Source organism: Mesobacillus jeotgali (assembly GCF_900166585.1).
Lineage (GTDB): Bacteria > Bacillota > Bacilli > Bacillales > Cytobacillaceae > Mesobacillus > Mesobacillus jeotgali_A.
The window spans coordinates 1-57,671 of the sequence record NZ_FVZC01000008.1; the positions used below are offsets into that span (position 1 = coordinate 1).

Here is a 57,671-nt window from a genome sequence, read left to right on the forward strand (position 1 = left end):
TGAAGATCCGCTCGACTTGCATGTATTAGGCACGCCGCCAGCGTTCGTCCTGAGCCAGGATCAAACTCTCCAAAAAAGAGTTATGAGTTAGCTCATAAGTTAAAACGTTGGCTCATGTTCTTCTATAATAGAAGCCATGAATAATTTATTGTTTGTTGACGCTTGTTTGTTTAGTTTTCAAAGAACAATTTCTTAATTCATCGCCCGTAAGCGACTTTATTAATATAACATTTCCTTGCTGTATAAGTCAATAACTTTTTTCAAAAACTATTTAGTTCAAGTTGTTGTTTCGTTACTGACTTTGAAGATTATATCAGGCAAATTATTAGAAAGCAATACATTTTGTCCAGATTCTTATTTATTTCTTTATAAGATCATAAATTTCTCCGCAATCCATTTCAACCATCCAAAAAATCGAACAAAAAAAGCCGGCAACACCGGCCAGCTTAATGGATGATTTCTTCGATATGCAAATACCTGTTCTTCTCCAGGGCAATAATCTGATCCGAATCCAGCAATTTTACCAATGGTCTCGCCGGGTTCTTTTCTGCAACAAAGATGATTTCTGCTGCTTGTCCATCTGACAGTCGTATTTTTGTGCCTATGGAATAATTCATAATAGCAGAGCTTAATGCTTTTAGAGCTGTGATATCGAATTCCCCGAATAATTCTTCATTAATCATTTCAAGCACTTTAAATGGTGAGTGCTTTGGTTTGTAGATCCTTTCAGAAGTCATTGCATGGAAAGAATCGGCAACAGCAAGGATCTTTGCAAACGCGTGAATCCTGCTGGACTTTTCACCAAATGGATAGCCGCTGCCATCCATTCTTTCATGATGGTGGAGTATCGCAATTTTCGTGGCTTCCTTCAGCAATGGACTGTTCCTTACCATCTGATAGCTATATGTAGGATGTTTTTTTATTTCCTCAAATTCCTCTACAGTCAAAGTCGAGTTTTTATTCAGAATGCCAGGACTGATTTTCGCCATGCCACAATCCGACAGACATCCAGCAAGTGCAATCTGGGTAACATCCCCTTTGCTGTAATTAAGCTTTTTTGCAATAAATGCACTAATGATTCCCACTGCCAGTGGATGGTCATAAAGATATTCAGTCTTTGTAGAATAATGATGCAGGTTGAATATATCTGACGAAGTCATGTCGGCTTGTTCAATTAGCGGAACAATGATCGACCTTAGTCTCGCAACATCTATCTGCATTCCTGATTGCCAGGATATAAACTCCTTCTTAAACTCCTGCTTTGCCTGTAAAAATAAATCCATAAAAGTACGGTCGGTCCCGCTTATATTCAAAGCAGGGTTCTTATCATTGCCAATTGAAGGAGCATTGAAGGGCAATCCATTTACTAGGGTTTTCTCTACTTCCACATCCTTTATGAGAAAAACTCTTAGAATCTCTATCAGCTGCGCTGACAGAACTGTTTTTTTATTCATGATCGGTCTTTTCGTTTTACTCATTACCTCTTCAGTAAGGATACAGCCCTCTTGAAGGTTGTCCACTAGTACGCGCAAGGCGATCCACCCCGGAATTTTAATTTCTTACAATTATTTTACTTTATTTTACCAAAAAAGAGGAACACATTTTTGTGTTCCTCTTAAAAAGTTTATTCGTCATCAGACTCAACTGGTGTTTCAGCTGATTCTACTTCTTCATTGCCAACCTCTTCAGGATCGACTGTTGTTTCAGCATTTTCATCCAGTTCCAAGTCTTCAGGCTTTTCTTCTTCTTTGTCAACCTTCGCAACTGTCGCAACATACTCATTTTCAGCTTTGTTAAGGCTGATTAGTTTTACCCCTTGTGTATTACGTCCAGTCATAGAAATCGAACTCACCGGGATACGGATTAGGACTCCGCCTGTTGTAATCAGCATGAGGTCTTCCTCACCCGTCACAACCTTCATTGTAACAAGGTCACCATTCTTATCGGTAATATTGCATGTCTTGATTCCTTTACCGCCGCGCCCTTGTCTTCTGTACTCTTCAGAAGGTGTCCTCTTTCCGTAGCCGTTTTTGGTAACAACGAGGATTTCTGCGCTCTCTTCAAGGACTTCCATGCCTACGACTTCATCACCTTCGGACAGAGTGATTCCTTTTACCCCAGTGGCTGTACGGCCCATGGATCGGACATCTGTTTCAGGGAAGCGGATTAACAAGCCATCTTTGGTGCCGATGATCATTTCCTTGCTTCCGTCTGTCAGGCGAACGGAGATTAATTCATCCCCTTCCCGCAGGTTCAGGGCAATCAAACCATTATTGCGGATATTCGCGAATGATGAAAGTGGTGAACGTTTCGATATTCCTTCTTTCGTTGTGAAGAACAAGAACCAGTCATCCACGAATTCTGAAACAGGGATAATGGCGTTGACCCATTCGCCCTTCTCGATTTCCAGCAGGTTAATGATCGGGATTCCTTTCGCGGTCCGGCTGAACTCCGGTATTTCGTAACCCTTCGAACGATAAACCTTTCCCTTGTTTGTAAAGAAGAGGATCGTATCATGCGTAGATGTCGTAATTAAGTGTTCAACAAAATCATCTTCATTCGTACCCATGCCCTGGATTCCACGGCCTCCGCGGCGCTGCGCTCTATATGTCGATACAGGCAGACGCTTGACGTAGCCATTATGAGTAAGGGTGATGACGATGTTTTCACGAGGGATCAAGTCTTCATCCTCGATCATTTCAAGACCGCCGGACACAATCTCAGTACGGCGCTCGTCGTTGAACCGCTCTTTGATTTCAGTAAGCTCTTCCCGAATGATTTCAAGCACTTTTTCGTTATCAGCAAGGATCGCTTTTAATTCTGCAATAAGCTGCATGAGGTTCTGGAATTCTTCTTCGATTTTTTCACGTTCCAGACCTGTCAGCCTTTGCAGACGCATATCCAGAATGGCCTGTGCCTGCTTTTCAGATAAATTGAACTGCGTCATCAAACCTTCTCTCGCAATATCCGTCGTACGGGAGCTGCGGATCAGGCTGATGACGGCATCAAGGTTATCCAGGGCAATACGCAGACCCTCTAGGATATGGGCGCGTGCCTCGGCCTTCTTAAGCTCGAACTCAGTACGGCGTCTAATGACAACAACTTGATGATCAAGATAATATACAAGGCATTGCTTTAGGTTCAGAACCTTTGGCTGCCCATCAACTAGGGCGAGAAGGTTGATACCAAAGCTCGTCTGCAAGGCTGTTTGCTTGTACAGATTATTCAGAAGGACATTGGCATTCGCATCCTTGCGAACTTCGATGACAATCCTCATACCCTTACGATCAGATTCATCACGAAGGTCGGTAATGCCGTCAAGCCTCTTGTCGCGGACCAGTTCAGCGATTTTTTCAATCAACTTGGCTTTGTTTACCTGATAAGGAAGTTCTCTGACGATAATGACTTCCTTGCCATTAGATTTCTGTTCAATTTCAACCTTCGCACGAAGAGTAATCGAACCGCGGCCCGTCTCGTAAGCCTTGCGGATGCCGCTGCGTCCTAGTATCAATCCCGCTGTCGGGAAATCAGGTCCTGTGATGATTTCCATCAGTTCCATGATTGTCATATCAGGATCTTTACTGATTGCCAGTACGCCATCGATGACCTCACCTAGCTGATGAGGCGGAATGTTTGTCGCCATTCCGACAGCGATACCAGAAGTACCATTCACCAGCAGGTTCGGGAACCTTGAAGGCATGACGATTGGCTCTCTTTCTGAGCCATCATAGTTATCCTGATAGTCAATCGTGTCCTTATTGATATCACGAAGGAGTTCCATTGAAATTTTGGACATACGTGCTTCTGTATAACGCATTGCCGCTGCCGCGTCACCGTCTACAGAACCAAAGTTTCCATGGCCGTCGACTAGCATGTAGCGATAGTTGAAATCCTGTGCCATACGGACCATTGTGTCGTATACAGCAGAGTCACCGTGCGGGTGGTACTTACCGATTACTTCTCCGACGATCCTAGCCGATTTTTTATAGGCCTTATCTGAATGCATCCCAAGATCATGCATCGCATACAGGATCCTTCTATGTACCGGCTTCAGCCCGTCACGGACATCCGGCAGCGCACGAGCTACGATTACACTCATGGCATAATCCAGGAAGGATGAACGCATTTCCTGGCTAATATTAATCTCTTTCACACGATCGTTTGGTGTCTCAGCCATTTAAGAGAAACCTCCTTTAATCGAAAAGCACAGGCACCAGTATTGGCGCCAATGCTAGACACTAATCTATTTATCAAAAAAATTTCATTTTACATAAGAGGTGCATAGCGCCCCGGTTAATTTTAGCCCTGCTCAAGAAAAATCAGGATAGAGGCAATACCTGCTATCCTGGAATAAAGAACAAAGGTTTGTAAAAAGACACTTCTTATATATCCAGGTTCTTTACATAAAGTGCGTTCTGCTCGATGAAATTGCGTCGAGGTTCTACCTTGTCGCCCATAAGGATTTCAAAGGTTTCATCCGATTCAATCGCGTCTTCCAGGCTTACCTGGAGCAATGTCCGTGTCTCAGGGTTCATCGTTGTCTCCCAAAGCTGCTCTGGGTTCATCTCGCCAAGACCCTTGTAGCGCTGGATGCCTGGTTTTGGCTGCTGCGGAAGCTCTGCAAGAATCTGTTCGAGCTGCTTGTCGTTGTAAGCATACTCGATTTTTTTGCCCTGCTGGACTTTATACAATGGCGGCTGGGCAATATAAATGTAACCCGCTTCAAGAATTTTTCTCATATAACGGTAGAAGAACGTCAATAATAAAGTACGGATATGAGCGCCATCTACATCGGCATCGGTCATGATGACGATTTTTTGGTAACGTGCTTTGGAAAGGTCGAAATCTTCGCCGATTCCTGTTCCGATTGCCGTAATGATTGCTCTTACCTCGTTATTGGATAGGATTTTATCCAGACGTGACTTCTCAACGTTCAGGATTTTTCCTCGCAATGGCAGGATTGCCTGGAAATGGCGGTCACGACCCTGCTTTGCAGACCCACCCGCAGAGTCACCCTCTACGACATATATTTCACTGATTGACGGGTCCTTTGAAGAACAGTCAGCAAGCTTCCCTGGAAGACTGGAGATTTCAAGCGCACTCTTTCTTCTGGTCAACTCACGAGCCTTTTTTGCCGCGAGTCTTGCTCTTGCTGCCATAAGGCCCTTGTCCACGATTTTACGGGCAACCGTTGGATTCTCAAGCATGAATTTTTCAAAGTGCTCGGAAAACAGTGTGTCTGTTACGGTACGGACTTCTGAATTTCCCAGCTTTGTTTTCGTCTGGCCTTCGAATTGAGGATCTGGATGCTTGACCGACACGATAGCTGTCAGACCTTCACGAACATCATCTCCGGAAAGGTTGGAGTCATTATCTTTGAAGATGCCATGTTTACGGGCATAGTCATTGATCACACGCGTCAATGATGTTTTAAAGCCAGATTCATGTGTTCCACCCTCATAGGTATGGATATTGTTCGCAAAAGAATAAATATTGCCAGTGTAGCTATCGTTATATTGAAGAGCTACTTCCACGGTAATTCCTTCTTTATCACCCTCGATATAGATCGGTTCATCATGAAGGACTTCCCTTGTGCGGTTTAAATGCTCAACATATGATTTAATTCCGCCTTCGTAGAAATACTCATTCTTTTTCGTGCCTTCAACACGCTTGTCTTCAATCGTGATCCGGATTGACCTGTTAAGGAAAGCCAGCTCACGAAGACGGTTCGCGAGTGTATCATAATCATATTCAAGAGTCTCGGTGAAGATTTCATCATCCGGCTTGAAGTGGACAGTTGTTCCTGTTCGGTCTGTCTCGCCAATAACCTTCAATGGGTCACCGACTGCGCCACGTTCGAATTTTTGATAATGGACTTTTCCATCACGATGGACAAATACTTCAAGATAAGTAGACAGGGCATTAACAACGGATGCACCTACTCCGTGAAGACCGCCGGATACTTTGTAGCCGCCGCCGCCGAACTTTCCGCCTGCGTGAAGCACAGTCATGATGACCTCAACTGCTGGTCTTCCCATCTTTTCATGGATACCAACCGGGATTCCGCGTCCATTATCCTGGACTGTGATGCTGTTGTCCTCTTCAATAATGACATTGATTTCGTCACAGTAGCCGGCTAATGCTTCATCAATACTATTATCAACGATTTCCCATACTAGATGGTGCAAGCCTTTTACACTCGTTGATCCGATATACATCCCTGGACGTTTGCGTACCGCTTCCAGGCCTTCGAGAACTTGTATCTGGTTTTCATCGTACGCTTGTCCCTGTATGGATTGTTGTTCCTCCATTGCCATATCGATCACCTACACTTTCAATTTGACTCATCATTTTTATAAAATTTCTTCTGTTGAATAAATCCACACGAATTATCCTGAAAAGAATTTGTGAACTCCTAGCTAAAAACATTTATTGGCCATTCTGCAAACATCGTTATTATTCGACATTTTTTGCATAAGTGCCGATTTATTAAAACTCCGGAACGGATAATTTTTGGGAGCGTTTCTTCAAGGTGCCTGATGCCAGGGGAGAATAATATATATGATTGCCTGTTACGACGATCGATTTCACCGACCCCTTGGCCAGCTGGACAATTTCCCTGTCCTGCCTTGCAATGAACTCCTCCATGAAAGGAGAAGAACTGGCACTATCAATGTCTAAAATAGCTATAATATCTTTTGTCCTGACAAGGACTTCTTCACCAACATGCAAATACATCGAGTCCACCTCATTGGATTCTTGACATTTCGCCGGTTTTCACGTTATACGTGGCAGCCTCCCTTAATGTCTGATGGTCGATCCCATCCACGCTTGTTGTGGTGACGAAGGTTTGAACTTTTCCCTGAATGGTATTTAATAAATGGGATTGGCGATAATCATCTAACTCAGACAGTACATCATCAAGCAACAGGATTGGGTATTCGCCAATTTCTGCGTTAATCAGTTCGATTTCAGCCAATTTTACTGAAAGGGCGGTTGTCCGCTGTTGTCCCTGGGACCCGAATGTCTGTACATCCCTTCCATTCACGAAAAATTGCAGATCATCCCGGTGCGGCCCAAACATGGTTGTACCCCGATCTATCTCTCTTATCTTTATTTTAGCAAATTTTTCTTCAAATACTGCTATCATTTTCGACAAATCATCTTCTTCTGATACCTCCGCGGAAGGTTTATAGATGATTTTGAGATCCTCAAGGCCTCTTGAAATCCCCTGATGGATCGGCAATGCCCATTGTTCAAGCAAATGCAGGAATTCAAAACGCTTCATGATGATCCTGGCAGCAGCATGGATAAATTGTTCAGTCAGGATATCAAGCATGGTATGGTCTGATGCTTTTTTGATCTGCAGCTGCTTGAGATAATGATTCCGCTGCTGGAGGATTTTATTGTACTGGCTGATGTCATGCAAATAGACTGCCGATACCTGTCCTATTTCCATATCGACAAAACGTCTTCTTACCTGGGGACTCCCTTTTACAAGGTTCAAGTCCTCGGGAGCAAACATGACGACATTCATATTGCCGACATACTGGCTAAGCTTGCGCTGCTCCAGGTGGTTGACTTTTGCCTTCTTGCCTTTTTTGGAAATGACAAGCTGCATTGGCAGTGATCCGTTGATTTTTTTGATCCGTCCCTCTATTTTAGCATATTCCTCGTCCCAGCGAATTAAATCTTTATCATTGGAGGTCCTGTGTGATTTTGCCATCGCAAGCACATAGATCGATTCCATGACATTTGTTTTCCCCTGGGCATTTTCGCCAAGGATGACATTTACCTTATTTTCAAATGCCGCTTCGAGCCCTTCGTAATTGCGGTAATTCCTTAATTTCAGTTCCTCTATATACATGAACAGTCATCCTCTGGATTATTGCTTTATGACGAATTCGCCCAATCCAGGTATCGAAACCTGGTCTCCGGAACGAAGTTTTCTTCCTCTTCGCTGGTCTTGTTCACCATTGATAAAAACATCGTGTTCACTTAAAAACCACTTTGCCATTCCGCCTGATTGAATCACATCGGCTAATTTAAGGAATTGGCCAAGCGTAATGTATTCCGTATCGATTTTAATTTCCTCATTCACGATTCTCACCCTTTTCTTCCAAAAGGACTTAATACTTTATTTTACTAAATTTTTTCCATAGAAACAAATTTTCTTATATTAAGTTGGATTTCGCTCCAGGCACTTCGCCGTCCGCGCGCAGTCTGGGAGTCTTCATTCCTTCCGCTGCAAACCAATTAGTCAACCTTTGGCAAGCCTATAAGTAAAAAGCCACCAGCGTAGAACTGGTGGCCATATATCTTCTTAGTAGGTTCTTACAGGCAGGATCAGCTGCAGGATTGAATCATCATGCAGTGGACGGATGACGAATGGTCTCATTGCGCCTGTAAAGCTAATTTGAATTTCAGTTCCCTCTAATGCTTTTAGTGCATCCATCATATATTTTGCGCTGAAGGAAATTTTAAGCTCTTCCCCATCGATTGATTGGCTTTGAATTTCTTCTACAACGGTACCGATTTCCGGTGTATTCGAGGAAACTTCGATTGCTCCGCCTTCAATTGTGGAAAACTTGACAACGTTATTTCGTCCTTCTCTTGCAAGCAAGGAAGCACGATCAATTGCATGGAGGAATTCCTTTGTATTCACTACAACAGCTGTTTTACTTTCATTCGGAATCAGTCTTCCTGTATCAGGATAGTTTCCTTCCAGCAGTCTTGAGAAAAATAACAAGTGCTTAGCTTTGAACAAAACTTGGTTTTCTGTAATGACAATATCAACTGCTTCTGAACTGTCATCCAGGATTTTACTTAACTCGGTCAAGCTTTTTCCCGGAATGACTACATTGTAGCTTTCAGTATTGTCCGCTTCCAGCCTGGCCTTACGTAAAGCTAGTCGGTGGCTGTCTGTTGCAATACAGATCAGTTCGTTGTTTTCTACCTTCCAGTTGACACCTGTCAAGATCGGGCGTGTTTCTGAGGTGGACACTGAGAAGACAGTCTGACGGATCAAACCTTTCAGCAAGTCTGTTGGGATCTTGAAAACATGCTCCTCAGTAATCTGCGGAAGATGTGGATATTCTTCTGCATCAAGGCCATTAAGGTTGAATTCAGATTTACCTGATCGGATGATAGTTTGCAGATTATTGTGAACTTCGATTTCTACTGTGTCTGTAGGAAGCTTTTTAACGATTTCACTAAAGAAACGCGCCTGCAGAACAATGGATCCTGGCTGTTTGATTTCAACAATTTCATCCCCTGCTTCTTCTTTAGGAATGAAAGATTCAATGGATATATCAGAATCGCTGCCTGTAAGAGTTACTCCCTCTTCAGTTGCAACAATCTTGATACCAGTCAAAATGGGGATTGTTGTTCTGCTGGTTACTGCTTTCATTACGTCCTGGACGCTTTGAAGCAAATGATCGCGCTGGATAATAAATCTCATTTTAGAGCCTCCATTTAGGAATAATTTTTTCGTTAATGCATATATTAATATGTTTTAAAAAATAGTAGAAGTACTAGTAGGGCCTGTGGATTTGTGGATAAGTGGCTTTTCTCAAAGGAAACACAGCCTATCCACATGTGGACAGACTGTGCGTAACCAGTGGCAAGTTATTCACACTTTCCTACACCCTCAATTGTTCGTTTATATCTTTCAACTGTTTTTGCAGATTCGTATCTATTGAAATCATCTTGGAAATCTTCTCGTGGGCATGAATCACTGTCGTATGGTCACGTCCACCGAATTCTTCTCCAATCTTAGGCAAAGAGAAATCTGTCAGCTCCCTTGATAAATACATGGCAATCTGCCTTGGGAAAGCAACAGACTTTGTCCGTTTCTTCGCTTTGAAATCCTCAAGCTTAACGTTAAAATGCTGCCCAACGACTCTTTGGATATCCAGTATGGTAATCACCTTTGGCTTCGAACTCGGGATGATGTCCTTTAATGCTTCGGCAGCCAGGTCTGCATTGATGTCTTTATTGATGAGTGAAGAATATGCGACCACACGGATCAAGGCACCCTCTAGTTCACGGATGTTGGAGTCAATCTGGTTCGCGATATAAAGCATGACCTCATTCGGAATATCTAATCCTTCTGCTTTCGCTTTTTTGCGGAGGATTGCAATCCTTGTTTCCAGGTCAGGCGGTGTGATATCGGTAATCAAACCCCATTCGAATCGGGATCTTAGCCTGTCCTCGAGTGTTGGGATTTCTTTTGGCGGACGGTCACTGGAGATAACGATCTGCTTGCTTTCTTCATGCAATGTATTGAAAGTATGGAAAAATTCTTCCTGGGTTTGTTCTTTCCCAGCAAGGAACTGAATATCATCAATGAGCAGGACATCGACATTACGATATTTATTGCGGAAATCGCCCGCTTTATTGTCCCTGATGGAGTTAATGAATTCGTTGGTAAACTTTTCAGATGACAAATAAACCACTTTTGCATTTGGATTATGGTCCTGAACATAATGACCAATAGCATGCATCAAGTGAGTCTTGCCAAGTCCAACGCCTCCATATATGAATAAAGGATTATAAGCCTTTGCTGGTGCCTCAGCTACCGCAAGCGATGCTGCATGGGCAAAACGGTTGCCTGAACCAATGACGAAAGTATCGAATGTATACTTCGGGTTCAGCATACTGACGGGCAAATCAGGCGTTTCTTCGTCCCTTTTGACCCTTCTTGGCGGTAAGGGAATATCAAGATCTTCTTGATTTTGATTCTGAGGAATGATGAATTTAACAGATAGCTCTTCACCGGTAATTTCATATAAAATCCCGCTAATTAATTGGGAATAGCGCTCTTCCAGCCAATCCCGAGCGAATTCGTTCGGTGCTGTAATCGTTAGGACATCGCCCTGGAGTGAATGTGCTTTGGTTGATTTCAGCCATGTATCGAAACTTGGCTTGCTGATCTTTTTCTCGACTTTAGCGAGTGCATTATTCCAGAGATCTGCAATATTCTCCAACAATTTTCCCTCCTTTTCTCATGGTTTTTTCTCTATGTCTGGCTGCATGCGGACTCGAATTTTTGACATTAGCCGTTTGGCTACCAGGATCATGGCTGTTCGAAAAGCATAAAATCAAAGGTTATACACGTTGTACAACCCCTGGTTAATAAATATACGAAACTATGAATGTGGAAAAATATATAATAAGGAAGAAAAGAAGCTTTTCGACAATATCCACCTTCTGTGGACAAAGTTTTACAACAGCTCTGAATAACCTATCCACAGCTTATCCACATTTTGTGGATAAGTATATTTACGTCATCGAATTATTAAGAGTGAAAACACAAATATAATATCAGATAATCTAGCATGGCGCAACGCTTTTTCATACATTATCCACAATACACTACCACTGTGGAGAAAAATTGTCCACAGGGAGATGAGTTGTGTAAAAGCTGTCAAAATGGGGTGTGGATAATAAATTTAGTGTCGATTTTTGTCCACAGGCGGTTGAAATGAGCTTTAAAACATAAATAATAAAATTTCATTCTCGAAGATAAAAATATTTTTTATCAATGGTCATTTAAAGAAGAAAAAATCTCAACATCCTTGCACATCTTAAATTCTGGTTTCATCCCTAAGAGCATTTAATGAAAAACATTGTGGATCTCAGCGGGGCTAAAAAACAAAACCTTAATATATGACAGGATGCTTCTTTTCTGAATAGGCACTTGACAATTTATGCTGCACGTCTTTATAATTACAAAGACTGTCTGTAACAGCTATTCCTCAGGGAGGTGTAACATATATGAAACGCACTTATCAACCAAATAAACGTAAACACAGCAAAGTTCACGGATTCCGTGCCCGCATGAGCAGTGCAAATGGCCGTAAGGTTCTTGCTCGTCGTCGTCGCAAAGGAAGAAAAGTATTATCAGCTTAGGCCACTGAAATGTCAGTGGTCTTTTTTCTCTTTGGGCAATACTATTTTGGGAGCTGGGCTTGCTCAGAAAAGGGCTTTAAGGGGTTTGTTTTTGGCTATACTGATGAAAATAAATCCCTCTTATCAGCTATATAAAAGAACCCAGTAAAAAACGGATCCATAGAGAATTGAAGGTGTTATAGATGAAAAAAGACTTCAGAGTGAAAAAAAATAAAGAATTCCAGGAAGCTTTTAAAAAAGGAAAGTCTGTAGCGAACCGGCAATTTGTCGTCTATATACTGAAAAAACCTGAGCAGGAAAATTTCCGTATCGGGCTTTCTGTCAGCAAAAAAATCGGCAATGCAGTCATGCGCAACCAGATCAAACGCTATATAAGGCAATCCTTTCATGAATTCCAGGACCGTGTCCTTAACGGGAATGACTACATCATCATCGCCCGTAAACCTACTGCTGAAATGGACATGCATGAGATCAAGAAAAGTCTTGAGCATGTTTTGAAGGTTGGAAAGGTTTTGAAGAAACCGAAACCTGGAGATAATGAGTGAGGCAAAAATATTTGCTGAATTGCATTTTTTAAAAGCGCTTCCCTATAAAAGATGGTAAAATACTCTTGATTGCACGTGCCTGCTAAGGCGAAGTGTACATAAATTTTTGGGACAAACTTTTGAAAATAAATGAACGTATCGGGATGTTAGGAGGAAATGAAGCTTGAAAAAAAGAATATTATTGATATTGGGCTTGGTGTTAGTGGTTTCACTGCTGACAGGCTGTACGGAATATAATCAGCCGATCACTCCGGAGAGTAAAGGATTTTGGAACGAGTACATCGTTTATCCTTTATCACTGTTGATTGTGAAAATGGCTGAATGGCTCGGCGGCAGCTTCGGTTTTTCGATTATCGCAGTCACATTAATCATCCGTTTTGCTATCTTGCCGCTTATGATTAAACAAACAAGAAGCTCAAAAGCGATGCAGGCATTGCAGCCAGAGATGCAGAAGCTTAAGGAAAAATACAGCTCAAAAGATCAGAAAACCCAGCAGAAGCTGCAGCAGGAAACGATGGCGCTTTTCCAGCAGCATGGTGTTAATCCACTGGCAGGCTGCTTTCCGCTTTTGGTTCAAATGCCTATTTTGATTGGTTTCTACCATGCGATTTCAAGAACAAGAGAGATTGCTGAACATAATTTCTTATGGTTCGATCTTGGTGCACCGGATCCGTTTTATATTCTGCCGGTTGTAGCTGGTATAACTACTTTCATTCAGCAAAAAATGATGATGGCTGGCCAGGAAAACAATCCGCAGATGGCTATGATGCTTTGGCTGATGCCGATTATGATCGTTGTTTTTGCCATCAACTTCCCAGCAGCACTTTCACTGTACTGGGTGGTTGGTAACCTATTCATGATTGGTCAAACATACTTTATTAAAGGGCCGGATCTTAAAAAAGCAAAGGCTGCCGGCAATGCGGGAGGAGCAAAAAAGTGAAACAGGTAACTGCTACAGGACAAAATGTCGACGAAGCAGTAGAATCCGCTTTAGCTCAATTAAAAACAACCAAAGACCGCACAGAAATTGATGTAATTGATGAAGGCAAAAAGGGGATTTTCGGACTTTTCGGCACACGCCCAGCTGTCGTCAAAGTGACAGTAAAGATCGATGCTGTTGAAGAAGCCGTAAATTATTTAAAATCGGTTGGCGAAAAAATGGGTGCTTCCATTGAAGTTGATGTAAAAAAAGAGGGAAAAACAATCCTTTTAACGATGTCAGGCGAAAAAATAGCTTTGCTGATCGGAAAGAGAGGCCAAACGCTGAATTCCCTGCAATTTTTGACACAGCTTGTGATCAACCGGTACGCTGATCAGTACTCTACTGTCGTGCTTGACGCAGAGGACTACCGCCAGCGCAGGAACGATACACTTGTCCAGCTGGCCGAACGCCTGGCACAAAAAGCAGTGAGGACAGGGCAAACCGTGGCGCTTGAACCGATGCCTTCGTATGAACGCAAAGTGATTCATACTGCATTAATGTCAAATAGAAAAATCAAAACCTATTCAGATGGGACAGAGCCGCATAGGCATATTGTCATCGCGCCATCTAAATAAAGAAATACAACCCGAACCTGGACCAGGTTCGGGTCTTTTTGTTGTTTTAATAAAAAGTGGATCTGGCAGAGAAATTTTCATTTGAAAAAGCAAATTTAGAGCAGGATTTTGACTGAAAGGATCTGCGAAATTTATTTATTAGCTTAAAAGTAGTTTTATGAGAGATATTTATGGTTTTATAAGCGATTAATTTTTCTTATTGGCTAAAAACAATTTTTATTGGCGACTTGGAAATTTTCTTGTTTTTTTCCCAGTTGAACATTTGAACATAAATCTGCAAGGAAGTTTTCCACACCGTAAAATTTACTCATTTGGTTTTATTGTTATTCACATGTGGATAAGTTAAAATTATAAGAGTTTATTCCACCGTTGTGGATAATTTTTAATATAGAGTATTCCTTTCTTTTTTTCACTAAAGTGATGTGGTATTCTAGTAATTTGTAGAAAGCAAACTTTAATTCTTTTTTGATATATATATTATTTTTTTGGAAAGTGGGGTGAAGCATGTGGAATTTGATACGATTGCGGCTATTTCTACGCCAATGGGCGAAGGTGCGATTGCGATTGTGCGTTTAAGCGGGGATCAGGCTTTTGCGATTGCTGACAGTTTGTTCAAAGGTGTCGGAAGCAAGAGGCTTAGTGAGGTAGCTTCCCATACGATTCATTACGGCCATCTGATTGACCCGAAAACTGGACAAGTTGCTGAAGAGGTGATGGTTTCAGTTATGAGAGGGCCGAAAACGTTCACGAAAGAGGATGTAGTCGAAATTAACTGCCATGGGGGTCTTGTTTCTGTAAACCGTGTGCTCCAGCTTGTCCTGAATCAGGGTGCTAGACTTGCAGAGCCAGGGGAATTTACAAAACGGGCTTTTTTAAATGGACGAATTGACCTTTCTCAGGCAGAGGCAGTCATTGATTTGATCAGAGCGAAAACTGATCGTGCGATGAACATGGCTCTTGGCCAGATGGAGGGCCGGTTATCAAGACTGATTCAAAAGCTGCGTCAGGAAATTCTTGAGATACTCGCTCACGTTGAGGTAAATATCGACTATCCAGAGTATGATGATGTCGAAGAAATGACGCATCATATGCTTTTGGAAAAGGCGAAGTATGTAAAAGCAGAGCTGGAAAAGCTATTGCAAACTTCACAGCAGGGAAAAATCCTCAGGGAAGGACTTTCCACTGTCATTGTAGGGCGTCCTAATGTAGGAAAATCATCATTATTGAATAGCCTTGTTCACGAAAATAAAGCAATTGTTACTGATATTCCGGGAACAACACGTGATGTCATCGAAGAATATGTCAACGTTCGCGGCGTTCCATTAAGGCTTCTCGATACAGCAGGAATCCGCGAGACGGAGGATATCGTTGAAAGAATCGGTGTCGAGCGTTCAAGACAGGTTCTGAAGGAAGCTGATTTAATTCTGCTTGTACTGAACTATTCGGATGAGCTTTCGGAAGAGGATCGGAACATCTTCGAAGCGGTAGAGGGCATGGATGTGATTGTTATCGTCAACAAAACCGACCTGCCGCAAAAAATCAATATGGATGAAGTGAGGGGGCTTGCGAAGGATTATTCGCTGGTCACAACCTCATTGCTGGAAGACCAGGGTGTGGATCAGCTGGAAGAAGCCATTTCAAGTCTGTTCTTCTCTGGAGCTATAGAGTCAGGGGATATGACGTATGTTTCGAACAGCCGCCATATCGCATTGCTGAACCAGGCTGCCCATTCAATTGAAGAAGCGATCAGCGGAGTTGAAATGGGGACGCCAATTGATATCGTCCAGATTGACTTGACCCGTTCATGGGAGCTTCTAGGTGAAGTTATCGGCGAAAGTGTGCATGAAAGCCTGATTGACCAGTTATTCTCCCAGTTCTGTTTGGGAAAGTAATTTTAAAAAAAGTGTAGAAATTATTTTACTAAAACATTCTATATAGAATGTCACCTATAGATAAAAGAAGGATGCATAGAACTTTTTTACCATAAGTTCTTTCAGTATATAGTTTTAAAAGGAGGCAGCAGGATGGGTTATGAAGCCGGAAATTTTGATGTGGTTGTAGTTGGTGCTGGCCATGCGGGTGTTGAGGCTGCCCTTGCGGCGGCACGTATGGGTGCGAAAACGGCGATGATCACCATTAACCTCGATATGATTGCGTTCATGCCGTGCAACCCGTCAATCGGCGGACCTGCAAAGGGAATTGTTGTTCGGGAGATAGACGCACTTGGCGGTGAAATGGGCCGAAATATTGATAAAACCTATATCCAAATGAGGATGCTTAATACCGGGAAGGGACCTGCAGTACGCGCATTAAGGGCCCAGGCCGATAAATTTGATTATCAAAATGAAATGAAGAAGACGCTTGAAAATGAAAAGAATCTCACATTGGTGCAGGGAATGGTTGAACGGCTGATTGTTGAGGATGGTGAATGTAAGGGAGTCATTACCCAGACAGGTGCAGCTTACCGTGCCAAAACAGTTGTTATCACAACGGGTACGTATATGCGCGGAGAAATCATCCTGGGTGAATTAAAATATTCAAGCGGTCCGAATAACCAGCAGCCATCAATCAAGCTTTCAGAACATCTTGAGGAGCTTGGTTTTGACCTGGTACGTTTTAAAACAGGAACACCGCCGCGTGTACACAGTGACACGATTGATTATTCTAAAACAGAAATCCAGCCTGGCGATGATGTCCACCGTGCTTTTTCTTATGAAACAACAAAATACATCACCGATCAGCTGCCTTGCTGGCTGACATACACGAATGAGCGGACACACCAGTTGATTGATGATAATCTTCATCGTTCACCAATGTACTCTGGAATGATCAAGGGCACTGGGCCGCGTTATTGCCCATCCATCGAGGATAAGGTCGTACGCTTCAATGACAAGCCGCGACACCAGATTTTCCTTGAGCCTGAAGGAAGAAACACTCAGGAAGTATATGTGCAGGGACTATCAACAAGCTTGCCGGAAGAAGTGCAGCATAAGATTCTCCAAACAATCCCTGGTCTTGAAAAAGTCCAGATGATGCGTGCAGGCTATGCAATTGAGTATGATGCAGTCGTGCCGACACAGCTATGGCCTACATTGGAAACAAAGCTGATCAAGAATCTTTATACTGCCGGGCAAATCAATGGCACTTCAGGCTACGAAGAGGCTGCCGGCCAGGGAATCATGGCTGGGATCAACGCAGGCAGAAAGGCTTTGGACAAGGAAGAAGTCATCCTTAGCCGTGCCGATGCCTATATCGGTGTATTGATCGATGACCTGGTTACAAAAGGAACGAATGAACCTTACCGCTTGTTGACGTCAAGAGCGGAATACCGCCTGCTTTTGCGCCACGATAATGCAGACCTGCGTCTAACTGAAAAAGGATACGAAATCGGTCTGATTACTGAAGAACGCTACCAGAAGTTCCTGGCGAAAAAAGAGGCAATTGAAGCGGAGAAGAAACGTCTTCAGTCAATCATTATCAAACCGTCAGCTGAGGTTCAAGAATTGATTCGTTCGCTTGGCGGAAGTGAATTGAAGGATGGAATTCGTGCCTCAGACCTCCTCAAGCGTCCGGAAGTATCATATGATCATATCAAGCAGCTGGTACCGGCCGATGGAGAGCTTGAATTCGAAACAGAAGAACAAACAGAAATCCAAATTAAATATGAGGGATATATTGAAAAATCTCTTCAGCAGGTGGAAAGGCTGAAAAAGATGGAAGATAAGAAAATCCCTGAAAATATCGATTACGATGCAATTTCAGGATTGGCAACAGAAGCACGCCAGAAACTGAAAGAAGTACAGCCATTGACTCTGGCACAGGCATCGAGAATCTCAGGTGTTAATCCTGCGGATATTTCCATCCTGCTCGTGTATTTAGAACAAGGACGGATTGCCCGGATATAGACCGTTACCATCAGCAAGGACAAGAAAGGGTTGGCTTATGAATACAGATCAATTTAAAGATTTGCTCGCTGAAAAGGGGATTGAGCTTTCCCAGAAGCAAATGGAGCAATATGAAAAATATTACCAAATGCTCGTCGAGTGGAATGAAAAAATGAATTTGACTGCGATTACGGAAAAGCCAGATGTGTACTTGAAGCACTTTTATGATTCCGTTTCAGCCGCTTTCTATTTTGATTTTAAAAAGCCGCTTGAACTATGCGATGTAGGCGCAGGTGCCGGCTTTCCAAGCATCCCCATCAAGATTGCCTTTCCAGAAATCAAGGTAACAATCGTGGATTCCCTGAACAAGCGGATCACATTCCTGGAACAGCTTTCAAAGGAATTGGGACTTGATGGCACAACATTTATTCATGACCGTGCAGAAACGTTCGGTCAAAATCCGGCACATCGTGAAAAATATGAAGTGGTAATGGCCAGGGCTGTTGCTAGGATGTCCGTGCTGAGTGAGCTTTGCCTTCCTCTTGTAAAAGTAGGGGGGACCTTCATCGCCATGAAGGGCAATCAGGCTGGGGAAGAGCTGCAGGTTGGCGAAAAGGCGATTTCAGTCCTTGGCGGAAAGCTTGAATCAGCTCATTCCTTTACTTTGCCTGAGGAAGAGAGCGAACGTAATATCTTAATCATTAACAAACAAAAGCCCACACCTAAGAAGTACCCAAGAAAACCTGGGACTCCGAATAAAACGCCAATTGAATAAGGGAGCTGTCCTTATATTGCATCTCAGGAGCCAATCTGAGGTGCATGGTCCATTGCTGTTCCAGTGACGGCAATGTGGGCTTGCGCTTTTTGTCCTATTTTGACAAATGAAAATAGTTTATAATAGAGTCTATAGGCAGGAACTTGTCATTTTTATAGAGAATATGTAATAGGGAGTTCATAAAGGTGGTGTAGGGTGATGAAGCCTTCTTTTTCGCGCTTTTTTGGCCTTGGAGAAAAGGAAAAAGAACGGAACCAGGTGGAAGAACAGAACCAAGTGGAAGAACAGACGGTTGAGGATATTGACAACATAGAAAACGAAGAAATAAAGAAAATTCCGATTGACCATATTATTCCAAACAGATACCAGCCAAGAACTGTTTTTGATGATGAAAAAATTGAAGAATTGGCCCGTACCATTCATATACATGGAGTAATCCAGCCAATTGTCGTACGGGAATATGACGAGGACCGATTCGAAATCATTGCCGGGGAACGCCGATGGCGGGCAATGAAAAAACTCGAGTGGGAAGAAGTTCCGGCGATTGTTAAAAACATGTCGGATTCCGAAACGGCATCCGTGGCTTTGATTGAGAACCTTCAGCGGGAGGAATTGTCGCCTATTGAAGAAGCCATGGCGTATGGAAAATTGCTGGAGATCCATAATCTCACACAGGAAGCCCTTGCCCAGAGACTTGGAAAAGGTCAATCAACAGTTGCGAATAAGCTGCGTTTGCTTAAGCTTCCCCAGGAAGTCCAGGATGCACTTTTAAATAAATTGATCACAGAGCGTCATGCACGTTCACTGATTCCGCTGAAAAATCCAGAACTTCAGGTTCAGCTGCTGGCAGAGGTTATTGAGAAATCCCTCAATGTCAAGCAGACAGAAGAGCGGGTCGTGAAGCTGCTGAGTCAAAATGATCAAAAACCAAAGCCAAAACGGAAAGCGTTCAGCAAGGATATGAGGATTGCTGTCAATACAATCCGCCAATCACTCAACATGGTATCCGACAGCGGCATTAATCTCGATTCGGAAGAAGAGGAATTTGAAGAATTTTATCAATTCACGATTCGAATTCCTAAGAAGAAATAATACCTTGGAAGTGGGGGACAGGCCGTCTCCCGCTTTTTTATTATGTAGATTTCTAGGGGAAGGGCGAAGTTAGTTTTCAATCTGCATGTCATACATGGTATGTCTTTTAAATTCCCAAAATTCAAATTGGAACCCCGATCGCACTTTAAACCACCCACTACTGCCATTAGTCCTGCTTTCCTCAACTCGCTAGTTTACTATTGTCACAGAGGTGTTACTTTTTAATAAAAATTCTATCAACTGTCAGAATTCATGCTAAAATAGAATACATGATTGCGTTTTTCAGCATGGTGCTGGGAAAGCATTATTTTTATGTACATTTTGCTTGAAAAAGCTGAATAGGATATTTAGCGGTTTTGAAAGAAGGTGACAATGTGGGGAAAATCATCGCTATTGCGAATCAAAAAGGTGGAGTTGGCAAGACGACTACATCGGTGAATCTCGGTGCATGTCTGGCATACATAGGTAAAAAAGTGCTGCTTGTCGATACCGATCCTCAGGGAAATGCGACCAGCGGTGTGGGAATTGAAAAAGCGGACGTTGAGCAATGCATTTATGATGTACTGGTTGATGACGTGGAAGCGATTAAGGTAATCCGGCCAACTGTGGTTGAGAATCTTTACACCATTCCTGCGACCATCCAGCTGGCAGGAGCGGAAATTGAGCTTGTGCCCACCATCTCTAGGGAAGTTCGCCTGAAGCGGGCTCTCGAGGAAGTGAAGGATCGATTTGATTATATTATCATAGACTGTCCGCCGTCACTTGGTCTATTGACACTGAATGCATTGACGGCTTCCGATGCTGTCATCATCCCGGTGCAATGCGAATACTATGCGCTTGAAGGGTTGAGTCAGCTTTTGAATACCGTCCGTCTGGTGCAAAAGCATTTGAACCAGGATTTAAAGATTGAAGGTGTCCTGCTGACAATGCTTGATGCGCGTACCAATCTTGGCCTGCAAGTGATCGAGGAAGTGAAGAAATACTTCCAGGACAAGGTATATAAGACAATCATTCCACGTAATGTCCGTCTGAGTGAAGCTCCGAGCCATGGAGAGCCAATTATCATTTATGATCCAAAATCCCGCGGGGCAGAGGTTTATTTAGATCTTGCAAAGGAAGTGGTTGCAAATGGCTAAAGGCTTAGGTAAAGGTTTGAATGCTTTCTTCAATATGGAAGCAGAGAAAGAAGAAAAGGTTCAGGAAATAAGCATCAAGGAAATCAGGCCCAATCCTTATCAACCACGAAAGGTTTTCGAACCAGAAGCAATCGAGGAATTGAAGCTTTCCATTCAGGAGCATGGAATCCTGCAGCCAATCATTTTAAGGAAAACAATAAAAGGCTTTGAAATCGTAGTAGGGGAAAGGCGTTATCGTGCTGCTAAGGAAGCCGGGCTGGAAACCGTCCCAGCAGTTGTACGTGAGCTGAACGAACAGCAAATGATGGAGCTTGCTGTACTGGAAAACCTGCAGCGAGAAGATTTGAATCCGATTGAAGAGGGAATTGCCTACCAAACTTTGATTGAGAAGCTGAAGATTACACAAGAAGAGCTGGCAAAAAGGCTGGGAAAAAGCAGGCCGCATCTGGCAAACCATATCCGATTGCTTTCGCTGCCGCCAAAAATCCAGCAGCTTATCTCAGATGGGAAAATCTCGATGGGACATGGGCGTGCGCTTCTTGGCTTAAGAAAGAAAGACAAGCTTCCTGTCCTGGTCGATAAGATCCTTAAAGACGGGATGAATGTCCGCCAGCTAGAACAGCTGATCCAGCAGATGAACGAAATCGTTCCACGTGAAACGAATAAAGAAAAAGAAACAAAGGACGTGTTCATTCGCGAACGTGAAACGTCACTAAGGGAACGTTTCGGAACTACTGTCAACATCAAACAATCCAAAAATAAAGGGAAAATTGAAATTGAGTTTTTCTCTAAAGATGATCTGGAACGGATTCTTGAATTATTAGATCAGCAGAACTCGTAAGCTATCCATTCGATGGCTTCTTTTTTTAATAGGCTTATTGCCAAAGCCCTGTGGCGATTAAAGCGTTTTTCTATAATCAGATGCCATTCAGTTCGTCAGCAACATTCTTAAGAAGCAAGCATTTACATAACTATAAATAAAAATGGGTGAACGAAGATATGTTTTTACTTGGCACCATCGTAAATGGATTATTAATCATCATCGGGACCTTTTTGGGCAGGCTGCTGACAAAAATTCCTGAAAATATGAAAGCCACGGTTATGCATGGAATCGGGCTTGCAGTTATGGTGCTGGGCCTGCAGATGGGTTTCAAAAGCGCAAACTTCCTGATTGTCATTTTAAGTCTTGTAATCGGGGCAGTCCTCGGTGAGGCATGGAAGCTGGAAGATAAGCTGAATGCAGTCGGGGACTGGCTTGAAAGAAAGCTGGGATCAAAAGGGGAAAGCAGTATTTCACAGGGGTTCGTGACTGCGACTTTGATTTTTGTCATTGGGGCAATGGCCATTATTGGGGCACTTGACAGCGGAATTCGCGGCGACCATGATGTCTTGTATACAAAGGCAATCATTGACGGCTTCACGGCATTGATTTTGACCACTACATTAGGGATTGGAGTTCTTTTTTCTGCGATTCCCGTCATGCTCTACCAGGGCATCATCGCTTTATTCGCTACACAAATCGATAAGCTGATTCCGCAGGCTTTGATGGACAGCTTCATCCTTGAACTGACGGCAACTGGAGGCGTCATGATTTTTGCCATCGGCCTGAACATGATTGGATTGACTAAAATCAGGGTCGCAAACCTGCTTCCCGGCATTCTGGTGACTGGCTTGCTTGTCACGATTGCACATTATACGATCGGATTTTAAGGAAGGGGATTCCTTTCAAAATAATAGCGCCGGAAGATAGTTTCCGGCGCTTTACGTATGATTACTCGGCAACTGTAGGCTGCTCGGTCTCGAGGTCCCAATTGAGTTTTGGCCACTCTTGTTTCCGTGATCGCTGCTGGCTGCTTTCATAAATGCCGTTGGCAATGGTTTTGGCCATTTTTAAAACGAGGTTCAATCTTGTGTTCTGTAAAACAAAAAACTCCATGAACCCGCTGACATTGACAATTCCGGTAATGTGCATTTCGCCAACTTCAGGCAATTCTTTGTTCACGCCGGCCCCTGGCTTGACGGGCCCATTCCCTACCTGGATGGATCCGACACTTTTTAAACGGCCGAGACAGGCGTCTATGCCAATAATATAGGGATTAAAATGTTTTTGCTTGATTTCCGCCAACTTTGCATCCATATTTACAGCATGAATGGGATCATCAAGCGTTCCATACACATGATACGGTGCTATTTCTTTTTCCTCCAGCAGCGTTCCAATCAGCGGACCCAATGAATCACCGGTAGAGCGGTCAGTTCCAATGCAGACAAAAACAATTGGGCGAGCGCTGAAACTTGGCAGAAGGTCCAGGATTTCAGCAGCCAGCTTTTCAGCAGCCAGTTCATCCTCATGGTTGATTTTCGCCACACTGTTTTTCCGCTCGAAAAAATGGTTTTTGAGATTCATTGGATCAACTCCTTAAAATTCGTACTATCAGTATACGGACTTTTTTTGTAATCTATACATACCTGTAAACAGAAAGATTTAAACAGGGTCTTTTGGAGTACGGAATCTTCTATTGAGGAATAAGGTCTCATATTTATTAATCTGGATTTTTAAGGTCATTGACCCTTTTTAAAAATATCAATAGTATATTAATATAATGAAAAAGGTGGCTGGATTATGCGGACAGTCTTCTTTAACTACATTATAAAACTTGTTAGAATGAAGATGATTGTATTAAACCTTCTACTTTGTTACATAACGTATGATAATATTAGCTTGAGATTTGCAGGCGGGTGATGAAAATGACGAAAACAGAAGAAAGTATTACTAAAACACAGGCATTTTTAAATAAAATCAGTCAAAAGCTGATGGATGAAGAACTCTGGTTTGCCATCGGGGAAAGTGCCCTGAAAATCATTGCTATCCTGATCATTTCTGGATTGCTGATCCGAATTGGCAAGCTTGCGATCCATAATTTTTTCAGGATTAGAACGAAAGGGCCGATAAGAGTTTCGGAGCGGCGGGAAACTACGCTGCAAAAGCTGCTTGAAAATATTCTAACGTATGTGGTCTACTTTATTTCCATTATGACAATCCTGTCTGCTTTGACGATTGATGTCAAGGCAATGCTCGCTGGTGCGGGGATTGTCGGATTGGCGGTCGGTTTCGGGGCTCAAAGTCTCGTGAAAGATATCATTACAGGTTTCTTCATTATATTCGAGGACCAATTCTCGGTAGGCGATTATGTAAGAATCAGCCAATTTGAAGGAACTGTGGAGGAAATTGGACTGCGGACGACGAAGATTAAAAGCTTTACAGGGGAAATTAATATTTTGCCTAATGGAAGTATCGTAGAGGTCACCAACTTTTCACTTTACAACAGTGTTGCTGTCCTCGATATTGGCATTGCTTATGAAGGGGATATTGAATACGCGGAAAAGGTCATTCAGGAATATCTCGAGACAACAACTGACAAATACCCCGAGCTTGTCAAGACACCGGAGCTTTTAGGCGTTCAGCAATTCGCAGCGTCTGAAGTCATCCTGCGGATTGTTGCAGAAACACTTCCAATGAAGCACTGGTATATGGGAAGAAAGCTGCGCAAGGACATCAAACTAGTCCTTGATGAAAATGGAATTGAAATTCCATTCCCTCGAATGGTGATGTACTCACGTCAGGAAGGCGGAGAGCAGAAGGAATTCGGTAAATAAACAAGGAGGTTTTGTAAATTGGAACACGAATTTCAACTTAATGATGTTGTTGAAATGAAAAAACCACATCCTTGCGGCACCAACAAGTGGAAAATCATCCGTCTTGGCATGGATATCCGAATCAAATGTGAAGGCTGCGAGCACAGTGTCTTGATTCCCAGAAAAGAGTTCACTCGAAAAGTAAAGAAGGTTTTATCGAAGCAGGGGGAATAATCCTGCTTCTTTTTTTATCATTATTGTATTATCCTTATTAGTAAAATAATGAACGATATAGAGATATTAGTAGGGAGATGAGGAATTGGCAACAGTACATCATTCAGCATGTCCATTGAATTGCTGGGACAGCTGCGGGTTCCTTGTTACAGTCGAGGATGGAAAGGTAACCAAGGTTGAAGGCAATCCCGAGCACCCTATTACCCAGGGCAAAATTTGCGGCCGAGGCAGGATGCTTGAGAACAAAGCAAACTCAGAAGATCGATTGTTATATCCACTTAAAAAAGTCGATGGCAGATTTCAGCAGATTTCCTGGGAGCAGGCACTAGATGAAATTGCTGAAAAGCTCGCTTACTATAAAGAAAGCTTTGGTACCACTTCCGTTTTACACAGTCATGATTACGCGAACAGTGGCTTGCTTTCCAATCTCGACAGCCGTTTCTTCAATCTTTTTGGCGGAGTGACTGAATTGACAGGTTCCATCTGCTGGGGATCAGGGATTGAAGCGCAAAACTGGGATTTTGGGGATGCTTACAGTCATGCACCTGAGGACTTGAAGAATAGCAGGCATGTCGTCATCTGGGGCAGGAATGTTGCCCGGACGAATATGCATCTTTTTCAAAATCTGCAATCTGTAAAAAAGAATGGAACAAAAGTATATGTGATTGACCCAATTTATAACGCAACTGCCAAGCTTGCGAATGAATATATTTCAATCAAGCCAGGGTTCGACGGACTTTTAGCAGCGGGCATCATGAAGGAAATGCTCCGGATGGATTTGCAGGATGAACAGTTTCTGGCAAACCATACCGTTGGGTTCGAAGACTTGAAGACCTTGCTGGACAGTGTTTCGTTAGACTATATCAGTCAAGTGACAGAAGTGCCGGCCGAAACCATTACCCATCTAGCCGAGATTTATGCCGAACGGCCTGTTTCCACAATCATGGGGCTTGGAATGCAGCGCTATGAAAATGGCGGGAATACCATCCGGCTGCTAGATGCATTGGTCGCTGTCAGCGGAAATATCGGGATTTCGGGCGGCGGAGCCAATTATGCGAACAAGCAGGTGGGGCAGAGCTTTGACTATCAGAACATTACATTGCCTGAACGGAAAAAATCGTCACGTACATTCACGATGATGAGGCAGGCTGAGGAAATCCTTTCCGCAGTGGATCCTGAAATCAAAATGGGAATTGTCACATGCGGAAATCCTCTGACTCAAGTTCCGGATACGAACAGGGTGCGAGAGGCTTTTGAATCGTTCGAAACTCTTGTAGTGATTGACCATATCATGACGGATACAGCAGAGCTTGCTGATTATGTATTGCCAGCTGCAACTGCTTTTGAAGTGGAAGATATGTATTATTCGTCAATGTACCATCATTATGTAAACCATGGGCCGAAGCTCGTTGAACCGCCGGGCGAAGCGAAACCAGACTCATGGATCTGGGCAGAGCTGGCATCAAGATTAGGATTTGGAGATGATTTTAATTTTGCCAGAGAGGATTTCATCGAAATGGGGCTGGCATCCCTGACGGAAAAGGGAATCAGTCTGGACAAAATCCGGGTCGAAAAGTTTGCTGAACTCCCAGTGGATAAAATTCCATGGGCAGACAGGAGATTCAAGACACCAAGCGGCAAGTATGAATTCACTGCTTCTGCGGTCCCGGACGGTAAAATTAAATTGTCGCTTCCAACGGAAACGAAATGGTCCAATCCTGAATTGGCTGAAAAATATCCTTATTCCTTACTGACGATCCATCCGCTGCGTTCAAACCATTCGCAGCATTTCCATCTGTTTCAGCCAGAGCCGTACGTAAAAGTAGAGATTGCCGAAAATGTCGCTGCTGAAAAAGGCTTAAAAGATCAGGACTCTGTCAGGGTATGGAATGACAGGGGAGAACTCAAAGGGACAGTCTCAATTTTAAAAATGGCCCACCCGGGAACGGTCAATATTGATGAAGGGTTGAGCGCCCGATTTGGAGGTTCAGCCAACCAGCTCACATCAAGCAGGGAGTCAGATAACGGACTTGGCAGCACCCTGTATGATTGTCTTGTCAATCTTGAAAAAGTTGAAAAATAAATGATGATTAATTTGGGGCCGCACTTTTTGGAGTGCGGCTTTTCTTTTGAGGACAGGGGTGATCGAAAATCCCTAAAAACTTCATCAAGAGAAGGATTTGCGCGCAACGATTCAGAAACCTGTAAAGGAGGTCACCACCAGGGCTGATTGGCGCTCGAAAATTCAGGAAAACCAAAAAAAGGTCACCAAAAGTGGGAAAAAGCTTCGATGCCTCTCGCCAGTGTCTATTATTGCCCCCTTTTACAAGCTTGTCTTTTCCCCTTGTAATCACTATAATTGTGAGAGGAAAAAATCGTTTAGGTGTTTCTTGCTTGAATAGATACATTTTTAAAATAGAGGAGTGACATGGATGGCTTTAACAGCAGGTATTGTTGGACTTCCTAACGTAGGGAAGTCAACTTTGTTTAATGCGATCACACAGGCTGGTGCTGAATCAGCCAACTATCCGTTCTGTACAATCGACCCGAATGTAGGAATCGTTGAGGTTCCAGACCATCGTTTAACTAAATTGACTGAGCTTGTCCAGCCTAAGAAGACGGTGCCGACTGCTTTTGAATTCACGGACATCGCCGGTATCGTTAAAGGTGCCAGTAAAGGTGAAGGACTGGGAAACAAATTCCTTTCCCATATTCGCCAGGTGGACGCTATCTGCCAGGTTGTCCGCTGCTTCGCGGATGACAATATTACACACGTTGCGGGTAAAGTGGACCCGATTTCAGATATTGAAGTCATCAATCTGGAATTGATTTTAGCTGACCTGGAATCCGTTGAAAAAAGAATCACCCGTGTCGAAAAATTGGCTAAGCAAAAGGATAAGGAAGCATCAATCGAGTTTCCTATCCTGACTCGTCTTCGTGATGCATTTGAAGCTGAACAGCCAGCACGCGCGGTTGAATTCACTGAAGAAGAAATGAAAATCGTCAAGCACCTTCATTTATTGACAATTAAGCCGATGCTTTATGTTGCAAACGTCGGTGAAGAAGATGTCGCAGATCCAAGCGGCAACGAATACGTCCAGAAAGTCCGTGAATTTGCACAAAAGGATAACGCTGAAGTCATCGTCATCAGTGCGAAAATCGAAGAAGAAATCGCCGAGCTTGAAGGAGAAGAAAAACAAATGTTCCTTGAGGAGCTGGGCATAGAAGAGTCTGGTCTTGACCAGCTGATCCGTGCTGCCTACAGCCTGCTTGGACTGGCTACCTACTTCACAGCTGGTGTCCAGGAAGTGCGCGCATGGACATTCCGCCACGGCATGAAAGCTCCTCAGTGTGCTGGAGTCATCCACTCTGACTTCGAACGCGGATTCATCCGTGCAGAAACAGTCCACTATGACGATCTTCTTGCAGCAGGATCTATGACAGCGGCAAAGGAAGCTGGAAAAGTCCGCCTGGAAGGTAAAGAATACGAAGTAAAAGACGGAGATATCATTCACTTCCGCTTCAATGTATAATCTGTTTTCGTCCTGCTTTTTAGCAGGGCGTTATTTTTTATATTAAGCTCTTTCCTCAAACTTTGTTGCTATTGGCTACAAAATAGGATGGAATTACCTAAGTTTCTTTGCCAACTTAGTAACGACCTGCAATATAGCTGTTATCACGTTAAAATCGGCTTTAGGATTTTAACAAAAAAACAGCCTTATATTGAAATTAAAATAGCTTGGACAAATATACGAACATATGTTAGTATTTTATTATAGAATTATTTAATCGCAGAAATAGTAAAAAGCAGATTCGCTATACATAGCATTGCTTTTGAATATGTTCTGTGATATAATTTCATCTTGTGAGTAATTAAACAATTACTCCTTGCCCTGTAATGGGGCCGCTTAGACCAAAAGGAGGTGACAGTGATGAGAAAGTACGAAATTATGTACATCATCCGCCCAAATATTGAAGAGGAAGCTAAAAAAGCTCTTACCGAGCGTTTCAGCACAATCCTTACTGATAATGGTGCGGAAGTATCAGAAGCTAAGGAATGGGGCAAACGCCGTCTTGCTTATGAAATCAATGATTTCCGTGATGGCTACTACCAGCTTGTTAAGGTAAATGCTACTCCGGCAGCAGTTGAGGAATTCTCTCGTCTTGCTAAAATCAACGAAGATATCATTCGCCACATCGTAATTAAAGAAGAAGAATAATAAATGATATAAATATAAACTTTCAGCCGGAGATGTTTCACATGGAACATCAATGCTGGGGGGAAGGAGTTGATTCTGATGATGAATCGTGTCATTCTTGTCGGCCGTTTGACCAAGGATCCTGAATTACGTTTCACACCGAATGGAGTTGCAGTTGCTACTTTCACGCTTGCGGTAAATCGTTCATTTACCAACCAGCAGGGGGAAAGAGAAGCGGACTTCATTAACTGTGTGGTATGGCGCCGTCCAGCGGAAAACGTTGCTAACTTCCTGAAGAAAGGCAGCCTTGCCGGTGTAGATGGACGAGTCCAGACTCGCAGCTACGAAGGACAAGATGGTAAGCGTGTATACGTTACAGAAGTTCTTGCTGAGAGTGTTCAGTTCCTTGAGCCAAAAGGACAGTCTTCAGACAGAGGGGATAGCGGTTATTCCCGTCAAAATGATCAAGGTTCCCCATTCGGGAATCAGAATCAACGCCAAAACCAAGGTTATACAAAAGTAGATGAGGATCCATTTGCAGGTGGCGGCCAGATCGACATTTCAGATGATGATCTTCCATTCTAATATAACTCGGACATGAAATATAATACACAAGGAGGGAAATGACCATGGCAATGGGTGGACGCAGAGGCGGACGTGCAAAACGCCGTAAAGTTTGCTACTTCACAGCAAACGGAATCACTAAAATTGATTATAAAGATGTTGATCTTCTTAAAAAATTCATCTCTGAGCGCGGTAAAATTTTACCACGCCGTGTAACTGGAACTAGCGCTAAATATCAGCGTAAATTGACAGTTGCAATCAAACGTTCTCGTCAAATGGCATTACTGCCATACGTTTCAGGCGAATAAGGTTCGGATATTAAAAGGCAGCGGGAAATCCCGCTGCCTTTTATATTAGCTTTATACCGCTTTGGTTGCTTGTACGTAACTTACAGGATAAAATAGTTCTTATCGGTTATTTTAGACCTGAAAATTCTTTTATCTCGGATAGTGACTGGATAATAAGAGTGCTTATGCTTTTTTCAGTGTCTAGCTTCAGCGCCTGGCCCTTTACATTTCGTTTTCGGTCCGACCAATGAAGTCAAAGAGCGACTTCATCGATTGGCCCTCCAGTGCTTGTCAGGGCTGACCCAGGCGCTTACGCATTTCAGATGAGGTGGATTATGAAAAATACATACAAGCTGACAGAAGGAGCAATTTTGTTGGCGATTTTCGCCGTTTTGTTGCTGATTACATTGTATATTCCTGGCTTGGGGATGATTGTTAACTTATTTCTTGCTTTGCCATTCATGATGTTCGGCGCAAAGCATGATTGGAAAAGCACTGCTGTCTTTACGGTGGCAGCCGTTCTGTTATCAATGATTCTTGGTACATTCCTGGCGATGCCTCTTGCTTTGGCTTATGGAACGACAGGAGCAGTCATGGGATATATGATGAGAGAAGGGAAGACCAGGTTTGCTTCTTATATCGCTGGTTCCCTGGTGTTTCTTATAAATTTAGTGGCACAATATGCTTTATCGATCGTTTTATTTAAAATGAATTTTATTGAAGAAATGGTGGAAATATTCCGTGCCTCTGTTGACCAGGCAATCAACATGCTTGAACAAATGGGACAGACACCTGATGAAAAGCTGATCAGCCAATTTGACGCAATGGTAGATATGATTGAAGTACTTGTGCCAAGCATGTTTGTCATGGCTTCCTTTTTTATTGTATTTTTGCTTCAGCTTGTATCCTTCCCGTTTTTAAAACGATTCGGGGTAAAGGTTCCGCATTGGCAACCGTTCAGAGAATTAAATCTGCCGAAGAGCATCCTATGGTATTACCTGATCACAATGATTGCTGCACTGGCTTTACAGCCCGAAAAGGGAACGTATTGGTTCTGGGTAATTTCGAATCTTTCGTTCATCCTGCAGATGCTTATGGTCCTCCAGGGTATTGCGTTTGTATTTTATTTAACATATGTGAAAGATTACCCGAAAGCTGTACCAATCATCGTGATAGTCCTAATGTTCCTGCTTCCATTTGTTCTTTATATTGTGAGGATATTAGGTATAATTGATTTAGGGTTTGACTTAAGAAAACGTCTGGGAGAGAAGAAGTAATCAGAAACTAACGCTTTAGGAGCTGAGCACATGCCTTCTTATTTAGAGAGGCGGCAAATACGTTATCCATTGTATGGATTGATGGCCGTAACACTGGTGCTAATTGGATTTCTGTCTTTCTATAATTGGATTATAGGGGCAGCAGGGTTCATTCTCACTGGCCTGTTGATTTATTTGATTTTTCAGGTGAACCATAAAATAAAAGAAGAAACCGAAGAATATATCTCTACACTTTCTTACCGGGTGAAAAAAGTCGGCGAAGAAGCATTGATGGAGATGCCGATTGGGATCATGCTAATCAATGACGACTATTATATTGAGTGGACGAATCCTTTCATTGCTTCCTGCTTTAATGAAGACTCGCTTGTCGGAAAATCATTATATGACGTAGCTGATGCCGTCATTCCACTGATCAAGCAAGAGGTCGAAACCGAAATCATCAGCCTCCACGACCGGAAATTCAGGGTCATCCACAAGTCCGAAGAGCGGCTCCTCTACTTTTTTGATGTGACCGAACAGGCAGAAATCGAAAAGTTGTATCATGATGAACGTACAGTCATTTCGATCATTTATCTTGATAACTATGAAGAACTGACCCAGGGAATGGATGATCAGACAAAAAGCAGCCTGAACAGTCTTGTGACTTCAATTTTGAATAAATGGGCAACCAATAATGGAGTATTCCTTAAGAGGGTTGCTTCTGAACGATTCATCGCCGTATTCAATGAGCACATCCTCAAACTGTTGGAAAAAGGAAAATTCACGATTCTTGATGAGGTCAGGGAAACGACATCAAAGCAAAATGTCCCTTTAACATTAAGCATTGGTGTCGGTACAGGTTACTCCTCGCTTCCCGAACTTGGTACACAGGCACAGTCAAGCTTGGACCTTGCTTTAGGACGTGGTGGAGACCAGGTGGCGATTAAACAGCCTAATGGCAAAGTGAAGTTTTATGGAGGCAAGACCAATCCGGTTGAAAAACGCACACGGGTAAGGGCGCGAGTCATTTCCCATGCACTTAAGGAACTGGTTATTGAAAGTGACAAGGTCTTGATCATGGGCCACAAGAATCCGGATATGGACGCAATCGGTTCTGCTATCGGGATCCTTAAAGTGGCACAAATGAACAAGCGTGAAGGCTTTATTGTTTATAATAAAAATGAGATTGATACTGGCGTCCAGCGATTGATGGATGAGATAAAACAAAACGAGGATTTATACGATCGTTTCATTTCACCTGAACAGGCGTATGAAATCGCTTCGGATGATACATTACTGGTGGTAGTCGATACACATAAACCATCGCTTGTGATTGATGAAAGGCTGCTGAACCGGATTGAGAATGTCATTGTTATCGATCACCACCGCAGGGGCGAGGAATTCATCAAAAATCCGCTCCTTGTCTATATGGAGCCTTATGCGTCATCCACAGCTGAGCTTGTAACAGAATTGCTTGAATACCAGCCGAAAAATGGGAAGATCCAGATGCTTGAAGCGACTGCTTTATTGGCTGGAATCATTGTCGATACAAAAAGCTTCACTTTAAGGACCGGTGCGCGGACATTTGATGCTGCTTCCTACCTGCGCAGCCATGGTGCTGATACCATTCTTGTCCAAAAGTTTTTAAAAGAAGATATCAATACTTATATCAAAAGAGCGAAAATCATTGAAAATGTTTATTTTTACCGTGACGGCATTGTCATTTCCAAAGGCCTGAATGATATTTACTGTGACCATGTCATGATTGCACAAGCTGCAGATACACTTTTGACAATGGATGGCGTGACAGCATCATTCGTTATATCCAGAAGATCTGATGATACAATTGGAATTAGTGCGAGATCACTAGGGGAAGTCAATGTCCAGGTCATCATGGAAAGCCTGGATGGTGGCGGGCATTTAACCAATGCAGCGACACAAATGTATGATATCTCGACAGATGAGGCTGAAACACTTTTACAAAATGCGATAGATGATTATTTAGAAGGGGGACAAAAAGAATGAAAGTAATCTTTTTGAAGGACGTTAAAGGGAAAGGCAAAAAGGGCGAAATCAAAAATGTGGCAGATGGCTATGCACATAACTTCCTGATCAAGCAGGGACTTGCTGTAGAAGCCAATCAGTCCTCTATGAGTTCCCTGAGCGCTCAGCAGAAAAAGGAAGAGAAAATGGCGCAGCAGGAGCTTGAGGATGCGAAAGCATTGAAGGAAAAGCTGGAGAAGGTTACAGTTGAACTTTCGGCAAAGTCAGGAGAAGACGGCCGCCTTTTCGGATCTATCACCAGCAAGCAGATTGCTGATGAGCTGCAAAAGGCCCACAGCATCAAGCTTGATAAACGCAAAATTGAGATGCAGGATGCAATCCGAACACTTGGTTACACAAAGGTTCCTGTGAAGCTTCACAAGGAAGTACAGGCAACATTGAATGTCCATGTAAAAGAAGGAAAATAATTTACAGTTCCATCTAGTCATAAACATGATAAAATAATATAGTTACAGAAATAGGTGATCGGTTCTGCTGATCACTTTTTTTCAATTCGAGTAATTTGTAAGGGGGCTGGCAGATGAGTGAATTATTCGCGGATCGACTTCCGCCGCAAAATATGGAAGCGGAACAAGCCGTACTTGGTGCAATATTTTTAGAGCCATCAGCTTTAACTCTTGCTTCAGAAATTCTGTTACCAGAAGATTTTTACCGTGTGGCACACCAGAAAATATTCAGCGTCATGCTGGATTTGAACGATAAAGGAAAAGCAATCGACCTAGTAACTGTTACTGAAAATCTGGCATCTTCCAAGCTGATTGAGGATGTTGGAGGAGTCAGCTATCTTAGTGAATTGGCTGCGTCTGTCCCTACCGCAGCAAACATAGAGTATTATGCTAGAATCGTAGAAGAAAAGTCGTTGCTGAGAAGGTTAATCCGCACTGCTTCAGGCATTGCTGAAGATGGCTATATGCGTGAGGACGAAGTGGAGGCTTTACTGGCCGAAGCAGAAAAGAACATCATGGAGGTTGCCCAGCGCAAGGGCGGCGGAGCCTTTCATAATATAAAAGATGTCCTTGTCAGGACTTACGATAACATTGAGGAAATGCATAACCGCAAAGGAGACATTACCGGACTGGAAACAGGCTTTGCAGAGCTTGATCGAATGACCGCCGGTTTCCAGCGAAATGACTTGATCATCGTTGGCGCACGTCCTTCAGTTGGTAAAACAGCGTTCGCACTGAATATCGCCCAGAACGTTGCAAAGAAGACAGGGGAGAACGTCGCGATTTTCAGTTTGGAGATGGGTGCTGAACAGCTTGTCATGCGTGTACTCTGTGCTGAAGGAAACATCGATGCCCAGAGGCTGCGTACAGGCTCTCTGACAGATGAGGACTGGGGCAAACTGACGATGGCAATGGGAAGCCTGTCCAATGCAGGTATTTTCATAGATGATACACCAGGTGTCAGGATCACCGATATCCGATCAAAATGCCGGCGTCTTAAGCAAGAGCAGGGCCTTGGCATGATTATGATCGACTATCTGCAGCTGATCCTTGGAAGCGGCCGTGCCGGTGAAAACCGCCAGCAGGAAGTATCAGAAATTTCCCGTTCCCTCAAACAGCTGGCACGTGAGCTTCAGGTTCCGGTCATCGCCTTGTCGCAGCTGTCCCGTGGGGTTGAGCAACGCCAGGACAAGCGCCCGATGATGTCTGATATCCGTGAATCCGGATCCATCGAGCAGGACGCCGATATCGTTGCGTTCCTGTACCGTGATGATTACTATGACAAGGAATCCGATGATAAAAACATTATTGAAATCATCATTGCCAAGCAGCGTAACGGCCCAACAGGAACCGTAAAGCTGGCATTTGTTAAAGAATATAATAAATTCGTTAACATTGAGAACCGTTATGACGAATCGTACGCTCCTCCAGGGGCATAATGAGAATTGACCAATATGGTTGATTCTCTTTTTTTTGGGTTTGATACAATTATTTTTACGAACGAATAAATGTAATTTAAATTTAATGTTCGTGTTTTATTGACTTACGGGTCTTATTATTGGTAAACTTTATATGTTTCAAACGGAAAAATAACCGTATACCTTTGGAGGTGCTTTTTATATGTCATCCGTAGTAGTAGTGGGAACACAATGGGGAGACGAAGGAAAAGGGAAGATTACAGACTTCCTATCAGAAAATGCCGAAGTGATTGCCCGTTATCAGGGGGGGAACAACGCTGGCCATACAATAAAATTCAATGGTGAAACATATAAACTGCATTTAATTCCATCCGGAATTTTTTATAAAGAAAAAATCAGCGTTATCGGCAACGGAATGGTTGTCGATCCCAAAGCACTTGTGAAGGAACTTGCCTATCTGCATGATAAAGATGTTTCCACAGACAATCTTCGTATCAGTAACCGTGCGCACGTAATCCTTCCGTATCATCTGAAACTGGATGAAGTTGAAGAAGCTAGCAAGGGTGCCAATAAGATTGGCACGACGAAAAAAGGAATCGGTCCAGCTTATATGGATAAGGCTGCTCGTATAGGGATCAGGATTGCTGACTTGCTGGACCGTGAAGTATTCGAAGAAAAGCTTACCCGCAACCTTGAAGAAAAAAATCGCCTGTTTGAACGCATCTATGAGACTGAAGGCTTCAAGCTTGAAGATATACTCGATGAGTATTTTGATTATGGGCAGCAAATCAAGGATTATGTGGTCGATACTTCGGTGGTGTTAAACGACGCTCTCGATGAAGGCCGCCGCGTCTTGTTTGAAGGTGCCCAGGGAGTTATGCTCGATATCGACCAGGGTACATATCCCTTTGTTACTTCATCTAATCCTGTAGCTGGCGGGGTGACAATTGGTTCAGGAGTAGGGCCTACGAAAATCACTCATATTGTCGGTGTTTCAAAAGCTTATACGACCCGCGTAGGTGATGGTCCGTTCCCAACCGAACTGGACAATGAAATCGGCAACCAGATTCGAGAAGTTGGCCGTGAATACGGGACAACAACTGGCCGTCCGCGCCGCGTTGGCTGGTTCGACAGCGTCGTCGTCCGCCATGCCCGCAGAGTCAGCGGAATCACGGATTTATCTTTGAACTCCATCGATGTTCTGACTGGCATAGAGACACTTAAAATTTGTGTAGCTTACCGCTATAAAGGCGAGCTGGTCGAAGAATTCCCGGCAAGCCTGAAAACACTGGCTGAGTGCGAACCAGTCTATGAAGAACTGCCAGGCTGGACAGAAGACATCACAGGCGTAAAATCACTTGATGAGCTGCCAGAAAATGCAAGACACTATCTGGAGCGCATCTCACAGCTGACAGGTATTCCATTATCCATCTTCTCCGTCGGTCCAGACCGCACACAAACAAATGTTGTGAGAAGTCCTTGGAGATCATAATTTAAATTATAAACAAGCCCCCGCTCTTGTTGGAGTGGGGGCTTGTTTATGCTTTCGGGTGTGGGATCCAGCAGTTTCCAGTTCGCGGAATTATGGTGAGAATTCGCGGAAATGGAGTGGATCATCGCGGAATTGGCAGCCCATTTCGCGGAAAAAGTCCCTAGCATCGCGGAATTAACATGCTTTTATTGAAAAAGGGATTAAAATGCATATGAAATTTTACGGTTGGACAATCGTTTCGGAAGAAAAAAGACAGTTTAAGAGAAAAAAAGTAAAAAAAATTTAAAAAAAACATATACAAACCGCAAAATGCTATGGTAATATAAACAACGTTGTCACTAATTCGACAAAAAATGATAAAACTATAGCGAGCCATTAGCTCAGTCGGTAGAGGGTTGCTAGCTTCATTGATTAAGCTTCTGGGGCAACCTGCGAGAAATACCGAAGGTCTTTTGAGCACAGGTTCCAAACAGACACCTAGTTTAGGGTGTAGATTATATAGAGAGCCATTAGCTCAGTCGGTAGAGCATCTGACTTTTAATCAGAGGGTCGAAGGTTCGAGTCCTTCATGGCTCACCAAGATTTTTCGCGGTAGCGATAACAATATTCCATAAACTCACGATAGTGAAAATGGATAAGCTTAATATATGGCCCCTTGGTCAAGCGGTTAAGACACCGCCCTTTCACGGCGGTAACACGGGTTCGAATCCCGTAGGGGTCACTTTATACATAATTTTTTCTTGGCTCAGTAGCTCAGTCAGTTGCTTGCTTCACTGAATGAGCATCTCTGGCAACTTGCGAGAAAAACCGAAAGGTTTTTTGAGCAGGTGGAAACAAAACAAAGTTTAGGAAACAATTTTATCGTGGCTCAGTAGCTCAGTCGGTAGAGCAGGTTGCTCACATCCTCGACTTTGCTTCAGCGGCAACCTGTGAGAAAGACCGAAAGGTCATTCGAGCAAAGGACTTAAACAGAATAAAGTTTAGGAAACAATTCTTATCTTGGCTCAGTAGCTCAGTCGGTAGAGCAAAGGACTGAAAATCCTTGTGTCGGCGGTTCGATTCCGTCCTGAGCCATTAAAAAAGGGAGCGTGTCATATGACATGCTCCTTTTTTTTGTAATATTCCTGTAATAAAATCGGTAATCTTCCTATTTTTAACATGTCTGTGTTGGATTTAACAGGAATATTCATAAACTCTCATTCAAAAGTAGGAGAATATCCTGTTATTACTAGGTTTTTGACTTATTTTATGACTGGAAGATAGGAAAATCTTACGATATAAAATACCATTTAGCTGACAAAAAACGTAATAAAATGTCAGGTATTATACATTTTTGTTACATAATGAAGACTATTCTCCCGATCGATACATTATATGGTAAAGTAGAAAGGTAAATTATCAGATAATAGTGATATAGACCTAGACTAATAGTGTTTGACCGTTGTAGGAGGATCAGGATGAATAATTTAAAACATAGGCTGTCCAATCTTGCCGGCAAAACATCTAGAGAGATGAAGCCAGCAATAAAAAAGTCAATCATGGCGGCGGTTACTGTAGCTGCGTTGTCTTTTAGTGCAGGAAGTGCTGCACTTGCGGCGGAGTCTGACTTAACGACTGTTTATTACGTGTATGTAAATGATAAATTTATCGGGACTGTAGCCGATAAAACGCAAGTAGAAAAGCTTGTAGAATCTGAGTTGGCAACCGCTAAAACAGCCTTTGCTGACCTGAATGTCGACTTAGGGCTGGATATATCTTTTGTTCCTGAACAAGTGTTCAGCTCTGCGGCTGAATCGAATACAAGCGAAGTTTTGAATGTGCTTAAAGATGAAATTAATGTTCAGGCAGAAGCTTCTGCTCTTGTTATTGGTGATAAGCCTGTGGCATATGTGAAAGATCAAGAAGCAGCTGATCAAGTACTTAAGACATTAAAGCTGGAACACGTTACCGAAGAAGAATTGGCTGCTGTTGAGAACAGAAAGAAATCTCCTAATCTAGCATTACCCGTTGCTAAAGAAAATGAAACTCGTTTATTAGACGTCCGTTTCACCCAGGAAGTTTCAAAATCAAATGAAAAAGTAGATCCTGAGAAGGTCCTTTCTGTTGAGGAAGCTGTCCAGCTCCTTAAAAAGGGGACATTAGAGGAAAAGAAATATCAGGTTAAAGAAGGAGATGTACTGGGGAGCATTGCAAGTGCCCACAAACTTGAGCTTGCCCAGATGCTTTCTCTAAATAAAGGATTGGATGAGAACTCAGTCTTGAAGCCTGGCCAAGAGTTGAATGTAACGGTATTAAAGCCCTTCGTAGAAGTTGTTGTCGATCGCCAGGTATATGCTAAGGAAGAAGTGGCCTTCGAAAAAGAAGTGGTAGAAGATTCTTCAATGTTCAAAGGTGACACGAAGAAGAAGCAGGAAGGCAAGGCCGGCATGAAAGGCATTACTTACGCATTGACTGAACAAAATGGCAGGGTAATCAAGAAGGATGTCATTAAAGAGGTAGTACTTGAGGAGCCTGTGAAGGAAATTGTTATCAAAGGAACGAAGGTTGTTCCTTCCCGTGGAGATGGAACATTCGTATGGCCTACAAATGGCGGGTATGTATCCAGCCGCCAGGGTTATCGCTGGAGCAGAATGCATAAAGGAATTGATATCGCAAGGCCTAGCAATTATACAATCAAGGCTGCGGATAATGGAAAAGTCACATACGCTGGCAACAAAGGTGATGGTTATGGAAACAAAATCATTATTGATCATCAAAACGGCTACCAGACAATGTATGCACATCTTGCTTCCATTTCTGTAAGTCCGGGGCAGACTGTTTCCCGAGGATCTCAAATCGGTATCATGGGAAGAACAGGTAATTCAACGGGCATTCACCTTCATTTTGAAGTTTATCAAAACGGCAGGATTATTGACCCTATGTCTAAGTTACAATAAAACCAATAACGAAAGTCTCTAGCCAAACTAGAGACTTTTTTTATTAAGGTTCTTTTCTCATACTTTGTTGCTATGACAAAGAAATATGATTGAATGACCTATGTTTATACTCAAAAAATTAAAGCTTATTATGAGAAAAGAGCATGTACCGACCAACTTAATGGCATTTTATTACGTTAAAATCGGCTTTAGGATTTTAACAACCATCTTTACGAAAACAGCCTTTATTAAACCTAATCCTTATCGTTAGGTTCAAGGGCCATAAAATCGTGTCATTTTATTGTTTTGGGCAGGATTGGTACAATTGGGAAGAGAAGAATAGAAGTTATATAACAGAAAAATTCAGTTTTTCTCTGATTTACAGTAAAATAGATAAGATAGCATTATAAAAAGAGAAGCTTATTTATATACGATTGATAATTTGGCTATAAAAGGAGAATTGGTATGGAGAAAAAGATTCTAGTTGTAGACGATGAGAAACCAATTGCAGATATTCTACAGTTCAATTTAAAAAAAGAAGGTTATGACGTTTACTGTGCATATGATGGCAACCAGGCGGTTGAAATGGTTGAGGAAGTCCAGCCTGACTTAATCCTGTTGGATATCATGCTTCCTTTACGTGATGGCATGGAGGTCTGCCGTGAAGTCCGAAAGAAATACGAGATGCCAATTATTATGCTGACGGCTAAAGACTCTGAGATCGATAAAGTTCTTGGGCTTGAGCTTGGCGCCGATGATTATGTAACCAAGCCGTTCAGTACGCGTGAATTGATTGCGAGGGTAAAAGCAAACCTTCGCCGCCATCAGCAGAGCGCAGTCAAAGAGGATGAGCAAGAAGAAACAAATGAAATTAGCGTTGGCTCTCTGACAATCCATCCGGATGCTTACGTTGTTTCCAAACGAGGAGAGACAATTGAATTAACGCATCGTGAATTTGAGCTTCTCCATTATCTTGCCAAGCATATTGGACAAGTCATGACGAGAGAGCATCTTCTTCAAACCGTTTGGGGTTATGATTATTATGGTGATGTTCGTACAGTAGACGTTACTGTAAGACGCCTTCGTGAAAAAATCGAAGACAACCCAAGTCACCCGACATGGATCGTGACAAGACGAGGAGTAGGCTATTATTTAAGAAACTCTGAGCAGGAGTAAGGACAGGCATGAAAAAGGTAGGTTTTTTTCGCTCAATACACCTTAAATTTGTGATTATATATGTCCTGCTTATTCTTGTGGCAATGCAGATTATCGGTGTCTATTTTGTCCGCAAGCTTGAGACAACGTTAGTCACCAATTACCAGGACTCTGTAAAATCTCGTGTCGACCTGCTGGTTTATGACATCCAGGAAGAAATGGTCAAGGAACGAGGCAAGGAAGACCCTCCGAAAGAGGAAGCAATCAAGCAAATTTTAAGAGATTATAAGGCATCTGATATTTCGGAAATCCGGGTGATTGACGGAAGCAGTTTTAAAATACTTGGTACCTCAAGCGACAGCAATCAGGGATTGGTAGGCCAGAGGACACCTGATGTCAAAATTAAGCGTTCAATTATCTTTGAAGAAGATGAGGACGTCATACAGTTGAAAGGGAATAAACGGGTTTGGTTACTGTCAACCCCAATCATGCATAACAGTGAAGCAATTGGTGCTGTCTATCTTGTAGCCAACATTGATGATGTATTTAAACAGATGAATGATATCAATAAGATTCTTGCTACCGGAACAGCTATTGCATTGATTTTCACCGCGATTCTTGGCGTTCTTCTTGCACAGACAATCACTAGGCCGATATCTGATATGCGTAAACAGGCCCTTGCCATGACGCGTGGCAATTTTTCCAGGAAGGTTAAAGTGTATGGTTATGATGAAATCGGCCAGCTGGCGATTACTTTTAACAATCTGACGAAGAAGCTGCAAGAGGCACAGGCAACCACTGAAGGAGAGAAAAGAAAGCTATCCTCCGTGATTTCCTACATGACGGACGGAGTCATTTCGACAGACAGAAAAGGGCGTATCATTCTGATCAATGATCCAGCAACGCAAATGCTGGGTGTTTCACGTGAAACAATCCTGTCACAGCCATTGGTTTCAGTCCTTGGTCTCGATGAAAACTATAGCTTTGAAGATTTGCTTCAGGAAAAAGATTCAATCGTCCTGGACTACAGTACAAAAAGCAAGCCATTCATTCTGCGTGCCAATTTCTCGGTCATCCAGAAGGAAAGCGGCTTTGTAAATGGATTAATAGCGGTTCTTTATGATATTACAGAGCAGGAAAAAATCGATATGGAAAGACGGGAATTCGTTGCGAATGTCTCCCATGAGCTGCGTACTCCGCTGACAACCATGCGCAGCTATTTAGAAGCGCTGGCTGACGGTGCCTGGAGAGATGAAGAGATTGCTCCAAACTTCCTTGAAACCACCAGGGGAGAAACGGAAAGGATGATCCGTCTTGTTAATGATTTACTGCAGCTGTCCAAGATGGATAGCGTGGATTATCGCCTTTCAAAAGAATGGGTCAATTTCCCGGTCTTTTTTAACAGAATCATAGATCGGTTTGAATTGACGAAAGAACAAAATGTATCGTTCATAAGGGAAATACCAGGTGAAGCGATTTTTGTTGAAATTGATGAAGACAAAATCACACAGGTACTGGATAATATCATTTCCAATGCGATGAAATATTCACCAGAGGGCGGTACCATTACGTTCAGGGTAAAAGAATTGGATGACAAGATTATCGCAAGTATTTCTGATGAAGGTGTTGGCATCCCTAAAGATAATTTAGACAAGATTTTTGATCGTTTTTACCGAGTAGATAAAGCCAGGACACGGAAGCTTGGCGGGACCGGCCTTGGATTGGCTATTGCCAAGGAAATGGTCAATGCCCACGGGGGAAGGATCTGGGCGGAAAGTGTGGAGGGGAAAGGAACTACCGTTCAATTTACTCTTCCTTATGACCGGAGTGCAGAGGATGATTGGTCATGACGTATGAAAATATAAAATCTTTTATTTTAGCATTCCTTGTGATTCTTAGCGGTTTTTTAACATGGAATATTTGGACATATCAGCCGAACTATGAAATTGTAAACAACCAGAAGACTTTTGAAGATATTAGTTTTACCACACCCAAAGAAATTAAAAAAATCGTCAAACCCCATCAGATTATCTATCATGTGGGCGGAAAACAATTTGGTTCTGTGGATAATGGCTATATTGATGAAATCATTGGAGTTATTTCGAAATGGAAGTACTTCGATGTGAAAAAGTATCCTGGGCGGATCAGTGAATTCAATGAAAAGATTGTCCAGGGGGACAATACCGAGATTATTTTTCCTGATGAAGTACCTATTGAACTATATAAAAGAGTGCTGAATATCAGCGAGAAGGATATACCAAAATTTGATTTTGACCGGATTATTATTAATTCCGAGACCCAGCAAAAGCAGGAAGGCATCGTTTATTTTTATTCGCAAAAAAATCAGGAAGCTTATGTCAGCAATGTAAGCCCGTCCTATATAAATGATTTTACGAACAAATTTTATGATTCTGCCAAAAGGCTGACGCCGCATTTCCTTTATACAGTGTCAGATATTAAGAAAATCTATTTGCCAACGGAAAAAGTAGAAATGGTAATCCATACGTATTATCAAAATCCATTGGATTCTGACCAATTCAAGGAAGCACTGTTCACAGACCCAAGCTTTGTCCAAAAGAGCATCGTTGATGGTATAGAGGAGTACACCGATGATGCAAGTAAAATGCTTGTTGACACAGAATCGCATATGATTAATTATGTCAATCCTGTCCGGAGCGGCGATTCGGTCATTGGTACCAACAATGTTTTGCTGAAGAGCATCGAGTTCGTCAATGAGCATGGCGGCTGGACGGAAACGTACCGTTATGTGTATAAGGATGATTTTAACCAAAATGTGCTATTCCGCCTTTATAGTAAAGAAGGTTATCCAGTCTTTAACCAAATCGGCATGTCGGAAATTTACCAGCAATGGAGACAATCGGAAATCAGCCGTTATATTCGTCCCGGGTTCCATCTGGAACTGCCTTTGAATCCGGATGTCATAACAAAGACATTGCCATCTGGTTATCAGGCACTTGAATATCTCCAGCAAAAAAAGGATTTCAAAGTGGAACTGCTGCAGAATATGATGCCTGGATACTATATGACTCAGGGCCCGGAAGATCAAGTGATTATGCTGGAGCCTGGATGGTTTTACTTGTACGACCAGGAATGGCGGCAGCTGATATGGGAGGAGGAATTGAATAATGGATTGGAGTAGGATTAAGACCATCTTTATTCTGACATTCCTCGTCCTCGATGTTTACCTTGTATACCAATTTATCAATACGAGAGATGCAGCACAGTATGAAATTCCCAAGGAAGCTACTCTTGAGGAAAAGCTGAAGAATGATGACATCACTTATGGTGAACTCCCTGAAATGAAAAAGAAAGAACAGTATCTTAGTGTAAGAACCAAAGTATTCACGACCGAGGAAATGGCGAAGGTCAAGGGACAATCCATCAGTCTAGGGGATGGTACGTCAATTGAAGCCAAGCTCGAAAAACCAGTTAAACTGACAAGTAAGTTCCAGCCAGCCGAACTGACTGCTTTTATGAAAGCAAACATTTTTGCTGGTGAACAGTATAAGTTCTGGAGTAAAAATGATGAGGACGGCACCATTACCTACTACCAGGAATATGATAGCAAAACGTTTTACTATAATAGCAATGCAAAGTTAACTTTCTTTTTCAATAAAGATAATGAAGTGACTTCGTACAAGCAGACGTATCTGGAAATCATCGATGAACTTGCGGATGCAGAGGAATTGCTGCCGCCACTCAGGGCAGTGGATACCCTCTATAAAAAAGGTTTGCTTAAGCCGAAGAGTGAAATTACCGATTTTGAGTTAGGATATTCGACACTTGTTAACCTTACATCGTCCCATGTGGTAACACCAACGTGGAGGATTGAAGTTGATGGCAAGGAAAGTCTTTTTGTACATGCATTTGAAGGTCGAGTGCTTTCCTTGTCTGACGAAGAAAATAAAATTACGGAGTGAAGAGATATGAGTTTGCATTTTAGTGTTCTCGCCAGCGGGAGTACGGGAAATGCGATCTATGTGGAGACGGAGGGCCAATCCTTTTTAGTGGATGCCGGATTGAGCGGCAAACAAATGGAGGCTTTATTCAAGCAAATCGGCCGCGACATGAAAGACCTCTCTGGAATATTAGTGACACATGAACATAGTGATCATATAAAAGGCATAGGAATCGTTGCCCGTAAGTATAAACTGCCAATCTATGCGAATGATAAGACCTGGAAAGCAATGGATGGGTTAATTGGAGAAGTCCCGCTGGATCAGAAATTTTCCTTTGACATGGAAACTGTCAAATCGTTCGGCGGCCTGGATATAGAATCATTTGGTGTGTCACATGATGCAGCTGAGCCGATGTTTTATGTTTTTCATAAAAACGGAAAGAAATTAGCATTGGTTACAGATACAGGATATGTAAGCGACAGAATGAAGGGAATCATCTCCAATGCTGATGCATATGTGTTTGAGAGCAACCATGATGTCCAGATGCTGAGGATGGGCAGATATCCGTGGAGTGTCAAGCGACGCATTCTTAGTGATTACGGTCATGTTTCCAATGAGGATGCTGCAGTCGCAATGAGCGAAGTGGCAGGGGATAATACAAAACGGATATATCTTGCCCATTTAAGTCTCGACAACAATATGAAGGATCTTGCCAGGATGTCAGTCTCCCAAACATTGGAGGAGAACGGCATCATAGTAGGAGAACAATTTGATCTGATTGACACAGATCCAAAGACTCCGACGCCTCTGACAGCAATATAAAGCGTTTATGGTGATAGAATTATAGGTAAAGGAGTAAAGGCATTAATAGTGTCCTTACTCCTTTTTTCAATTTATAGAGGGGCTTATGATTTAGCATTTATGATGACTGGTAGTATAATAATCTGTATAAGAATAACTATTGTATCTGTTGGTCAATGAAAGGATTGGTGGACTTTGGGTTATTACGATCAGGATTATCAAGGCCGGTACAAACCGCAAAATGGCAGGAAAGGCGGTTTTTTCTGGGCCAGCCTGGCAGGCGCCATTATTGGGGCATTATTGGTGATTTTTTCGATTCCCCTGCTATCAAATTTAGATATTCTGCCATATAAAATTGAACCGAATAATCAGGCAGCTGTAATCGATGAGGAGCAATCAGAAGGGAAAGAAGAAAATACTGCTAAAAAAAATGTCTCTGTTGATGTTTATACTCAAATTACCGAAGCTGTCGACAAGGCTGGAGATGCGGTTGTTGGAATCACGAATATCCAGGAAAGTACAAGCTTCTGGGGACAAACACAGGAGTCAGGCGGAACAGGCTCTGGAGTGGTTTATAAAAAGGCAGGAGACAAAGCCTATATTGTCACGAACCACCATGTTGTAGCAGAAGCTTCTGAGCTAGAGGTCAGCCTCAGCGACGGGACAAAAATCCCAGCTAAACTGCTAGGAAGCGATATTTGGACCGATCTTGCGGTGCTGGAAGTGCCTGCTGAGAAAATTAAGGTCGTCGCTGAATTTGGGAATTCTGAAAAGCTAAAGCCTGGTGAACCAGTCATCGCAATCGGAAATCCACTTGGACTTACTTTTTCAGGATCCGTTACGCAAGGAATTATCTCCGGGTTGGAACGTGCTATCCCGGTTGATGTTAACCAGGACGGTACCCCCGACTGGCAGGCAGAAGTCCTTCAGACAGATGCAGCAATCAATCCAGGAAATAGTGGTGGAGCTCTAATCAATATCGAAGGACAGGTTATCGGCATCAATTCGATGAAAATTGCCCAGAGTGCTGTAGAAGGAATTGGTTTATCTATCCCAATCAATTATGCAGCCCCAATTATTGAAGACCTGGAGAAGACAGGTGAAGTAAAAAGACCATTCATGGGAGTCGAACTGGCTTCTGTAAATGAGATTTCCTCCTATCACCAGCAGAATACTCTGAAGCTTCCTAAGGAAATCAATTATGGAGTTGCCATAAGAGGAGTCCAGCCGAATTCACCGGCAGACCAGGCAGGAATGAAGGAATATGACGTCATTGTCGAAATGGATGGTGAAGAGATCCGTGATGTCGTCGATTTACGCAAGCACCTTTACAATAAAAAGAAGGTCGGCGATGATTTGCAGGTCAAATATTACCGGAATGGCAAGCTGGAAGAAACGACAATGAAGTTAGGCGGAGAAACATTATAAGGTTGTGGATAGACGAACAGGAGGCGGAAGCTTCCTGTTTTTTTGTGGTAAAATGGGATTTGTGGATAATTTTAAAGAGAAGAATAGCAAATAATAATCATATAAAAAAACCCGGAAGGATGATGGTTATGAAGTATTGCTGCGCTGAGCATGTAGAACTGGCATTGGATGAAGCAGTGGATGAGTACGAAATGGCCCCTCAATTAACGAAGTTAGAGTCTGTTGATAAGTCGGAGTTTGTCTGTGGATACTGTGGACAACCTGCTGTATATATTGTGGCGAACGAATGATCGCCCACTAAATGTGGATATCGATGTGAATATGTGGATAACTATTGTGGATAGCTTGTTTGTAAACTGTTTGTAATCTGTTTGTAAAGTGGGGATGACTGTGAATATCTCAATCGTGACGGTTGGCAAATTGAAAGAAAAATACCTTAAACAGGGAATTGAGGAATACTTAAAACGCCTGGGAAGCTATGCGAAAGTAGAAGTGATTGAAGTTGCGGATGAAAAGGCCCCAGAGGAATTAAGTGACACCGAAATGATCCAGGTAAAACAAAAAGAAGGGGAAAGAATACTCTCCAAAGTTAATCCTGATACCTACGTCATCGCCCTGGCCATTAATGGAAAGCTCAAGTCCTCCGAAGAACTCGCAGATGGCATGGACAAACTCGCAACCTATGGGAAAAGTAAAATCGCCTTTATTATCGGAGGGTCCCTGGGACTAAGCGATGAAGTTTTGAAAAGAGCAGATGAGCACCTCTCTTTTTCCAAAATGACCTTTCCCCACCAGTTGATGCGGCTGATTTTAGTAGAGCAAATTTATCGGGCTTTTAGGATTAATCGTGGTGAACCGTACCATAAATAACGGTAAACCTATTTCTCATTCAGAATTAAATCAGAGTTATAAACAAATTCAAGCTGACCTATTAAATACAATAGGTTAGCTTTTTATATTGGTTAAAAGTCTAACCTAACATTAACCTCTTTTAACCTGCTACATCTAAGCAGTAAAAATGGTATAATGGAATATATTGTTATTGCATTATTGAAAAATGTATTAATAGGGGGTGTAAGACATTACTATTTTAGGAACAGAAAAAATTACGGTACAAACATTTGACTGTTTTAAAGTTCATTCGATTGAAGATAATTACTCATTCTGTCATATAGAAATTGAGGACAGCCCTGTCTTTTATGAAAAGCTATTTGATTATTTTTTTGCTGAAGATAAACTGATTAAGTATTGTGAGCATATGTCTAGGATTAAATTTACACCCTCTGTCAAACACTTTGTGATCCTGTTTAAGCATCTTCAGACATATATTGACGATTTTAATCAGACAAAGGAAGTTACAGAAGTAGAAGATTTGCTAATTTCAATATTAAAAGAAGAGCATGGGTTAGAGGATAAGGATGGTAAAAAATATGTTCGGTTAGACAAGATGGGGAAAATGGGAGAATATCTATTTTGTTGTTTGTTATCAGATTTCTTCAATTTTGATTGTATTCTTCCTAAGGTTCATTTACAAACAGACCCTAATATGAACGTCTATGGAATAGATACCCTGTTCTATTCAGAAAAGGATCATTTAATATTGTTTGGTGAGTCAAAGCTAAGTTTAAAGCTTGATAATGGACTAAATTTAATTAAAAAATCATTAAAGGATTACGAGAAACAAGTGTCTGATGAGTTTAATATTGTTCTTAGTAATAGAGTTTACAAGGATAGGCTGTACAGGTTCAATGAAATATATGGAGATGTAACAGAAATAAGCATAAATATTGACGATTTTATAAAAAAAGCAAATATCACTCAAATTGGTGTTCCAATATTTATTGCACATGGCACTGAATTTGAAGCTGAGGATATAATATTTAAATTAAAGAAACTGAAAAAGAACAAGTTATTTAACTTAGAAACGAAATATTACTCCATTTCTTTGCCTATTGTAAATAAAAATAAATTAGTTGCAACATTCACAAAAAAAATAAGGGAAAGAGAGGATTATTACAAAAATGAAGCCACTAAATAGTCCTCAGGTATTAAGAGAAAAATATATTAGAGAATTGAATAAAGCTAAAAATACAACATTGCGGGCGAAAGAGTTGGCAGATGACTTATTTGCGCTAGATTTGACGGTCTATTCCCAGAATTTTTCTTTTAGATCTATAGTGTATAATTCATTTGCTGTGTCTGAGATAGATGAGAAGATCTCCATGCATCCAGAACAACTACAAATTATCTCAAAAATAAGAGAGAATGCAGCAACCATCATCAGTGCTCCAACAAGCTTTGGCAAAACTTTTTGTATATTTGAATATATTGTAAAGTACTATCCCAAGAATGTGGTACTTATAGTTCCAACATTGGCATTAGTAGATGAGTACTTTAAAAAGATTATAAAGAAGTATAAAGATAAATTTTATAAGTATAAAATTCATACAAGCTTAAATGAAGAAAAAGTGTATGACTTTAATAACTATAATATTTTTATACTTACACACGATAGAGTTGTGCAGGAGGCAAACTATCATATAATTAACGAGATAGATTTTTTAGTTATTGATGAAGTATATAAATTAGAAACAGATAAGCGGAATGATAGAGTTCTAGTGTTAAACATGGCGTATTATTATTTATCGAAAAAAGCAAAAAAATATGTTCTATTGGCGCCGTTTATTAAAGAAGTTAATGACATAGAAAAATTAGAGAAATTACCCGTTTTTTATGGTTCTGATTACTCACCAGTAGTTAATGATGTGAAGACTTTCAATATATTGCAGGAGCAAGACAGATTCAATGAATGTACGAGAATCATAAAATCATTAGGTGAAAATGATAAAACCCTAATATATTTCCCAACGGTTAATAGCATGTATAAATACATTAACACAGTTATTGCGTTGGAGCCAAAAATACAAAATCTAGTTGATAGTGATTTGTCTTTTTTTATTGAGTGGGCAAAAGAAGAAATTCATGAAGATTGGTGCTTAATAAAAGCATTAGAAAGAGGCTATTTAATACATAATGGTCAGATTCCAATGGGAACAAGAATGTTCCAGTTAGATTATTATGAGCAAAGTGATTTGTTTAATAAAATGCTATGTACTTCTACTTTGTTAGAAGGAGTTAATACTACAGCAAAAAATATTATAATCACTAAACCATCAAGGATTTCAAATAGTCCAGGGGACCATTTTTCAGCATTTGACTTTTTTAATTTGGTGGGACGAACAGGTAGACTGCATCAACACTATATTGGTGATGCTTACTACATTAAATCTCCTAACGATCCAGAGTACAGAAAGGCAGATGCAATTAAAAGTATCCGATTTGAAGTTACTGATGCAAGTAAAGATATAGATATACAGAAAGGTGAAGTCGAAAAGTATCAAGATGTTTTAGATTTTCTAGCAGTATTAAAAATTTCAAAGGAAGATTATTTGGAGAACATTGGATCTAAAGTTAGATTTGATACAGTTGTAGATTTGTATAATAACTATACCATCAGCAAAGAGAAACTATTATCTCAATTACAATTTCTAAGAGATAATGATCGGGCAGGCAGATATCGTTTAGTCGAAATACTGTACAGTATTTGTGAGAAAAAACAAAATGTTAAATTAGAATCTAATTTAATCAATAATTTGCTCAATAAACAGAGACCACGTATAAAAAAAGTAGTAGATGATACAAGTAAATTTTTTAATAAAATGGATATAGATCATTTAATAGCCACAGCAATCAAGCTTAAGATGAGTTATATAGAGCATACTTTTTATAGTAGGGTTTCAATAATTAAATATTTTTTAGAGAAAGAAAATGTTAAAGCGGAATTAGTAGATATTTTAGATAAAAAAATCTTAAATGCAATTGAATATCTATATTTTTCACAAGTTAAGCATAAGAAAATGTTGTTGGACTTAGGTATTTATGAAAGAGATATTAATAATATAATTAAAGTAATTGGTGATGATTTTGATGATGCTTTTGAACTGAAACAAAGATTATCATCAAATATCACATCATTTAAAGACATAAGTTATCTTTCTAGGTATGTAATTAGAAATATGATTTAATATTAAAAGAGAAGTGGAAGATGACCACTTCTCTTTTAATGTATGTAGTAAGGTTGCTCCTACTACATCTTGTCTACCCATTTTAAAGTTAATAAGTTTTCCTATTCCTAAAAAATCATTGGAAATTTCAAATCAACACTATCCATGGCTAGTATTACAAATCTAATCTATAATTTCAAACGATGGCAAACTGTTCACTAAATCTACCGTTTGAACAGAAACGTTGATTACACGCAGTAGCAAATTAAAAATGTAACGCTCATCATCAGTATAAAGGTTAGGATCGTCCACAATTCCTGACTTATTATCTGTTTTTACTTGATACTGGTCAATGATCCATTCTATTGCTGGTTTACCGTTTACTACATACTCATAAGCCTTTACAGGAATCTCAGAGATAGTTAGGTCAGCATTGAAAACGATCTTATCAAGTACCCCTTTTTTAGGGTGCTTCATTTTCTTAACCTTGTAGGAAGGGTTAGTCTTACCTTCAATAACAACGTCTGAATATGGTTCAACAGTCTCGTAATTTAGATGTAAATCAATTAACTTTTTACCAATTTCGGATACCGTATATGCTTGCTTAATTATTGGAATTTTAGGTAAATCTTTAATCAAATTGTTTTGGTACTTTTCGCGATATTCATTTGAATGCAAAATTCCATAAACATAAGCAAATGCATCATATCCCCTTAACCCTAAAGAGGTTTCGAAGGTCTCATTTAAATTTGAATTTTCTTCAAATAGTGCATTCTTGTCTATAAAATTATATAGTTCAAAATGTCTCCCTTTATCCAACATATTGTAATTTGGTGGAGTATTCGTTACGAATGCAGAAAATCCTTTTTTAGTGCCAGCTCCCGATACACTAATCATTATGTTCCCATCAATCAAAGATTGATCAAATTTTCTAGGATACTCAAGAATATCACGATTGTAATATAGGTGTTTTTTTACAAAAGGATAATACATGCTCTTAACAACAGCATCATTTCCTAATTTTTTAATAACCTTATTAGAATTTAGTTTATTCTTAAGAGATCTACTCCAACTAACAAATCCTTCATCCGTATTCAGAAGAGCGATTTTCTCTTGATCTGATTTTGAAGATAGTCTTTGGACCTCCAAATTATAATTATCAATCATTCGCTCAGCGTTATTTTTAACTGTTGAAGGAGAAAAATTATAAACCCAACTATCCCTGTTAGACTGTATTCCATCTTGTTTAAGGTAAAAAATATCACCTAAAATACTTTGATACTCTCCATACTGCTCGTCTCTTTGATTTATCCAATCGTTATTTTTATCAGGAACAACAGAAGTCCACTCAATTCCTTTAATAGAAACAGTTTGTGCAAGACGTGAAAGTTTCTCTTCACGACTTAAATAATCTCCTATATCATGATAATAAATTGCATGATTATCAGATCCATCTTTTACAAGTAATGTGATGGATATTGGCGTTCTTGTACCTTCACCAAATACATTTCCTGCTTCTTTTTTACGTTGTTCACCTGAGGTTCTTGCATCCCCTCTAAGATTAAATACATAAATGGAATTAAACTCTTCAACCCAACATTTTCTTAAACCATCAGCACTCTGGCTATCAATAAATTGACCATTAGTGACTAATGCTATTACACCTTTTTTACCAATCCTATCTGTTGCCCATCTAAAAGCCTTTATATAAGTGTCATAAATCCCTCTGATAGATTTAGATTTTGAAAATTTAGCATAAGTATTTCCAATTGAATTATCCAACACGGGATAACTCTGATTTTTAGTACTTTCATTTTCGCTCTTGGCTCCAACAGAATAAGGTGGATTCCCAATTATTGCAAATATAGACTCTTTACGTTGCTTTTCAAGACGATCATTGTTCTCACCAAACAATTCATCCTCAAACGACTGTTCTTTTTCAGTGCTTTCAAACGTATCAGTCAAAACAATACCCTCAAACGGCTTATAGTCACCTTTCATAATTGAATGGAATGTTTCCTCAATGTTAATCGCCGCAATATAATAGCTTAACAGAATGATTTCATTTGCATGAAGTTCATACGTGTACTTGCGCAGCAAATCTTCTTTTGAAATCAATCCACTTTGCAATAATCGAACAATAAATGTACCAGTACCAGTAAAAGGATCAAGGATGTGAACCCCTTCATCACTAATTGACTGACCAAAATGATTCTTCAATACATCTTCAACTGAATTAATTATAAAATCTACTACCTCTACAGGTGTAAATACAATTCCTAAACGTTCAGTCGTTTCTTTAAATCCCACCTTAAAGAACTTATCATATAGCTGAATAATAATGTCTTGTTTGGCTTTGAGATTGTCAATACCCTCAGCACGAATACGAACACTTTCATAGAAATCTTCTAAACGATCCTGTTCTTTCACAAGACCTTGTTCATCCATAACTTTTAACACAGCATCCATTGCTCGTGAGACAGGGTTATCGTTTGCAAAGCTATATGAATCAAACAATGCCTCAAATACTGGCTTTGTAATTAGGTGTTGAGCTAACATCTCAACTGCTTGTTGCTCTGAAATAGCACCATTAATGTTGTGACGTAGCCCTGAAATGAATTTTTGAAAGGCTGTATATGCCTCACTACTTTTATCCTCTATCATCACACGGATACGCATCATGTGCTGTTGTGCAATTTCAGCAACATCCTTTGACCAATCTTCCCAATACCTTACATTTCCAACTTTCTTCACTATTTTTCCATATATCGCTCGTTCAATGTCCGAGAAATCTTCTTCATCGAGCCCTAGAGTTAACTGTTCTGTTTGAGGCTCTGCAATGGTAAATCCGCCTTCACTTTCATCAGGAGCGGAGCCCACTCCAATAACTTGTAATTGTTCAGGCTTTTTTTTGTTCAGCTCTAATTTATTAATCGTTGCATCAAATCGTTCATCTAGTGAACGCAAAGCATTTAAAACGTCCCAAACTACTTGATATTTCTCATTTTTATTTAAGACAGTAGTTTCATCAACACCAGCTGGTATACCAATTGGAAGAATGACATAACCATAATCTTTACCTTCTGCTTTACGCATAACACGTCCAACAGCCTGGGCAATATCAATGCGTGATTTGCGAGGTTTCAAGAACATAACAGCGTCCAAATCAGGTACGTCTACACCTTCTGTAAGGAATCTTGCATTTGAAAGGATACGGCATGTGTTCTGTGGAACATCAGCTTTTAACCATGAAATTTTCTCATTCTTTTGCAGCGCATTCATTGATCCATCAGCATGATCTATTTCAACACGAACTGGTTCCCTTTGATCCCCTGACTCATTAATATACATATCCACGACTTCAGTAAACATTTCTTTAATCAATTTTGACTCTCGAATAGTTCCAGCAAAAGCAATCGCACGTTTCATGGGATTAGCGGATATTACGTTAGAATTACTTTTACGCTTAATTAGTCCATTCCAACAACCAATAATTTTAGTTACATCATCAAATTTTAGCTCATCATCATCTTTACTTGCTAACATTGATTGAAAGCGGCGAGCAATTACTTCTTCATCTACAGCAAGAACCATTACCTTATAATCAGTTAAAATGCCTTTGTTTACTGCATCTCCAAAACCAATTCGATAAAACTCTTGACCATAAATATCTTCATCATTCATATCTGCAATAACCACAGACATTTCATCCGCTTTTTGTTTTGCATCTTCACCATAGATACGAGGAGTAGCTGTTTGATAGAGTCGTTTCTTAGCCTTAATATTGTCATTACTATGCACTTTCACAAAGGCACTTGCTTCTTTTCCTGACTCTGTTGCACCAGTAGTACGATGGGCTTCATCACAGACAACTAAGTCAAAATCATAGAAACCATTCTTTTGAGCATCACTAATTACATCGATTGACTGATACGTTGAAAACACGACTAAAAACTTACTTTGACTCTCAGCCTTTTCAATATCTTTTTGACGATCCAGTAACTTTTGATAGTCAGTTGTGGCTGGATATCCTAAATCTGCTGCAGCAATATCCTCAATCTCATTTTCACCTTTTACTTTCTTCGTAACTTTTCTATCCGAACACACAGCAAAAGTATCCATATCCTCACGATACTTGGAATCAGCAGTCCATCCTCTTAAAGATTGAGAAAGCAACTGAATACTAGGAACAAGATACAATATCCTAAATGGACCGTTTTTCTTCGCTGCCATTTCTTCTGCAATTACCATAGAAGTATAGGTTTTACCTGTACCAGGAGCCATAATCAACTTTCCACGATCAGCAGTTTCAAAACCATTTACTACTGCCTCAATTGCTGGAATCTGATGGGGACGTGGTTGCTTAGCTGATTTCAATTCAACTTTCTTTGGTTTCTCCACTGAGAATTTTGACCAATCAATCTCACTTTCACGCAGTTGGGACAATCCAATACGTGCAATGTTCTTATTGCGGTATAAGAGTGCATCGTTTGCATTAATACTCCATTTATCAGTTGAAGTAACAATAATTCCTTCTGCATAATAACTCTTACCTACTTCGTTTAGAAAAGAATCAATATGTGACTTTTGAATTGTAGTATCTTTGGAGTAGTACTTACATTGAATAGCAATCAAATCACCAGTTTCCCTATTACGTGCTACTAAGTCTACACCTGTATCTTTCTTAGGAATACCATACTCATCAGGTACATTTCCTAACATCCAAATTTCATCAAATAATCTTGCATACATAGGTTCATGTTTCAAATACGCAGTAACCAACAATTCAAAAAGTGTTCCTCTATCACGCTGTACCATGTCTTCACGTTCTAAATCATGAATAATCTTATCAAATGAATGTGTTTTTGCCTGATATACAGCAGTTTCTTCCATATATTTATATCCCTCCAGATAACATTTGAATTCAAGTAATGTCTAACTCAATTTTATCATACAAGCTAAATAGTAAATAGATTGGAAAAATTTCAAGCACTTTACTAACCCTCTCATAATTTTGAAGAAATTACCTCATACTCCACTTTTGCAATTCTGGATATGCGTATTTAAATCCAAAGTATACTATCTGTCTAGTCAATTATTATGTATATATATTATATAATTGATGCCTATGCCGATAGGCAATCCTCATGAGAGTTAGGAACATAGAGGGGCACAAAAGAAAGTCTCACTTAGACCATGCTAAGTGAGATCATCTGCATTTATTAAAAATAAATTCTTCTAACGACGTTCTTGGTATTCTCCAAGACCTTCCTACTCTAAATCCTTTTATTTCCCCGTTATTCAGCAATTTGTAAGCATAATTCCTTCCAATATAAAGTGCTTCCATTAATTCTTCTATAGTTAGGATATCATTTTGCATTTCAAACATTACTTCCACCGCCTTCTAGTCCTTTTTAGATTATTGTTGCTTTTTATTGATTAACAAAGGTTCATTATCACCTTGTTAAACATTCCCTACAAGCCAGAGAAACTATATTTGCATTGGTAAATTAATAAAAAGTATATTTGTAATATCTGAATGTATTTTAAGAGGTGTAAAATGCAAAGGTTAACCAATAAATTAAAAGCGGAATTGTATAAAGAAATAGGATTTCAATTTAAAAGCAAGGAAAGAAGCTACGCAGATATACTAGAAGCAGTTAATCTTGGTGAAAAATTTAAAGATGTATGTGATGGTTTGGATCTGGAAGCTACTGTAGTTGAGGAATACATAAAAAAATATGTATTGCATTTGATTCTTGAGGAAGCAGCAACTCTTAGCCAACAAGAGGTGGACCTAGCAATATCTTTTCCTGATGAGCCTTTACTTGGCACAACGATTGGTGAATCACTTGAGGATATGCAAAATGAAGTACAATATGTGCTTAGTGAAAGATTTCAAAGTTACTTACAAGAGAACTTAAAAGTAGAAATTGTTCATGATGATAATGAAGAAAGTTGCCTTGAGAGGCAAAAGATAGATGAAGCAGCCGAGTTATTTAAAAATTTTACTTATCCATTTACTGAAAGGAATCATACTCTTTTTCCCTTTTATTTTAAAAGATACGTAAATAAGCAAAGATCTGTAAAACCAAGAATTGATAAAGATTTTGATAATGAAAGTTTACCCAATGACCTCTTGACTCATCATCATCAGTTTATAGAACTTTTAAATGACCATGGTAAGGGATTTAATCCTACAAGGGATATTCTTGAAATAGAAAGGGAAACGAATGTCTTTTTTCTACTGAAAGCATGGTCAGTATTACCCAGTGATTATTTCAAAAAATTTAAATTAAAGAAAGACAAAAATAACTATTTAAAGGTGCTTGCATCCTTCTCCTTAATCGAGGATATTAGGTTAAAGCTTTATTTTACAGAGCAGTTCATTAAAGAGGATAACAGTTTTCCTTTTATCAAAGGGCAAGGCTACGGTGAATTGTTTATTTTAATTTTTTTGTACATTCCTTTGTTAAAAGAATACTTGATTGAAAATATAAGGGCTCCTAAAGGTGAATTATCAATTAAAAGTAATGAAGTAACCGAGAAAGAGGAAGTGAGCAGGTTAAGAGAAATCAAGAAAAAATTGTTCCTTTACCATACTTTAAAAGGAGTTGCAGGTTATAAACTAGCAGATTTAAGAGATGAGTCAATATTCCATATAGATGAAAATAGAATTAATTACTCAGAGGATTTCATTGAATTCTATAAAAAAGTAAAGAAGGTAAATGGGATTCGGAGACAATTCAGCGAAGAGGCAATTAATGATTTATTTGAAACAATCAGAGTTAAACCCGATTTAGTAGAGGCATATTTTTATTATATTGCAAGGGAGTTTGCTACTAGCGGTGAAAAACTTGCTTTAAGATTAGAAAAAAATCTGGGGATAGAAG

The 57,671-nt window shown here is 40.9% G+C and carries 46 protein-coding genes, 3 tRNA genes and 1 rRNA gene (1 of these 50 running past the window's edge); 38 read left to right on the forward strand and 12 right to left on the reverse strand.

All coding sequences use genetic code 11. The features are described 5' to 3' along the window. The 9 genes from B5X77_RS05385 to dnaA all read right to left on the reverse strand — a co-directional run. Positions 1-76 (reverse strand): 16S ribosomal RNA (locus B5X77_RS05385); the annotation flags it as partial. 370 nt (positions 77-446) lie between these two features. After that, on the reverse strand, positions 447-1,532 hold the full coding sequence (locus B5X77_RS05390) for an HD-GYP domain-containing protein (RefSeq protein ID WP_176167245.1): 1,086 nt from the start codon (positions 1,530-1,532) through the stop codon (positions 447-449). Between the two features lie 92 nt (positions 1,533-1,624). Continuing rightward, complete coding sequence (gyrA, locus tag B5X77_RS05395) at positions 1,625-4,177, reverse strand: DNA gyrase subunit A (RefSeq protein WP_079505935.1); 2,553 nt, start codon at positions 4,175-4,177, stop codon at positions 1,625-1,627. A 205-nt stretch (positions 4,178-4,382) separates the two neighbouring features. Continuing rightward, entirely contained in the window at positions 4,383-6,317 is a 1,935-nt protein-coding gene (gyrB, locus tag B5X77_RS05400; RefSeq protein ID WP_079505937.1) for a DNA topoisomerase (ATP-hydrolyzing) subunit B, read from the reverse strand. Positions 6,318-6,489: 172 nt separating this feature from the next. Further along, on the reverse strand, positions 6,490-6,738 hold the full coding sequence (remB, locus tag B5X77_RS05405; protein WP_079505939.1) for an extracellular matrix regulator RemB: 249 nt from the start codon (positions 6,736-6,738) through the stop codon (positions 6,490-6,492). A gap of 10 nt (positions 6,739-6,748) precedes the next feature. Beyond that, positions 6,749-7,867, reverse strand: coding sequence for a DNA replication/repair protein RecF (gene recF, locus B5X77_RS05410; RefSeq protein WP_079505941.1), 1,119 nt, complete (start codon positions 7,865-7,867; stop codon positions 6,749-6,751). A gap of 18 nt (positions 7,868-7,885) precedes the next feature. Next, the gene (yaaA, locus tag B5X77_RS05415) at positions 7,886-8,101 is read right to left on the reverse strand and encodes a S4 domain-containing protein YaaA (RefSeq protein WP_079507583.1); all 216 of its coding nucleotides are present in this window, start codon (positions 8,099-8,101) and stop codon (positions 7,886-7,888) included. 222 nt (positions 8,102-8,323) lie between these two features. After that, the gene (dnaN, locus tag B5X77_RS05420) at positions 8,324-9,460 is read right to left on the reverse strand and encodes a DNA polymerase III subunit beta (RefSeq protein WP_079505943.1); all 1,137 of its coding nucleotides are present in this window, start codon (positions 9,458-9,460) and stop codon (positions 8,324-8,326) included. A gap of 181 nt (positions 9,461-9,641) precedes the next feature. Next, positions 9,642-10,988 carry a chromosomal replication initiator protein DnaA gene (gene dnaA / locus B5X77_RS05425; protein ID WP_079505945.1) on the reverse strand — a complete coding sequence of 449 codons (1,347 nt, stop codon included), beginning with the start codon at positions 10,986-10,988 and terminating at the stop codon, positions 9,642-9,644. Between the two features lie 790 nt (positions 10,989-11,778). Between dnaA and rpmH the strand changes: the two genes are divergently transcribed. The 11 genes from rpmH to B5X77_RS05480 all read left to right on the forward strand — a co-directional run bounded on the left by rpmH (position 11,779) and on the right by B5X77_RS05480 (position 22,612). Then, a complete protein-coding gene (gene rpmH, locus B5X77_RS05430) occupies positions 11,779-11,913 on the forward strand; it encodes a 50S ribosomal protein L34 (protein ID WP_013059930.1) in 135 nt (44 codons plus the stop codon). A gap of 182 nt (positions 11,914-12,095) precedes the next feature. Beyond that, complete coding sequence (gene rnpA, locus B5X77_RS05435; protein WP_079505947.1) at positions 12,096-12,458, forward strand: ribonuclease P protein component; 363 nt, start codon at positions 12,096-12,098, stop codon at positions 12,456-12,458. Between the two features lie 163 nt (positions 12,459-12,621). Then, entirely contained in the window at positions 12,622-13,398 is a 777-nt protein-coding gene (gene spoIIIJ, locus B5X77_RS05440; protein ID WP_079505949.1) for a YidC family membrane integrase SpoIIIJ, read from the forward strand. Beyond that, complete coding sequence (gene jag / locus B5X77_RS05445) at positions 13,395-14,015, forward strand: RNA-binding cell elongation regulator Jag/EloR (protein ID WP_079505951.1); 621 nt, start codon at positions 13,395-13,397, stop codon at positions 14,013-14,015. The genes spoIIIJ and jag overlap by 4 nt, the downstream gene beginning before the upstream one ends. A gap of 506 nt (positions 14,016-14,521) precedes the next feature. Then, complete coding sequence (gene mnmE, locus B5X77_RS05450; RefSeq protein ID WP_079505953.1) at positions 14,522-15,907, forward strand: tRNA uridine-5-carboxymethylaminomethyl(34) synthesis GTPase MnmE; 1,386 nt, start codon at positions 14,522-14,524, stop codon at positions 15,905-15,907. Between the two features lie 132 nt (positions 15,908-16,039). Then, positions 16,040-17,920: a tRNA uridine-5-carboxymethylaminomethyl(34) synthesis enzyme MnmG gene (gene mnmG, locus B5X77_RS05455; protein ID WP_079505955.1), complete on the forward strand. Its 1,881-nt coding sequence runs from the start codon at positions 16,040-16,042 to the stop codon at positions 17,918-17,920. A 37-nt stretch (positions 17,921-17,957) separates the two neighbouring features. Further along, positions 17,958-18,674: a 16S rRNA (guanine(527)-N(7))-methyltransferase RsmG gene (rsmG, locus tag B5X77_RS05460; protein WP_079505957.1), complete on the forward strand. Its 717-nt coding sequence runs from the start codon at positions 17,958-17,960 to the stop codon at positions 18,672-18,674. A 198-nt stretch (positions 18,675-18,872) separates the two neighbouring features. Next, positions 18,873-19,766 carry a nucleoid occlusion protein gene (noc, locus tag B5X77_RS05465; protein ID WP_079505959.1) on the forward strand — a complete coding sequence of 298 codons (894 nt, stop codon included), beginning with the start codon at positions 18,873-18,875 and terminating at the stop codon, positions 19,764-19,766. 374 nt (positions 19,767-20,140) lie between these two features. After that, a complete protein-coding gene (locus B5X77_RS05470) occupies positions 20,141-20,902 on the forward strand; it encodes a ParA family protein (RefSeq protein ID WP_079505961.1) in 762 nt (253 codons plus the stop codon). Next, entirely contained in the window at positions 20,895-21,743 is an 849-nt protein-coding gene (locus B5X77_RS05475) for a ParB/RepB/Spo0J family partition protein (RefSeq protein ID WP_079505963.1), read from the forward strand. Before B5X77_RS05470 ends, B5X77_RS05475 begins: the two co-directional genes overlap by 8 nt. Positions 21,744-21,901: 158 nt before the next feature. After that, positions 21,902-22,612, forward strand: coding sequence for a DUF554 domain-containing protein (locus B5X77_RS05480; protein WP_079505965.1), 711 nt, complete (start codon positions 21,902-21,904; stop codon positions 22,610-22,612). A gap of 61 nt (positions 22,613-22,673) precedes the next feature. On the opposite strand, the gene yyaC is transcribed toward B5X77_RS05480, so the two are convergent. After that, positions 22,674-23,306 carry a spore protease YyaC gene (gene yyaC, locus B5X77_RS05485; protein WP_079505967.1) on the reverse strand — a complete coding sequence of 211 codons (633 nt, stop codon included), beginning with the start codon at positions 23,304-23,306 and terminating at the stop codon, positions 22,674-22,676. A 341-nt stretch (positions 23,307-23,647) separates the two neighbouring features. On the opposite strand from yyaC, the gene B5X77_RS05490 reads away from it, so the two are divergent. The 26 genes from B5X77_RS05490 (at position 23,648) to B5X77_RS05615 (ending at position 50,799) form a co-directional block, all read left to right on the forward strand. Next, the gene (locus B5X77_RS05490; protein ID WP_139378310.1) at positions 23,648-24,556 is read left to right on the forward strand and encodes a mechanosensitive ion channel family protein; all 909 of its coding nucleotides are present in this window, start codon (positions 23,648-23,650) and stop codon (positions 24,554-24,556) included. Between the two features lie 18 nt (positions 24,557-24,574). Continuing rightward, positions 24,575-24,769: a DUF951 domain-containing protein gene (locus tag B5X77_RS05495; protein WP_079505969.1), complete on the forward strand. Its 195-nt coding sequence runs from the start codon at positions 24,575-24,577 to the stop codon at positions 24,767-24,769. 85 nt (positions 24,770-24,854) lie between these two features. Beyond that, positions 24,855-26,852 carry a molybdopterin-dependent oxidoreductase gene (locus tag B5X77_RS05500; protein WP_079505971.1) on the forward strand — a complete coding sequence of 666 codons (1,998 nt, stop codon included), beginning with the start codon at positions 24,855-24,857 and terminating at the stop codon, positions 26,850-26,852. Positions 26,853-27,201: 349 nt separating this feature from the next. Next, the gene (gene ychF, locus B5X77_RS05505; protein ID WP_079505973.1) at positions 27,202-28,302 is read left to right on the forward strand and encodes a redox-regulated ATPase YchF; all 1,101 of its coding nucleotides are present in this window, start codon (positions 27,202-27,204) and stop codon (positions 28,300-28,302) included. Between the two features lie 399 nt (positions 28,303-28,701). Continuing rightward, the gene (rpsF, locus tag B5X77_RS05510) at positions 28,702-28,989 is read left to right on the forward strand and encodes a 30S ribosomal protein S6 (RefSeq protein WP_079505975.1); all 288 of its coding nucleotides are present in this window, start codon (positions 28,702-28,704) and stop codon (positions 28,987-28,989) included. A 78-nt stretch (positions 28,990-29,067) separates the two neighbouring features. Beyond that, on the forward strand, positions 29,068-29,553 hold the full coding sequence (ssb, locus tag B5X77_RS05515) for a single-stranded DNA-binding protein (protein WP_079505977.1): 486 nt from the start codon (positions 29,068-29,070) through the stop codon (positions 29,551-29,553). Between the two features lie 50 nt (positions 29,554-29,603). Then, entirely contained in the window at positions 29,604-29,840 is a 237-nt protein-coding gene (rpsR, locus tag B5X77_RS05520) for a 30S ribosomal protein S18 (RefSeq protein ID WP_079507585.1), read from the forward strand. A 314-nt stretch (positions 29,841-30,154) separates the two neighbouring features. After that, positions 30,155-31,096 (forward strand): YybS family protein, encoded by a 942-nt coding sequence (locus tag B5X77_RS05525; protein WP_079505979.1) that lies wholly within the window; start codon positions 30,155-30,157, stop codon positions 31,094-31,096. Positions 31,097-31,126: 30 nt separating this feature from the next. After that, positions 31,127-33,100, forward strand: a complete 1,974-nt coding sequence (locus B5X77_RS05530; protein WP_079505981.1) for a DHH family phosphoesterase — start codon at positions 31,127-31,129, stop codon at positions 33,098-33,100. Next, positions 33,097-33,546 carry a 50S ribosomal protein L9 gene (rplI, locus tag B5X77_RS05535; RefSeq protein ID WP_079505983.1) on the forward strand — a complete coding sequence of 150 codons (450 nt, stop codon included), beginning with the start codon at positions 33,097-33,099 and terminating at the stop codon, positions 33,544-33,546. Before B5X77_RS05530 ends, rplI begins: the two co-directional genes overlap by 4 nt. Positions 33,547-33,659: 113 nt before the next feature. Then, the gene (gene dnaB / locus B5X77_RS05540; RefSeq protein WP_079505985.1) at positions 33,660-35,024 is read left to right on the forward strand and encodes a replicative DNA helicase; all 1,365 of its coding nucleotides are present in this window, start codon (positions 33,660-33,662) and stop codon (positions 35,022-35,024) included. 181 nt (positions 35,025-35,205) lie between these two features. After that, complete coding sequence (locus B5X77_RS05545; RefSeq protein ID WP_079505987.1) at positions 35,206-36,495, forward strand: adenylosuccinate synthase; 1,290 nt, start codon at positions 35,206-35,208, stop codon at positions 36,493-36,495. 503 nt (positions 36,496-36,998) lie between these two features. Next, a tRNA-Lys gene (locus tag B5X77_RS05550) sits at positions 36,999-37,074 on the forward strand. A gap of 70 nt (positions 37,075-37,144) precedes the next feature. Next, a tRNA-Glu gene (locus tag B5X77_RS05555) sits at positions 37,145-37,216 on the forward strand. A gap of 280 nt (positions 37,217-37,496) precedes the next feature. Further along, positions 37,497-37,569, forward strand: a tRNA-Phe gene (locus B5X77_RS05560). A 383-nt stretch (positions 37,570-37,952) separates the two neighbouring features. Next, positions 37,953-39,431, forward strand: coding sequence for a M23 family metallopeptidase (locus tag B5X77_RS05565; RefSeq protein WP_079505989.1), 1,479 nt, complete (start codon positions 37,953-37,955; stop codon positions 39,429-39,431). A gap of 444 nt (positions 39,432-39,875) precedes the next feature. Continuing rightward, a complete protein-coding gene (gene yycF, locus B5X77_RS05570; protein WP_079505991.1) occupies positions 39,876-40,586 on the forward strand; it encodes a response regulator YycF in 711 nt (236 codons plus the stop codon). A gap of 8 nt (positions 40,587-40,594) precedes the next feature. After that, complete coding sequence (walK, locus tag B5X77_RS05575; RefSeq protein ID WP_079505993.1) at positions 40,595-42,415, forward strand: cell wall metabolism sensor histidine kinase WalK; 1,821 nt, start codon at positions 40,595-40,597, stop codon at positions 42,413-42,415. Then, positions 42,412-43,725, forward strand: coding sequence for a YycH family regulatory protein (locus B5X77_RS05580; RefSeq protein ID WP_079505995.1), 1,314 nt, complete (start codon positions 42,412-42,414; stop codon positions 43,723-43,725). The genes walK and B5X77_RS05580 overlap by 4 nt, the downstream gene beginning before the upstream one ends. Further along, on the forward strand, positions 43,712-44,506 hold the full coding sequence (locus B5X77_RS05585; protein WP_079505997.1) for a two-component system regulatory protein YycI: 795 nt from the start codon (positions 43,712-43,714) through the stop codon (positions 44,504-44,506). Before B5X77_RS05580 ends, B5X77_RS05585 begins: the two co-directional genes overlap by 14 nt. A 6-nt stretch (positions 44,507-44,512) precedes the next feature. Next, positions 44,513-45,307 (forward strand): MBL fold metallo-hydrolase, encoded by a 795-nt coding sequence (locus B5X77_RS05590; protein ID WP_079505999.1) that lies wholly within the window; start codon positions 44,513-44,515, stop codon positions 45,305-45,307. Positions 45,308-45,481: 174 nt separating this feature from the next. Next, a complete protein-coding gene (locus B5X77_RS05595) occupies positions 45,482-46,714 on the forward strand; it encodes a S1C family serine protease (RefSeq protein ID WP_079506001.1) in 1,233 nt (410 codons plus the stop codon). A 128-nt stretch (positions 46,715-46,842) separates the two neighbouring features. After that, complete coding sequence (locus B5X77_RS05600) at positions 46,843-47,004, forward strand: CxxH/CxxC protein (protein ID WP_079507586.1); 162 nt, start codon at positions 46,843-46,845, stop codon at positions 47,002-47,004. A gap of 100 nt (positions 47,005-47,104) precedes the next feature. Continuing rightward, positions 47,105-47,584, forward strand: a complete 480-nt coding sequence (rlmH, locus tag B5X77_RS05605; RefSeq protein ID WP_079506003.1) for a 23S rRNA (pseudouridine(1915)-N(3))-methyltransferase RlmH — start codon at positions 47,105-47,107, stop codon at positions 47,582-47,584. Positions 47,585-47,972: 388 nt separating this feature from the next. After that, positions 47,973-48,752: a Hachiman antiphage defense system protein HamA gene (locus tag B5X77_RS05610; RefSeq protein ID WP_079506005.1), complete on the forward strand. Its 780-nt coding sequence runs from the start codon at positions 47,973-47,975 to the stop codon at positions 48,750-48,752. Next, positions 48,736-50,799, forward strand: coding sequence for a DEAD/DEAH box helicase (locus B5X77_RS05615; RefSeq protein WP_079506007.1), 2,064 nt, complete (start codon positions 48,736-48,738; stop codon positions 50,797-50,799). The genes B5X77_RS05610 and B5X77_RS05615 overlap by 17 nt, the downstream gene beginning before the upstream one ends. Before the next feature lie 162 nt (positions 50,800-50,961). On the opposite strand, the gene B5X77_RS05620 is transcribed toward B5X77_RS05615, so the two are convergent. Next, positions 50,962-55,671 (reverse strand): DEAD/DEAH box helicase, encoded by a 4,710-nt coding sequence (locus B5X77_RS05620; RefSeq protein WP_079506009.1) that lies wholly within the window; start codon positions 55,669-55,671, stop codon positions 50,962-50,964. A gap of 316 nt (positions 55,672-55,987) precedes the next feature. Then, on the reverse strand, positions 55,988-56,167 hold the full coding sequence (locus B5X77_RS05625; RefSeq protein WP_079506011.1) for a helix-turn-helix domain-containing protein: 180 nt from the start codon (positions 56,165-56,167) through the stop codon (positions 55,988-55,990). A 171-nt stretch (positions 56,168-56,338) separates the two neighbouring features. On the opposite strand from B5X77_RS05625, the gene B5X77_RS05630 reads away from it, so the two are divergent. Beyond that, on the forward strand, positions 56,339-57,671 hold the 5' portion of the coding sequence (locus tag B5X77_RS05630; RefSeq protein ID WP_079506013.1) for a hypothetical protein. 107 nt of this gene lie beyond the right edge of the window; the window shows 1,333 of its 1,440 coding nt (coding positions 1-1,333); it begins with the start codon at positions 56,339-56,341; the stop codon falls past the right edge of the window.

Coding starts and splice junctions, on each gene's coding strand:
- B5X77_RS05565 (WP_079505989.1), top strand. CDS start 37,953: ATGAATAATTTAAAACATAGGCTGTCCAATCTTGCCGGCAAAACATCT.
- B5X77_RS05600 (WP_079507586.1), top strand. CDS start 46,843: ATGAAGTATTGCTGCGCTGAGCATGTAGAACTGGCATTGGATGAAGCA.
- B5X77_RS05610 (WP_079506005.1), top strand. CDS start 47,973: ATGTCTAGGATTAAATTTACACCCTCTGTCAAACACTTTGTGATCCTG.
- rpsR (WP_079507585.1), top strand. CDS start 29,604: ATGGGTGGACGCAGAGGCGGACGTGCAAAACGCCGTAAAGTTTGCTAC.
- B5X77_RS05525 (WP_079505979.1), top strand. CDS start 30,155: ATGAAAAATACATACAAGCTGACAGAAGGAGCAATTTTGTTGGCGATT.
- B5X77_RS05585 (WP_079505997.1), top strand. CDS start 43,712: ATGGATTGGAGTAGGATTAAGACCATCTTTATTCTGACATTCCTCGTC.
- gyrA (WP_079505935.1), bottom strand. CDS start 4,177: ATGGCTGAGACACCAAACGATCGTGTGAAAGAGATTAATATTAGCCAG.
- remB (WP_079505939.1), bottom strand. CDS start 6,738: ATGTATTTGCATGTTGGTGAAGAAGTCCTTGTCAGGACAAAAGATATT.
- recF (WP_079505941.1), bottom strand. CDS start 7,867: ATGTATATAGAGGAACTGAAATTAAGGAATTACCGCAATTACGAAGGG.
- noc (WP_079505959.1), top strand. CDS start 18,873: ATGAAGCCTTCTTTTTCGCGCTTTTTTGGCCTTGGAGAAAAGGAAAAA.
- ychF (WP_079505973.1), top strand. CDS start 27,202: ATGGCTTTAACAGCAGGTATTGTTGGACTTCCTAACGTAGGGAAGTCA.
- B5X77_RS05590 (WP_079505999.1), top strand. CDS start 44,513: ATGAGTTTGCATTTTAGTGTTCTCGCCAGCGGGAGTACGGGAAATGCG.
- dnaB (WP_079505985.1), top strand. CDS start 33,660: ATGAGTGAATTATTCGCGGATCGACTTCCGCCGCAAAATATGGAAGCG.
- gyrB (WP_079505937.1), bottom strand. CDS start 6,317: ATGGCAATGGAGGAACAACAATCCATACAGGGACAAGCGTACGATGAA.
- rplI (WP_079505983.1), top strand. CDS start 33,097: ATGAAAGTAATCTTTTTGAAGGACGTTAAAGGGAAAGGCAAAAAGGGC.
- yycF (WP_079505991.1), top strand. CDS start 39,876: ATGGAGAAAAAGATTCTAGTTGTAGACGATGAGAAACCAATTGCAGAT.
- rpmH (WP_013059930.1), top strand. CDS start 11,779: ATGAAACGCACTTATCAACCAAATAAACGTAAACACAGCAAAGTTCAC.
- B5X77_RS05615 (WP_079506007.1), top strand. CDS start 48,736: ATGAAGCCACTAAATAGTCCTCAGGTATTAAGAGAAAAATATATTAGA.
- B5X77_RS05625 (WP_079506011.1), bottom strand. CDS start 56,167: ATGTTTGAAATGCAAAATGATATCCTAACTATAGAAGAATTAATGGAA.
- B5X77_RS05480 (WP_079505965.1), top strand. CDS start 21,902: ATGTTTTTACTTGGCACCATCGTAAATGGATTATTAATCATCATCGGG.
- mnmG (WP_079505955.1), top strand. CDS start 16,040: ATGGGTTATGAAGCCGGAAATTTTGATGTGGTTGTAGTTGGTGCTGGC.
- B5X77_RS05475 (WP_079505963.1), top strand. CDS start 20,895: ATGGCTAAAGGCTTAGGTAAAGGTTTGAATGCTTTCTTCAATATGGAA.
- B5X77_RS05530 (WP_079505981.1), top strand. CDS start 31,127: ATGCCTTCTTATTTAGAGAGGCGGCAAATACGTTATCCATTGTATGGA.
- B5X77_RS05620 (WP_079506009.1), bottom strand. CDS start 55,671: ATGGAAGAAACTGCTGTATATCAGGCAAAAACACATTCATTTGATAAG.
- walK (WP_079505993.1), top strand. CDS start 40,595: ATGAAAAAGGTAGGTTTTTTTCGCTCAATACACCTTAAATTTGTGATT.
- rpsF (WP_079505975.1), top strand. CDS start 28,702: ATGAGAAAGTACGAAATTATGTACATCATCCGCCCAAATATTGAAGAG.
- B5X77_RS05580 (WP_079505995.1), top strand. CDS start 42,412: ATGACGTATGAAAATATAAAATCTTTTATTTTAGCATTCCTTGTGATT.
- rsmG (WP_079505957.1), top strand. CDS start 17,958: ATGAATACAGATCAATTTAAAGATTTGCTCGCTGAAAAGGGGATTGAG.
- yyaC (WP_079505967.1), bottom strand. CDS start 23,306: ATGAATCTCAAAAACCATTTTTTCGAGCGGAAAAACAGTGTGGCGAAA.
- B5X77_RS05490 (WP_139378310.1), top strand. CDS start 23,648: ATGACGAAAACAGAAGAAAGTATTACTAAAACACAGGCATTTTTAAAT.
- dnaN (WP_079505943.1), bottom strand. CDS start 9,460: ATGAGATTTATTATCCAGCGCGATCATTTGCTTCAAAGCGTCCAGGAC.
- ssb (WP_079505977.1), top strand. CDS start 29,068: ATGATGAATCGTGTCATTCTTGTCGGCCGTTTGACCAAGGATCCTGAA.
- B5X77_RS05545 (WP_079505987.1), top strand. CDS start 35,206: ATGTCATCCGTAGTAGTAGTGGGAACACAATGGGGAGACGAAGGAAAA.
- rnpA (WP_079505947.1), top strand. CDS start 12,096: ATGAAAAAAGACTTCAGAGTGAAAAAAAATAAAGAATTCCAGGAAGCT.